40 protein-coding genes are annotated in these 52,469 nt (G+C 69.0%); 23 read left to right on the top strand and 17 right to left on the bottom strand.

Features of this window, described 5'->3' with window-relative positions:
- A partial coding sequence (locus LRA98_RS10265) for an ABC transporter substrate-binding protein (RefSeq protein ID WP_238640837.1) occupies positions 1-617 on the bottom strand: 617 nt, incomplete at its 3' end.
- Between the two features lie 277 nt (positions 618-894).
- On the opposite strand from LRA98_RS10265, the gene LRA98_RS10270 reads away from it, so the two are divergent.
- From LRA98_RS10270 to LRA98_RS10285, 4 genes are all read left to right on the top strand, one after another.
- Complete coding sequence (locus tag LRA98_RS10270; protein WP_238633439.1) at positions 895-1,899, top strand: YhdH/YhfP family quinone oxidoreductase; 1,005 nt, start codon at positions 895-897, stop codon at positions 1,897-1,899.
- Positions 1,900-1,945: 46 nt separating this feature from the next.
- Complete coding sequence (gene prpB, locus LRA98_RS10275; RefSeq protein WP_238633438.1) at positions 1,946-2,851, top strand: methylisocitrate lyase; 906 nt, start codon at positions 1,946-1,948, stop codon at positions 2,849-2,851.
- The gene (gene prpC / locus LRA98_RS10280; protein WP_238633437.1) at positions 2,848-3,969 is read left to right on the top strand and encodes a bifunctional 2-methylcitrate synthase/citrate synthase; all 1,122 of its coding nucleotides are present in this window, start codon (positions 2,848-2,850) and stop codon (positions 3,967-3,969) included. The genes prpB and prpC overlap by 4 nt, the downstream gene beginning before the upstream one ends.
- Before the next feature lie 110 nt (positions 3,970-4,079).
- Positions 4,080-5,525 carry a bifunctional 2-methylcitrate dehydratase/aconitate hydratase gene (locus LRA98_RS10285; RefSeq protein ID WP_238633436.1) on the top strand — a complete coding sequence of 482 codons (1,446 nt, stop codon included), beginning with the start codon at positions 4,080-4,082 and terminating at the stop codon, positions 5,523-5,525.
- Between the two features lie 49 nt (positions 5,526-5,574).
- Here the strand turns inward: LRA98_RS10285 and LRA98_RS10290 are convergent, their stop codons facing one another.
- Together LRA98_RS10290 and LRA98_RS10295 are read right to left on the bottom strand one after the other, a co-directional pair.
- Entirely contained in the window at positions 5,575-5,940 is a 366-nt protein-coding gene (locus LRA98_RS10290) for a hypothetical protein (protein ID WP_201169940.1), read from the bottom strand.
- A 194-nt stretch (positions 5,941-6,134) separates the two neighbouring features.
- Entirely contained in the window at positions 6,135-6,911 is a 777-nt protein-coding gene (locus LRA98_RS10295; RefSeq protein ID WP_201169938.1) for a class I SAM-dependent methyltransferase, read from the bottom strand.
- 118 nt (positions 6,912-7,029) lie between these two features.
- Here LRA98_RS10295 and LRA98_RS10300 point away from each other — a divergent pair, with 118 nt between their 5' ends.
- The 3 genes from LRA98_RS10300 to LRA98_RS10310 are packed head-to-tail and all read left to right on the top strand — an operon-like array spanning position 7,030 to position 10,865.
- A complete protein-coding gene (locus LRA98_RS10300) occupies positions 7,030-8,466 on the top strand; it encodes an aminotransferase-like domain-containing protein (protein ID WP_201242993.1) in 1,437 nt (478 codons plus the stop codon).
- Positions 8,467-8,515: 49 nt separating this feature from the next.
- Positions 8,516-10,183, top strand: a complete 1,668-nt coding sequence (locus tag LRA98_RS10305) for an ABC-ATPase domain-containing protein (RefSeq protein ID WP_238633435.1) — start codon at positions 8,516-8,518, stop codon at positions 10,181-10,183.
- A 37-nt stretch (positions 10,184-10,220) separates the two neighbouring features.
- On the top strand, positions 10,221-10,865 hold the full coding sequence (locus LRA98_RS10310; RefSeq protein WP_201169931.1) for an SDR family oxidoreductase: 645 nt from the start codon (positions 10,221-10,223) through the stop codon (positions 10,863-10,865).
- Between the two features lie 9 nt (positions 10,866-10,874).
- Here LRA98_RS10310 and LRA98_RS10315 read toward each other — a convergent pair whose 3' ends face one another.
- The 3 genes from LRA98_RS10315 to LRA98_RS10325 are packed head-to-tail and all read right to left on the bottom strand — an operon-like array spanning position 10,875 to position 16,051.
- The gene (locus tag LRA98_RS10315) at positions 10,875-11,066 is read right to left on the bottom strand and encodes a YgaP family membrane protein (protein ID WP_201169928.1); all 192 of its coding nucleotides are present in this window, start codon (positions 11,064-11,066) and stop codon (positions 10,875-10,877) included.
- A gap of 54 nt (positions 11,067-11,120) precedes the next feature.
- On the bottom strand, positions 11,121-14,615 hold the full coding sequence (locus tag LRA98_RS10320; RefSeq protein ID WP_238633434.1) for an FAD-dependent oxidoreductase: 3,495 nt from the start codon (positions 14,613-14,615) through the stop codon (positions 11,121-11,123).
- A complete protein-coding gene (locus tag LRA98_RS10325) occupies positions 14,612-16,051 on the bottom strand; it encodes a DUF4139 domain-containing protein (protein WP_238633433.1) in 1,440 nt (479 codons plus the stop codon). The genes LRA98_RS10320 and LRA98_RS10325 overlap by 4 nt, the downstream gene beginning before the upstream one ends.
- Positions 16,052-16,133: 82 nt before the next feature.
- On the opposite strand from LRA98_RS10325, the gene LRA98_RS10330 reads away from it, so the two are divergent.
- On the top strand, positions 16,134-18,218 hold the full coding sequence (locus LRA98_RS10330; RefSeq protein ID WP_238633432.1) for a TonB-dependent receptor family protein: 2,085 nt from the start codon (positions 16,134-16,136) through the stop codon (positions 18,216-18,218).
- Positions 18,219-18,313: 95 nt separating this feature from the next.
- Positions 18,314-19,219 (top strand): DMT family transporter, encoded by a 906-nt coding sequence (locus LRA98_RS10335; RefSeq protein WP_238633431.1) that lies wholly within the window; start codon positions 18,314-18,316, stop codon positions 19,217-19,219.
- Between the two features lie 9 nt (positions 19,220-19,228).
- On the opposite strand, the gene LRA98_RS10340 is transcribed toward LRA98_RS10335, so the two are convergent.
- From LRA98_RS10340 to gltB, 4 genes are read right to left on the bottom strand one after another with little or no spacing between them, the layout of a single operon-like run.
- Entirely contained in the window at positions 19,229-19,699 is a 471-nt protein-coding gene (locus tag LRA98_RS10340; protein ID WP_201169918.1) for an NUDIX domain-containing protein, read from the bottom strand.
- The gene (hemE, locus tag LRA98_RS10345; RefSeq protein WP_201169917.1) at positions 19,668-20,762 is read right to left on the bottom strand and encodes a uroporphyrinogen decarboxylase; all 1,095 of its coding nucleotides are present in this window, start codon (positions 20,760-20,762) and stop codon (positions 19,668-19,670) included. Before hemE ends, LRA98_RS10340 begins: the two co-directional genes overlap by 32 nt.
- A gap of 10 nt (positions 20,763-20,772) precedes the next feature.
- Positions 20,773-22,182 carry an FAD-dependent oxidoreductase gene (locus LRA98_RS10350; RefSeq protein WP_201169916.1) on the bottom strand — a complete coding sequence of 470 codons (1,410 nt, stop codon included), beginning with the start codon at positions 22,180-22,182 and terminating at the stop codon, positions 20,773-20,775.
- Between the two features lie 41 nt (positions 22,183-22,223).
- Complete coding sequence (gene gltB / locus LRA98_RS10355) at positions 22,224-26,684, bottom strand: glutamate synthase large subunit (protein WP_201242985.1); 4,461 nt, start codon at positions 26,682-26,684, stop codon at positions 22,224-22,226.
- Positions 26,685-26,945: 261 nt separating this feature from the next.
- On the opposite strand from gltB, the gene LRA98_RS10360 reads away from it, so the two are divergent.
- On the top strand, positions 26,946-27,380 hold the full coding sequence (locus LRA98_RS10360; protein ID WP_201169914.1) for a MaoC family dehydratase: 435 nt from the start codon (positions 26,946-26,948) through the stop codon (positions 27,378-27,380).
- Positions 27,381-27,405: 25 nt separating this feature from the next.
- On the opposite strand, the gene aroE is transcribed toward LRA98_RS10360, so the two are convergent.
- Genes aroE through hemB form a run of 4 tightly spaced genes read right to left on the bottom strand, consistent with a single transcriptional unit; the run spans position 27,406 to position 31,215 of the window.
- Entirely contained in the window at positions 27,406-28,218 is an 813-nt protein-coding gene (gene aroE, locus LRA98_RS10365; protein ID WP_238633430.1) for a shikimate dehydrogenase, read from the bottom strand.
- 14 nt (positions 28,219-28,232) lie between these two features.
- The gene (locus tag LRA98_RS10370) at positions 28,233-29,483 is read right to left on the bottom strand and encodes an inorganic phosphate transporter (RefSeq protein ID WP_201169910.1); all 1,251 of its coding nucleotides are present in this window, start codon (positions 29,481-29,483) and stop codon (positions 28,233-28,235) included.
- Between the two features lie 3 nt (positions 29,484-29,486).
- Positions 29,487-30,161, bottom strand: coding sequence for a TIGR00153 family protein (locus tag LRA98_RS10375; protein ID WP_201169907.1), 675 nt, complete (start codon positions 30,159-30,161; stop codon positions 29,487-29,489).
- A 4-nt stretch (positions 30,162-30,165) separates the two neighbouring features.
- Positions 30,166-31,215 carry a porphobilinogen synthase gene (hemB, locus tag LRA98_RS10380; RefSeq protein WP_238633429.1) on the bottom strand — a complete coding sequence of 350 codons (1,050 nt, stop codon included), beginning with the start codon at positions 31,213-31,215 and terminating at the stop codon, positions 30,166-30,168.
- Between the two features lie 164 nt (positions 31,216-31,379).
- Between hemB and LRA98_RS10385 the strand changes: the two genes are divergently transcribed.
- Positions 31,380-31,625 (top strand): hypothetical protein, encoded by a 246-nt coding sequence (locus tag LRA98_RS10385; RefSeq protein WP_238633428.1) that lies wholly within the window; start codon positions 31,380-31,382, stop codon positions 31,623-31,625.
- 115 nt (positions 31,626-31,740) lie between these two features.
- Here the strand turns inward: LRA98_RS10385 and LRA98_RS10390 are convergent, their stop codons facing one another.
- The 3 genes from LRA98_RS10390 to LRA98_RS10400 all read right to left on the bottom strand — a co-directional run bounded on the left by LRA98_RS10390 (position 31,741) and on the right by LRA98_RS10400 (position 34,411).
- A complete protein-coding gene (locus tag LRA98_RS10390) occupies positions 31,741-32,628 on the bottom strand; it encodes a phosphoribulokinase (protein ID WP_238633427.1) in 888 nt (295 codons plus the stop codon).
- 47 nt (positions 32,629-32,675) lie between these two features.
- Positions 32,676-33,356 (bottom strand): ribulose-phosphate 3-epimerase, encoded by a 681-nt coding sequence (gene rpe / locus LRA98_RS10395; RefSeq protein ID WP_201242984.1) that lies wholly within the window; start codon positions 33,354-33,356, stop codon positions 32,676-32,678.
- A 98-nt stretch (positions 33,357-33,454) separates the two neighbouring features.
- Complete coding sequence (locus tag LRA98_RS10400) at positions 33,455-34,411, bottom strand: LysR family transcriptional regulator (protein ID WP_011813846.1); 957 nt, start codon at positions 34,409-34,411, stop codon at positions 33,455-33,457.
- A gap of 198 nt (positions 34,412-34,609) precedes the next feature.
- Here LRA98_RS10400 and LRA98_RS10405 point away from each other — a divergent pair, with 198 nt between their 5' ends.
- The 12 genes from LRA98_RS10405 (at position 34,610) to lpdA (ending at position 52,455) form a co-directional block, all read left to right on the top strand.
- Positions 34,610-36,031, top strand: a complete 1,422-nt coding sequence (locus LRA98_RS10405) for a form I ribulose bisphosphate carboxylase large subunit (protein ID WP_201242983.1) — start codon at positions 34,610-34,612, stop codon at positions 36,029-36,031.
- A 19-nt stretch (positions 36,032-36,050) separates the two neighbouring features.
- The gene (locus LRA98_RS10410; protein ID WP_201169891.1) at positions 36,051-36,410 is read left to right on the top strand and encodes a ribulose bisphosphate carboxylase small subunit; all 360 of its coding nucleotides are present in this window, start codon (positions 36,051-36,053) and stop codon (positions 36,408-36,410) included.
- Positions 36,411-36,542: 132 nt separating this feature from the next.
- A complete protein-coding gene (locus tag LRA98_RS10415) occupies positions 36,543-37,349 on the top strand; it encodes a CbbQ/NirQ/NorQ/GpvN family protein (protein WP_201169889.1) in 807 nt (268 codons plus the stop codon).
- A 40-nt stretch (positions 37,350-37,389) separates the two neighbouring features.
- Positions 37,390-39,732: a nitric oxide reductase activation protein NorD gene (locus LRA98_RS10420; protein ID WP_238633426.1), complete on the top strand. Its 2,343-nt coding sequence runs from the start codon at positions 37,390-37,392 to the stop codon at positions 39,730-39,732.
- A 129-nt stretch (positions 39,733-39,861) separates the two neighbouring features.
- On the top strand, positions 39,862-41,868 hold the full coding sequence (tkt, locus tag LRA98_RS10425) for a transketolase (RefSeq protein WP_201169884.1): 2,007 nt from the start codon (positions 39,862-39,864) through the stop codon (positions 41,866-41,868).
- 50 nt (positions 41,869-41,918) lie between these two features.
- On the top strand, positions 41,919-43,103 hold the full coding sequence (locus LRA98_RS10430; protein WP_238633425.1) for a phosphoglycerate kinase: 1,185 nt from the start codon (positions 41,919-41,921) through the stop codon (positions 43,101-43,103).
- Between the two features lie 35 nt (positions 43,104-43,138).
- Positions 43,139-44,572, top strand: a complete 1,434-nt coding sequence (pyk, locus tag LRA98_RS10435) for a pyruvate kinase (RefSeq protein WP_201169880.1) — start codon at positions 43,139-43,141, stop codon at positions 44,570-44,572.
- 33 nt (positions 44,573-44,605) lie between these two features.
- A complete protein-coding gene (fba, locus tag LRA98_RS10440) occupies positions 44,606-45,670 on the top strand; it encodes a class II fructose-bisphosphate aldolase (protein WP_201169878.1) in 1,065 nt (354 codons plus the stop codon).
- A gap of 76 nt (positions 45,671-45,746) precedes the next feature.
- Positions 45,747-46,388 (top strand): DUF502 domain-containing protein, encoded by a 642-nt coding sequence (locus tag LRA98_RS10445; protein ID WP_201169876.1) that lies wholly within the window; start codon positions 45,747-45,749, stop codon positions 46,386-46,388.
- 137 nt (positions 46,389-46,525) lie between these two features.
- On the top strand, positions 46,526-49,201 hold the full coding sequence (aceE, locus tag LRA98_RS10450) for a pyruvate dehydrogenase (acetyl-transferring), homodimeric type (protein WP_201169874.1): 2,676 nt from the start codon (positions 46,526-46,528) through the stop codon (positions 49,199-49,201).
- A 2-nt stretch (positions 49,202-49,203) separates the two neighbouring features.
- Positions 49,204-50,586 (top strand): dihydrolipoyllysine-residue acetyltransferase, encoded by a 1,383-nt coding sequence (aceF, locus tag LRA98_RS10455; protein ID WP_238634184.1) that lies wholly within the window; start codon positions 49,204-49,206, stop codon positions 50,584-50,586.
- 96 nt (positions 50,587-50,682) lie between these two features.
- Positions 50,683-52,455: a dihydrolipoyl dehydrogenase gene (lpdA, locus tag LRA98_RS10460; protein WP_238634183.1), complete on the top strand. Its 1,773-nt coding sequence runs from the start codon at positions 50,683-50,685 to the stop codon at positions 52,453-52,455.
- Positions 52,456-52,469: the final 14 nt, after the last annotated feature.

Genomic DNA, 52,469 nt, shown 5'->3' on the forward strand with positions numbered 1-52,469 from the left:
CCCCCCCCCGGGCGCGCCCCCCCCCCCCCCTCCATGGTTTCCGCGATGGTCGCCTCGGCGCGCTCCGGGTCATGGCGGTACTTGAGTTCCAGCGAGCGTGCGGTCTCCGCCAGCCGGGCGTAGTCGGGGAAGGCCGTGTTGATCGGCAGATAGCGGGGCACCGCAAGACCGCCGAAGAGTTCCTCGGCCACGTGGCGCCGGTCGATCAGGCGATTCAGCGCCTCGCGGATGCGCGGCTCGCGGAATGGATTGAGTCGCTGCTCGTCCTCGAAGGCGGCCGGGTTGAGGGTCAGCTCGATGGCCGTGCCGTGGGAAAGGAAGTGGTCGACCTGCTCCGAGTCCTGCGCCTGGCGGAAGATGGTGGCGCTGTCGATACCCTGAGTGAATAGGTGGTGCGAGCCGTGCTCGATGAGCGCGGTGAGCCGGCCCGGGTCGGACTCCTCGGTGAAGATGATCTCATCGACTAGTGCACCGCGGCGTTCGGCCGGGTCGCCCGGTTCGCCCCGGTTGCTGGCGTCGGTGTCCGCGCCGCGCTGTTCGCCGATGATCAGCACGGTGGCGATTGCCCCGGCAATCAGGGCCAGCGCGGCCAGGGGGATATAGGAGCGCGGCGCCATGGGTCGAGCCTGTGAGTCCTCGCTGCGGGGTCGGTTTTTGACCGCAGCTCATGGTGCACCAAGCTTTGCGTGGGGTCCAACCTGCCCTTGGCCCGGGGCGCGCGCAATGCAGCGTGAGCCGGATCATTGTTGAACATAATGCTGCTCCCGTACGAAGCGCGCGGAGAACACGCAGAAAACGCCATGAGAGCTCCTAACATATTGGTTGTTATATGATTTGGGAGGCGGTGAAGCGCTGTTGTAAACTCGCTGAACTAGCCGTCAGAGGTGATAAAAAATGCAGGAATTCACGGCGTGGCGGGTCCCGGAATCCGGCAGGGAGGATCAGGGCGGGGTCGTGACCCTCGGTGCCGCCGATCTGCCCGCGGGCGATGTGCTGGTCCGGGTGGCGTACTCCTCCGTCAACTACAAGGATGCGCTGGCCCTGACCGGCCAGGGCAAGATCCTGCGCCGTTTCCCCATCACCCCGGGGATCGATGCCGCCGGCGTCGTGGTTGAGAGCGACAGCGACGATGTGAAAGTCGGGGCGCAGGTGCTGATCACCGGCTGCGGTCTGGGTGAGGTCCACGACGGCGGCTTCGCCGAGTACGTGCGGATCCCTGCCGACTGGGTCGTGCCGCTGCCCGGAGGGCTGACGCCCCGCCAGGCGATGGCACTCGGTACCGCCGGATTCACGGCGGCGCTGGCCCTGATTCGCATGGAGGCGGCCGGGCAGACCCCGGCGCTGGGCGATGTGCTCGTCACCGGGGCTTCGGGGGGCGTGGGCAGCATCGCCGTGGATCTGTTCAGCAACGCCGGTTACCGCGTGGTAGCGGTTTCCGGCAAGAAGGATGCGGCGTCATATCTCCACGCGCTGGGCGCCGCCGAGGTGGTGAGCCCGGAGGCGCTCGGGCTCAGCGAGCGGCCGCTGGATCGCGCCCGCTTCGCCGGCGTGGTCGACAACGTTGGCGGTCCCCTGCTCGCCGGGCTGCTGCCCCAGGTCGAGGAGTACGGCAACGTCGCCTCCATCGGTCTGGCCGGGGGCGTGAAGCTCGAGACCACCGTCATGCCGTGGATCCTGCGCGGCGTGAGCATGCTCGGCATCAGTTCCGCCAACTGCCCGCGCCCCCTGCGCCTGGAGAGCTGGCGGCGGCTCGGCGAAGACCTGCGTCCGCAGGACCCGGAAGGCTTCGTTACCCGCGAGGTGGAACTCGACGGGCTGCGCGATGCCGCCGAGGCGATGCTCGCCCGGCAGGTGACCGGCCGCACCCTGGTCCGCGTGGGCGGCGACGCCGTCGCCTGACCCGTCCGGCCCGCCCACCCGATCACGACACGGAGCGAACGAAAACATGACCGATCAGTCATCCGCGGGACGCCGCTTCCGCGACGCCGTTACGCAGGAACAACCGCTGCAGGTGGTCGGCGCCATCAACGCCTATTCGGCGCTGCTCGCCGAGCGGGCCGGGTTCCAGGCGCTGTACGTCTCCGGCGCCGGGGTGGCCAATGCCTCGTACGGCCTGCCGGATCTGGGGATCACCCAGCTGGCCGATGTGGTCGAGGACGTCCGGCGCATCACCGACGCCACCCGGACGCCGGTGCTGGTGGATATCGACACCGGCTTTGGCGGTGCCTTCAGCGTCGCGCGGACTATCCGCGAGCTGACGCGCGCCGGGGCGGCCGCGGTGCACATCGAGGACCAGGTCCAGGCCAAGCGCTGCGGTCACCGCCCGGGCAAGGAGCTGGTCTCCACCGCCGAGATGGTCGATCGGGTCCGAGCGGCGGTGGACGCGCGGCCCGATCCGGAGCTGGTGGTCATGGCGCGCACCGACGCCCGCGCCTCGGAGGGTCTGGAGGCCGCCCTGGAGCGCGCCGAGGCGTACGTGGAGGCCGGTGCCGACATGGTCTTCGCCGAGGCCATGCACAGCCTCGAGGACATCCGCACCTTCACCGACCGGCTCTCGGTGCCGGTGCTGGCCAACATCACCGAGTTCGGCAAGACGCCGTACTTCACGGTGGCGCAGCTGCGCGAGGCGGGGGCAGGGCTCGTCCTCTATCCGCTTTCGGCGTTCCGGGCCATGAGCCGGGCCGCCGAGGAGGTCTACGGCGCCATTCGTGCCGAGGGAACCCAGGAGGGCATGCTCGATCGCATGCAGACGCGCGAAGAGCTCTACGAGGTGCTCGGCTACCACGACTATGAGCGCAAGCTCGATGAGCTCTTCGGGCGCGACGTACGAACAGGAGGAGAAGAGCGATGACGGGAAAGAAGACCGGTGCCGGGCTGCGTGGCCAATCCGCCGGGGAGACGGCGCTGTGCACGGTCGGCCAGGAGGGGACGGGCCTGACCTACCGCGGCTACGACGTCCGTGACCTGGCGGCACAGTGCGAGTTCGAGGAGGTGGCCTACCTGCTGCTCTACGGCGAACTCCCCGACCGCGCCCAGCTCGAGGCGTACAAGCGCCGCCTCTCCGGCATGCGCGAGCTGCCGCCGGCGGTCAAGGCGGTCCTTGAGCAGATCCCGCGGGATGCCCACCCCATGGATGTGATGCGCACCGGCTGTTCCATGCTCGGCACCCTGGAGACCGAGACCGATTTCTCGCAGCAGGCCGAGGTGGCGGACCGTCTGCTGGCGGTCTTCCCGTCGATCATCACCTACTGGTACCGATACAGCCACGAAGGTGTGCGCATCGATACCGACAGCGACGAGGACTCCATCGGCGCCCACTTCCTCTACCTGCTCCGCGGTGAGCGGCCCAACGCGCTGCACAAGAACGTCATGCACGTCTCGCTGATCCTCTATGCGGAGCACGAGTTCAACGCCTCCACCTTCGCTGCCCGGGTCTGCGCCTCGACGCTGTCGGACATGCACTCGGCCATCACGGGGGCAATCGGGACCCTGCGCGGCCCGCTCCACGGTGGCGCCAACGAGGCTGCCATGGAGATGCTCGAGCAGTGGTCCAGCCCGGAGGAGGCGCGACGCGAGCTGGCCGGAATGCTCGAGCGCAAGGAGAAAGTCATGGGCTTCGGCCATGCGGTCTACACCGAGGTCGACCCGCGCAACGCCGTGATCAAGGAGTGGTCCCGCGAGCTCGCCGCGGAGATCGGTGACGAGACCCTGTTCCCGGTCTCCGAGGCCGTGGAGCAGTTGATGTGGGACGAGAAGGGGCTTTTCGCGAATGCCGACTTCTACCACGCCTCGGCCTACCGCTTCATGGGGATTCCCACCAAGCTGTTCACGCCGATCTTCGTGATGTCCCGGCATAGCGGGTGGGCGGCCCACGTGATGGAGCAGCGGGCGAAGAACCGCATCATTCGTCCGAGCGCCGATTACACCGGCCACAATCTGCGTGCGGTGCCGCCGATCGATCAGCGCTGACACGCCGTTCAGCCCGGGAACGCCGCCTCCGCCCCGTTGCCGCGGGGGGCCCGGAGTCGGCGGCGACCGTGGCACGATCAACTGCAACTGGTTTTTGAGGAAGCTTGCCCATGTCCGGAGACATCCGCAGCGCCCAGCGCCCCGACCCCGACGCCGAGCTGGTGGCCATCGCCGACTACGTCAGCGCCACCGACATCGACTCCGCCGAGGCGTATCAGACTGCCCGGCACTGCCTGATGGACAGCCTCGCCTGCGCCATGATGGCGCTCGACTACCCGGCCTGCACCAAGCTGCTCGGACCGATCGTCCCCGGCGCCGAGATGCGCGACGGGGTGGTGGTGCCGGGCACCGCCTATCGCCTCGACCCGGTGCAGGGCGCGTTCAACATCGGCGCCCTGATCCGTTGGCTGGACTTCAACGACACCTGGCTGGCTGCCGAGTGGGGCCACCCCTCGGACAACCTCGGCGGCATCCTCGCCGCCGCCGACTACGAGAGCCGCCGGCGGCTCGCCCGGAGCGAGACGCCGCTGACCATGCGCGAGGTGCTCACCGCCGCCATCAAGGCCCATGAGATCCAGGGCGTGCTGGCGCTGGAGAACAGCTTCAACCGCGTCGGCCTCGACCACGTCCTGCTGGTACGGCTGGCCACCACGGCCGTGACCACCCGGCTGCTCGGCGGCAGCCGCGAGGATGTCATCAACGCCGTCTCCAACGCCTGGATCGACGGCGGGGCGCTGCGCACCTATCGCCACGCGCCGAATACCGGCTCGCGCAAGAGCTGGGCCGCCGGTGACGCCTCGGCGCGCGGCGTGCGGCTGGCGCTGATGAGCCTCACCGGCGAGATGGGCTACCCCTCCGCCCTGTCCGCCCAGGGGTGGGGCTTCCAGGACGTGCTCTTCCGCGGCGAGCCGATCCGTCGCTCCCAGGCCTACGCCAGCTACGTTATGGAGCACGTGCTGTTCAAGATCTCGTTCCCGGCCGAGTTCCACGCCCAGACCGCTGTCGAGGCTGCCCTGCAGCTCCATGCCCAGGTGGCGCCGCGACTTGACGAGGTCGACCGGGTCATCATCGAGACCCAGGAGGCTGGGGTGCGGATCATCGACAAGACTGGGCCGCTGAACAACCCCGCCGACCGCGACCACTGCCTGCAGTACATGGTTGCCGTCCCGCTGATCTTCGGCCGCCTCACCGCCGCCGACTACGAGGACGCCGTGGCCGCCGATTCGCGGATCGACGCCCTGCGCGAGCGGATGGAGGTCACCGAAAACGAGGGCTTCTCGCGGGATTACATGGACCCCGACAAGCGATCCATCGGCAACGCCGTGCAGGTCGTCTTCAAGGACGGCTCGAAGACCGAGCGCATCGCCGTGGAATACCCCATCGGCCACCGCCGTCGTCGCGACGAGGGCATCCCGGTGCTTGAGGAGAAGTTCCGCAACGCCGTATCGTCCCGCTTCGCGCCGCGGCAAGCTGGCGCGATTGAGGCTGCGCTCGGCGAGCAGCAGCGGCTGGAGCAGATGCCGGTCCACGAGTTCATGGACCTCTGGCGGGTCTGAGCCCGCTGCCGGCGCCACCCCGGCGGGCAGCCGCCCGCCGGGGGGTGGGTCAGATGTCGAAGAACCCGCCGAAGCCGTCGAACAGGCCACCGTCGTCGCCACCGACATCGCCCACGTCGCCCTCCATCGCGGCGGGGCTGAGGCCGAGATCCCCCGGGCTAAAGCCCATGTCCTCGGCAACGGCTGCAAAGGCCCGCTGCATCTCGGCGTTAAGGGTCATCCCGGCGAGCAGGGTGCCCAGATAGGCACCGCCGCCGACGGCCGCCGCCGTTCCGAGCAGTCCCGGTCCACGTCCGCCACGTCCCGCCCGGGCCTGGCTCGCCTCCAGCAGGTGTAGCCGGTTGATCAGCTCCTGATCGCCCGACTCCAGGATCCTGCGCCGCGCTTCTTCCGCTCTCTTTTGCCGCCGGTTCATCATCGACCTCCTGCGCTGTCCACGCGTGGGTCAGCTTTCAACATCTGAAGCTAGATGCACCGGTGCGTGGCTTCAAGGCAGCCGCGGTACGGTTATCGGGTGGGAGCAGGTCCGGCGAGTGGGCACAAAAAAACGCGGCCCCTGTGGCGGGGCCGCGTCCGTGCATCCGGGCGCCCGAGGGCGCCGGAGGTGTCTCAGGACTCCAGCGGGCGGTAGGCCACCTGCTGGATGAAGTCCACATCGTTGCGGTAGTACGGCTTCTGCAGGTCGCCGTAGCGCTCCACGTTGATGAACCCGGCGTCCTCGAGCAGGTGGGTCATGTAGTCCTGCCGCAGCGGATACATCTTCAGCTGGAAGGTGGAGCCGTCGGCAAAGACGTACTGGAAACGCGCCATCGTCCGGTGCAGCTCGGCCGGGCCCACGTCCACACCCTCGCCGGTGTAGCAGTAGGCGTGCTTGGAGCTGTAGCCGTTGTCGAGCATGTCGTCGTAGTTGCGCTGATCGATGATCAGCATCCCGCCCGGACGCAGCACGCGGTACATCGCCAGCAGCGCGGTGCGGCGGTCCTCGTGATCGAACAGGTGGGTGAAGGAGTTGCCCAGGCACACCGCAGCGTCGTACTGCTCGGTGCCCATGACCTTGTCGAGCTCCAGCCAGTCGACGGCCCGGGTGTCGCTGAACTCCACGCCGTACTTGCTGGCGTTCTCGCGGGCCTTGATCAGCATGTTCTCGGAGCCGTCGACGGCGGTCACCTCGAAGCCGGCCTGAGCCAGCGAGACGGCGTTGACCCCCGTGCCGGTGGCCAGGTCGATGACCTTCTTGGCGCCGTGGGCGCCCACCAGGCGGTTGTAGAAGGCGCCTTCGCGGGCCAGACGCGTCTCCCACCCCACCAGGTCATCCCAGTAGTCGGCAAAACCGGGGGTATACTGCTCGTACTGCCAGCCTGCTTCGGCGTTTAGGGCCTGGGACATTATTGCATTCCTGCGTTGCTTCTCGGGATCGATGACTATGATCGTCGCGATCCATCGGGCGATACAGAATCAGTTTTGGACATTATGAACCGGTACAGTTGCGTTAGACTGGACCGTGATGACCACACCGCTCTACGAACGAGTGGCCGAGACCCTCGCCGGGCAGATCGAACAGGGCGTCTATGCCCCTGGCGACCGGCTGCCCGGACTGCGACGGCTGCGCCGGCACTTCGGGGTGAGCATGGCGACCATCGTCGCCGCCTGTGAACTGCTTGAGCAGCGCGAGATCCTCGAGGCGCGGCCACGCTCCGGGTTCTACGTCCGCGAACGCACCACCGCCGCCGCGGCGCCGAGCGAGCAGGTGGGCGAAGTGGACGCGCCCAGTCTGGTGCTCGGCCAAGAGCGTGTGCTCGATCTGGTCCGCGCCCACCACGAGCCGGACGTGGTCTCGCTGGGTGCTGCCGCGGCGCCCGCCGCTTTCCTGCCGGCGGCGGCCATGGACCGCAGCTTTGCCCGGGTGCGCCGCCGACAGCGCGAGCGCGTCAATGCCTACGACTTCCCGCCGGGCTGTGCCGAGCTGCGCACCCAGATCGCCCGGCGCATGGCCTACGCCGGCTGCAGCCTTTCGCCGGACGACATCGTGCTGACCGCCGGCTGCCAGGAGGCAATCACCCTCAGCCTGCGTGCCGTGGCCGAGCCCGGCGACGTGGTGGCCATCGAGTCACCCACCTTCTACGGCATCCTCCAGGCCATCGAGTCCCAGGGGATGCAGGCCCTGGAGGTCGCCACCGACCCCCACTCGGGGATGATCCCCGAGGCCCTTGAGCGGGCCCTGTCGCGTTGGTCGATCCGTGCCTGCGTGCTCATGCCCACTTTCGGCAATCCGCTGGGCCACGTGACCCCGGAGGCGCGCAAGCAGGAACTGGTGACACTGCTTAACGCCCACAACGTGCCCCTGATCGAGGACGACGTCTACGGTGAGCTGGCCTTCGACGGCACCCGCCCGTGGGCGGCGAAGGCCTTCGATGGCCAGGGCGAAGTGCTCTACTGCAGTTCGTTCTCGAAGATCCTCGGTGCCGGGCTGCGCGTCGGCTGGGTGGCGCCGGGGCGCTACCGGGATCGTCTCGTCTATCTCAAGTACGCGACCAGTCAAGCCACCTGCACCCTGAGTACGCTGGCCGTGGCCGACTACCTGGAGCAGGGCGGCTACGACCGCTTCCTGCGCCGGGCCCGGCGCAACTACGAGCGGCACGTGCGTTGGGTCGCCGGTCTGGTACGCCGCCACTTCCCCGAGGGGACCCGGGTGACCCGGCCACGGGGCGGTTTCGTGGTCTGGGTCGAACTGCCGGCCGGCTGCGACAGCCTGGAGCTGCAGCGCCGGGCGCTGGCCGAGGGGGTCAGCGTGGCCCCGGGGCCGGTGTTCTCGCCCACCGGGCGGTACGGACGCTGCCTGCGGCTGAACTGCGCCCAGGCCGATGTGGCGGCCACGGAGTGGGCGCTGCAGCGGCTCGGTGCCCTCGCCGCCGGCGAGGACCGTGGCGACGTTCGCGGTTGAGCCGGCCCCTCTTGGCCGGCGCGGCCCGGCTCGGCTACCGTGAGGCGGCATGGAACAGCTGCAGAATACCCTCCAGCGCATCGACGGCCGGGGCTACAAGGCGTACAAGGACATCCAGGGCCGCCACGCTTTCCCCGGCTTCACCCTCTGTGTGGACAAGGTCCAGGCCGACCCGTTTGCCGCGCCTTCGCGGCTGCGGGCTGTGGTGCCGTGGGAGCGGGCGGGGCTGCCCGAAGCGGCCTTGACCGGCGAGCCCCGGCGCCGCGCGGCGCGTGACTACATCGCCCGGGCCTTCGAGCGAGCCGCCGCCAGCGAGCAGGCGGTCCGCATCGATTCAGGCGCGCAGACGGTGCTTGATCGCAGTGCCGTGCTGTTCACCGACGCCGGTGTCGAGCTGCGTTTCACCGTCGCCCTGCCGGCGCGCGGGCGGACCATCCTCGGTCGCCAGGCGGCCGAGATCCTTTGCCGGAAACTGCCGCGGATCGTCGCCGCTGCTGCCGAGGCGCAGCAACTCGACGGCGCTTCGCTGGAGCGCCACTGCGCCACGGTTGAGGACCAGCAGGCGCTGCGTGCGCAGCTCGACGAGCGCGGCCTGGTGGCCTTCGTCGCTGAAGGGGCAGTCCTGCCGCGGCGCTCCGGCGTGGACGACCGGCCCCTGAGCGATGCCATCCCCTTCCACAGCCCCGATTCGCTGCGCCTGACGCTGCACGCCCCCAATGCCGGTCCGATCGCCGGTATGGGCGTCCCGGCGGGGATCACGCTTATCGTCGGCGGCGGCTTTCACGGCAAGTCGACCCTGCTCAATGCCTTGGAGCTCGGGGTCTATGACCACGTCCCCGGGGATGGTCGCGACGGCGTCGTCAGCGTCGAGGACGCGGCGAAGATCCGCGCCGAGGACGGGCGTGCCGTCCACGCCGTGAACCTGTCGCCATACATCGGCGAGTTGCCCTTTGGCAAGTCCACCACCGCCTTCTCCACGGACCTGGCCTCCGGCTCCACCAGCCAGGCGGCCGCCCTGCAGGAGGCCCTCGAGGCGGGGTCGCGCACCCTGCTGGTGGACGAGGACACCTCGGCGACCAACTTTATGATCCGCGATCGGCGCATGCAGGCCCTGGTGGCCCGGGATGCCGAACCGATCACGCCGCTGGTCGATCGCATCGCCGAGCTGCGCGATCGCCATGCGGTGTCCACGTTATTGGTGATGGGCGGCTCTGGCGACTATCTGGACAGCGCCGATACGGTCATCCAGATGCAGGAGTACCGTCCGGCCGATGTCACCGCCGAGGCGCGGCGGGTAGCCGCCGAGTACGCCACCGGGCGCCACGCCGAGGTGCGCTCGCCGCTGGCCTGGCCGACGACCCGCGCCGTGGAGGGGGGTACAGTGCGTACCGAGACCAAGCCCGGTAAGCGCAAGGTGCAGGGCCGCGGGCGTGATACCCTGCTGCTCGGCCGGGAGGCCGTCGACCTGCGCGCCGTGGAGCAGATCGCCGATCCCGCCCAGGTGCGGGCCATCGGCCTGCTGCTCGAGCGACTCTCGGACAGCGGCCGGGTCGAGGACCCGCCGGCGTGGCTGGCCGATCTGCTGAACCGCCACTGGGATCAGCTGCTGCCCCGCCCGGACGGGGACCTGGCCCGCCCGCGGACGATCGAGGTCATGGCTGCGCTGAACCGCCTGCGCGGTGCCCGTTTCGGCGGCGTCGCCGACGGCGTAGGCTAGGCCCAGGCAGGCCAGCGACGCGAGCGGAGGGCAGAGGATGCGGGTGTTGATCATCGGGGCCCACGGGCAGGTGGGGCGGCGACTGGTGGAGCGGCTGGCGCCGAGCCGGCACGAGGTGCGGGCCATGGTCCGGGATCCGGACCAGCAGCCGGCCCTGGCGGCCGCGGGGGCCACCGAGACCGTGGTGGCTGACCTCGAGCGTGACTGTAGCCAGGCAGTCCGCGGCGCGGACGCTGTGGTCTTCACGGCCGGTTCTGGCCCGCATACCGGTGCCGACAAGACCGAGGCGGTGGACCGTCAAGGCGCGTTGCGGATCATCGAGCTGGCCGAGGCGGCCGGGGTGCGGCGTTTCGTGATGGTTTCGGCGATGCGCACGGAGTGCCCCGAGCAGGCCCCGGAGCGGCTGCGGCCGTACCTGGCGGCCAAGCGTGAGGCCGATGACCGCCTGCGCGCGACGGCCATGGACTGGACCATCCTGCGTCCCGGGCGTCTGCTCAATGAACGCGCCCGCGGGCGGGTGACCCTCGGCGAGGGGCTGCCCTACGGCGAGATTCCGCGGGATGATGTGGCCGCGCTGCTGGCGGCCCTGCTCGACGCCGGGGTGACGTCGCGGCGCACGCTGGATGCCGTCTCCGGCGAAACCGCCGTACGTGAGGCGGTTCGCCGGCTCGGCGTTAGCTAGGCCTCGGTGCTACTTGGCGCAGGTCTTCAGGCCCAGCGGGATGTAGGCCGGGCAGACCCCGACGATGGCGGTCGCCAGCGGGACCAGGCCGATCCATCCCCAGGCGGTCTGTGGCCCGATGAACGCCAGAGCGATCAGGCAGATGCCCACCACGGCACGGATGGCGCGATCCACGGTGCCCATGTTCCTGCTTACGTCCATTGCGATTCCTCCTTGGGTATCGACTCTCGGGTCTGATATCCGAAGTATTGCATATCAGTCCGGTGCGCGTCGCTGCAGCAGCCGCTCCACCCAGGCGGCGGTGAGTCGGTCGAGGAGTCGGTTCTGCTGTTGCCGTGCAGCCAGGTTACCCAGGTCGATCCAGCCCAGTGGCTGATCCTGTTCGGCGCAGGAGAAGACGGCCCGGGTGCGCTCGCCGGTCTCCGGGTCCACCTGCCACTGCAGGCACTGGGCGCAGACGCCCTTGAGCATGCACTGCATGGGACTGCCCACCGTGCCCACTGCCTCGAGGTGGTCCGGGAAGTATGCCGACAGGCCGTCCGCCAGTGCCTGCTGGAAGCCGAACAGGAGCCCGGTGCCGCCGACGACCAGGATCCGGTCGACCTCGGCCAGCGGTAGCCCCGGGGCATCGGGGGCGATCTCGCCGTCGCCGTAGCGGCGGACCAGGTCGACCATGTCGGCGCTGATCACTGCGCTGTCCTGAGGGCGGCGCGGCTCGAAGGCGGGCTCGCGTGCGGTGGCCCAGACGATCTGGTCGGCGCCGGCCTCCAGCTCATCGGGGTGGTCGATCTCGTCGGCGCTGCCGAAGGCGGCGATGTAGAGCACCCGGTTGCCCGCCGCGCGCAGCGCCGAGCCGATATCGTGCATCACCGCCGCGCCCCAGCGGCCGGCCACCACCATCACCGTGCGGTCTTCGGGGATCTCCGTGGGGGCGCCGGTGGGGCCCATCAGCACCAACGGGTCGCCGGGCTGCAGGCGGGCGGCGATGCGCGGGGCGGCCCCCCACTGCAACAGCATCAGGCGGATGCAGTCGCCGTCGATACCGGTGCCCGAGACGGTCATCAGTGGCACCTGCAGGCGGGTGCCGTCGACCACCGGACTGTGCGTCTCCAGCGTCTGCAGGCGGAAGAACTGCCCGGGCCGAAAACGGGCTGCGGCCAGCGGTGCCCGGACCCAGATCTCGGCCACGGCCGGGCTCGGCTGCTCCACGGAGACCACCCGCGGGGTCAGCCGCGCGGCCAGGTTGTCGAGAAAGGCGCGAGCCTTGCGACCGGGCTGCATGGGAAGCCCGCCGAGGGCGGCGAGCACTTGCGGGTAGCTGCGTCGCGCCGAGGCGATGGCCTGCACCACGCTGCCGGCGAATACCGGGTGGGTGTCGCCGATGAACGAGACCGTGCGCCCGGCCGACTGGTAAGACGTGAACGGGCCGATCTCCGGTGCCTTGCAGTGCTCGCCGGCGGCGATGGGCTGCAGGCCCCTGCGCCGGTAGCCGTAGGGCCGGTAGTGGATGCCCTGCAGCTGAAGGCTGCCCGGGTGCTCGTGGGCGTAGATGGTATTGGGCACGGTCCCGGCGGCGACGAAGATCGAGCGGGCCGCAAGCTCCGTCTCGCGCCCGGTGGCGTACCAGCGGCCGCCGTCGTGGCGCATGCGCCGGAAGACCACCGAGTGGACGTGGTCGTGCTCGTCCAGGCGCACGTGCAGGGGCTCGAGCCCCTCGGCGTAGAGGATGCCCTCCTCCAGGGCCTTGGTGAGCTCCTCATGGTTGCGCACGTAGGCCGGCGAGGCGGTGAGGCCCTTGCGGTAGGCGATGGTGACGCCGCCCCAGGCCTGGAGCAGCGGCGCGAATCGCGGCGCCTCGCCGGCCGCATGGGCGCGCTCGCGCTCAGCACGCACGGCGCGCCCATGGGCCAGGAACTCCTCGAGGATGGCCTGGTCCTCGACGCCGAGCCCGGCCCCGAACCCGGCGCCTTCAGCCTCCAGGGCCTCGTAGTGGGCGAGGACCTTCTCCACCTGAGCAATGTAGTGGGCCTGTACCTCGGTGGCAGTATCGACGGCGGTCAGCCCGCCGCCAATGACCACCGCCGGCATGCGCACCTGTAGGTTGGCAATGCTCTCACTCTTGCCGGCCCCAGTCAGCTGCAGGGCCATGAGGAAGTCGTTGGCCTGGCGCATGCCCCGGGCCAGGCTGTTGCCGACCTCCAGCACCCGGGGGTAGCCGGCCCCGGTGGCGATGCAGACGTGGTCGAAGCCGAGCGCCCAGGCATCCTCTAGGGTGAGGGTGCCGCCCAGCCGGACGCCGCCGTGGACGGCATAGCGCTCGCGCCGGGCCAGGGTGAGGTAGATGAGCTTAAGGAAGTTCTTGTCCCAGCGGTTGGTGATGCCGTACTCGGCGACGCCTCCAAAGCCGTAGAGGGTGCGCGTCTGCAGCGGTTCCCAGACGTCGCCCCAGTCGCGGATCGGTCCGTCCAGCCACGCCTGGGGCAGCGGTTCGATTTTCAGGCCGTCGACGGCCACCACGGTGCACCCGGCCATGGTCAGGTGGTGGGCCATGGTGAAGCCCGCGGGCCCTTGCCCGGCGATCAGCACCCGGCGGCCGTTCTCCTCGGCGGGCAGGTACTGACGGGCGCGCAGCGGGTTCCAGCGCGCGAGGAGGTGGTAAAGTTCGACGCCCCAGGGCAGCCCGAGCACGTCGGTGAGGGTGCGGGTCTCGATCTGCGGGACGTCCACCGGGTCCTGCTTCTGGTAGATACAGGCCTTCATGCAGTCGTTGCAGATCCGGTGGCCGGTGGCCGGAATCATGGGGTTATCCACCATCGCCACGGCGAGCGCGGCCAGCGGGTGGCCGTCGCGGTAGAGGCGGTTCATCTCCGAGATGCGCTCCTCCAGCGGGCAGCCGGTGAGCTGTACCCCGAGCGGATCCGCCTTGTACCCAAGCTCCGGGTCGCCCTTCCTCTCGGGGAAGCCCCGTGAGCAGAAGTCGCCCTCGTGGTCGTGGCAGTAGATGCAGTAGTGGGCCTCGGCGCTGACTTGGCGCTGCGGGGCGCGGCCGTCAGTAAGCTCGAAGCCGTCCCGGCTGCGCCAGCGCGCGCGGGGGGCGTGGAAGCGGACGGGCTGGCCCTGCGCCTCGGTGGCCTCGGCCTCCAGCGCCACCAGGTTGGTGTGGTCCACCCGCTGCGGCAGCCGGAACGCCGCCCAGTCGGCGACGGCGGCCTGGCCCGGCGGGGTGTGCAGGGCCGCGGCACACCAGTCCAGCAGACGCTCACGTTCGGCTTCTGCGTCGCTTTCGGCGGTGTACTGTGCGGCCAGCCGGGCTACGGCCAGTTCGCGGTCCCGGCGGTCAATGCCCCGGGCGTCCAAGGCCTGATCCAGCCACCTGTCGAGTTCGGCGAATGACACCTGGGGGGGGGGCTTGCGTCGGCGGGCCCGCTTCTGGACCCAGTCCCGCCGGAAGGCGAGCACCTCGCCGTCCCGGGTCAGGGCGTCACGGACGGTCTGCAGGGAGGCCTTGATGCCGAAGGCCTCGGCCAGGAACGCCTCGAGGCAGGGTGCCGTGGCGATGAGCCATTCCCCCAGGTCGCGGTCACTGAGGTTCGGGCGGTCCGGGTCGCGGTGCGCCTCGAGCTGCGCCGCCCGTTCCGGAGCCACGGCGCGGAGGTGCGCCAGGAAGCGCCGATCGAGTTCCAGCAGGCCGGTCCGGCTATGCAGATCCCTGTAGTTCAGGCCCTCGAGGCAGATGGGGTCTTCGCTCATTCCTCTCGCTCCACGCGCACCCGGTATTCGAGGGTTGTCTCGTCATCGGCCTCCAGCGCCAGGTCCCACAGCGCCCAACGGCCTTCAGCGCGCTCCGGCTCTTGGCTGGTCTCGAGCAGCTCCCAGTCGCCGGGGAAACGTTCCACGAGCTCGATCCGAGTGGCGGCCTCGCCGCGGTTGCGCAGGCGGATGCGCCAGGCGGCCTCGAAGCCTTCGGTCGTCTCCAGTGCCCGGCGCTCGCGCAGGGTGCGCTCGCCGGTGACGGTGAAGGCGGGGCCCAGCTCCACCTCGATTTCGTCCCCGGCGGCGGTCCCCGGGATGCGCCCCTCGCCCACCGGCTCGGCGGCCCCGGGCGGGCCGGTGAGCAGCGTTACGCGGCCAGGGAGCAGATCGGTGCCGGCCTGCCAGCTGGCTACGCGCCGGGCCGGCGAGTGCTGCGGGCGGTCTGGCTCAGCACCGGCGTTGCTGCGCAGCCGGTGATAGCGGTCGAAGGCGTCGGGCGTCTGGCTGAAGAGCTGGATGCGGTGGCTGCGCCCGGCGAGCAGATCGTGGGGTTCGGCGGTCTGGAACCGGGGCAGGCCGTCGAGTCGATCGGCCGTGACCGACTCGGCCCGGGCCAGGGTGCGGACAGGGGCGTCACCGAGGCTGGCGCCGATCAGGCTCAAGCGGGCCTGTTGCAGGTCGATACCGGTTTCGTTCTCCACGCGGGCGTAGCCGTCCAGGCGCGGCTCGGCGTCTTCGATGACGCGCAGCTGGTAGTCGGGATGCCAGGTCAGGCCCTCGCTGCGGTAGGCCAGGTTAGCGGGGTGGGTGCCGCCGCGCTCGCTGTCGATGGCCAGCTCGAGGGTGGGTCGCCCGTGCAGCCGGGGCGGTCGCTCCGGGAAGGCGAAGCGGGTCTCGCTGCCGCGTGGCAGCGGGTAGACCGCCTCGTCGGTGGCGACAATCACCTCGTCGGCGTCGAAGGCGAGCAGATAGCCACGTTCCCAGGTGCGGTCGGCGCCCGCGCGGTAGCGGATCTCGCTGCCCAAGTGGTGGCGCAGCAGCCCCTCCTCATCGAGGTCGCCCGGCGTGAAGGCAACCGCACCGACCCGGGGGAGGTGCTCGGAATCAAGGCTGACCGTGCCGGCATCGATGTGTTCCGGGACGTCGGTGAGGACGAGCCGCGCCGGCTCGTCGGGGAGCCCGATCTCGCGGGTCTCGCGGAACACCGCCGGCCCCCGCAGGTAGACGGTGACCGCTAGCGCCGTGCGATCCTGTCCGTCGCTGATTACCTCACGCACACCCTCGGGCAGCGTGCGGGTGCCGAGCGGGACCGGTTCCAGCTCCGCCGGCGCGGTCTCGGCGGCGTGGCCGGGGTTGGCGAGAGCGAAGAGCAGCAACGGGGTGACAAGCATGGGCAGCGGGACGGGCGTGGTCATGGTCAGCCGGCGAATCATCGGTGGTCCTGGTGCGCGGCGCGGGTCAGGGTCGAATGTAGCATGCAGGCCAGGCGCCTTTCTCGGGGCACTCGGGGTAGGGTTGTCGCTAGCTGCCGGTGTGCCCGGCCCGGCGGCGGGTGAGGAGGCCGCGCTGCCGCCGGTGGTCGCCACCGTGCCCGGGCTCGATGTGGATCCCGACGCCTATCCGGCGGCGGTCTCCGTAGTCGGCCGGGAGGCCTACGCCGATCGCCGCCGCCTCTCCCTGGACCAGGGGCTCGACCGCGTACCCGGGGTGCACACCCAGAACCGCTACAACGCCGCCCAGGATCTGCGCCTGTCGGTGCGGGGTTTCGGCGCCCGCTCGCCCTTCGGGCTGCGCGGCGTCCGCGCCTTCGTGGACGATGTGCCGTACACGGTGGCCGACGGCCAGAGCCAGCTCGATGCGCTGGACCCGGCCTTCGTGGAGCGCCTGGAGGTCATCCGCGGGCCGGCCTCCGCCCTCTACGGCAACGCCGCCGGGGGCGTCTTTCGCTTCACCACGCTGGAGCCCCCGGACAGCGGTGACTTCCTGGGCGGCGAGGTGCTCTTCGGCAGCCACGGCGAGCGGGCCCAGCGGGTCTGGGGCGGGCGCGCGGAGGAGACGTGGCGGACGGCGGTGACCGCCTCCAATCAGGAGATGGATGGCTACCGGGAGCACGCCAGCTCGGCGCAACGGCGGCTGAACATCAAGCTCGACCGCGATCTGGCCGGGGGGGAGCGGCTGCGTTTCATCGCCAATCTTCTCGACGTCCCGGAGGCGGAGGACCCGGGGGGGCTCAGTCGCCGCGATGTACGGGAGGATCGGCAGCAGGCCGCGGAGAACGCCCTCGATTTCGACGCCGGCGAGGAGGTGGAGCAGCAGAGCGGGGCGGTGATCCTCACCGCCGAGCCGTCGGCCACCGAACGCTGGGAGGGCCGGGCCTTCCTGCAGCGCCGGGACTTCTACCGGCGGAATCCGTTCGGAGGTGGTGGTGATGACCCGGGCGGGATTGTCACCTTCGAGCGCTACTTCGGCGGCGTCGGTGGCCGCCACGTGCGCCGCACCGAGGCCGCCGGGCGGCCGGTGCAGGTCTCCGTGGGTACCGATGCCGAGTGGCAGTACGACGATCGGCAGCGTTATGTCAACGACGAGGGCCGCGAAGGAAAGCCCACCAACGATCAGACTGAGCAGGCCCAGGTGGTGGCCGGCTATCTGCAGGCGGATTGGCAGGTGGCGCCGCGCTGGCGGCTGGTCGGCGGCGGCCGTCTGGACTGGACCCGGATGAGCATCGACGATCGCGAGGCGACGGATGGGGGGACCGAAAGCCAGACCTACACCGAGCCGAGCTACCTGGCCGGGGTGCGCTACGCCGTGGCCGAGGATCACAGCCTCTACGCCAACGCCAGCTCCGCCTTCGAGACGCCGACCCTCTGGGAGCTCTGGGACCGCGATGAAGGGGGCATCAACGACGCCATCGAGCCGCAGCAGGCGCGCTCCCTGGAGGTCGGGGTCAAGGGGCGGGCCCTGGATCGGCGGCTGCGCTACGAGGTGAGCCTCTTCCAGGTGGTGACCGAGGACGAACTGGTCCCGCAGGGGGAGACCGACGGTCCGGAGCGCTATGAGAACGCCGGCGAGACCCGCCGGCGGGGCGTGGAGCTGGGCGTGGAGGCGTTCCCGACGGATCGTTTGGAGCTGACCGCCGCTCTGGCCTACGGGCAGTTCACCTTCCGGGATTACGAGACGCCGGCTATCGGGGACGATGATGCCCCGGGTGAGATCGATGAAGAGGCGAAGTCGGTGGCGGGCAACCGCATCCCGGGCGTGCCCCGCGCCCACGGCTACCTGGAGGCCGCCTGGCAGGCCCCCAACGGCTGGCGTGTGGCCGGTGACCTGCGGGCCAGCGAGGGCATCTGGGCCGACGACCGCAACACCCAGCGCAGTTCCGGCTACGCCGAGGTCGGCCTGCACGCCAGCCGCACCTTCGTCACCGACGCCTACGAGGCGCAGCCCTTCTTCGGGGTCAACAACCTCTTCGACGAGACCTACGACGCCAACGTGCGCATCAACCAGGCCAACGAGTTCGATAATCGGCTCGAGGATGGGGGCTACTTCGAACCCGCCCCGGAGCGCACCATCTACGCCGGGATTCGCTTCGAGACCTACTGAAACGAGGGCCGGGAGGGGTTATCCTCCCGGCCTTCGTCGCGACGCCAAGCCTCCCGCCGGGCCGGCGGGGTCATCCAACAGGGAGTTCAGTCAGTATGCCGCGGAGCGCTGCGCCCTTCGGCGCCCAGGACCGTGCCAAGGGCCTGATGATCGCCGCCGCCGGAGTGACGGCGCTGAGCTTCGATGCGGTGCTGGTGCGCCTGGCCGGGGCCGGGGGCTGGGATGTGGTCTTCTGGCGGGGGCTGCTGATGGCGGTGGCGGTCAGCGCGCTGCTCTTCGCCACCCAGGGCCGCTACACCCTGCGCATCTGGCGCCGGGGAGGCTGGGCCGCGGCGGCCTCCGGGCTGTTCTTCGGGCTGAACTCGATCCTCTTTGTCTTCGCGGTGCTCAACACCCACGCCGCCAACGTGCTGGTGCTCTTCGCGACCGCACCGCTCTTCTCGGCGGTGTTCACCTGGCTCTTCCTGCGCGAGCCGATCCAGACCCGGACCTGGTGGACCATCGCCGCGGTGATCGTCGGCATGGCCGTGATCTTCAGCGCTCCGGCGGAGCCCGGCGGGCGGCTGGGCGATCTGGCGGCGCTGCTGGCCGCCGCCAACATGGGCGCCAACCTCACGCTGCTGCGTGCCCGTCCGGAGATCAACCGCCTGCCGGTGGTGGCCACCGGCGGCGTCGTCGCCGCCCTGTGTGCCGCCCCCTGGGCGGCGCCGTTGGCCCTGGGCTGGGAGAGCTACGCGGTGCTCGGCGTCATGGGTCTGGTGCAGATGCCCCTGGCCCTGGTGCTCATCGCCCAGTCCACCCGCTACCTGCCCTCGCCGGAGGTCAGTCTGGTGCTGCTGCTCGAGGCGGCCCTGGGGCCGGTCTGGGTGTGGCTGGTCTTCGCCGAGGTGCCGCCGGTGCCGTCGATGCTCGGCGGCGCGGTGATCGTGCTGGCGCTGCTGGGGTATTTCGCCCGGGACGCCTGGGAGGGCGCGGTGGGGTGGCGCTTCGGGCGGAGCTGAGGGTGGCACTCAGGCGCCGTCGTGCACGGCGCCGGCGATCTGCGTCTCGGCCCAGTCGAGGACCTCGCGGACACGGGGCGACGCAAGTCGGTACGCCTCGCCCGGCGTGACCCATCGGTACTCGTGGTGCTCCGGGCGGCCGAGTTCCGGGTTGATGCCGAGGACCACGCGCCGCGTGGTGGTCTCGGCGACGTAGTAGCGGGCCACCTTGCCCTGGGCGTAGGGGCCGGTCTCGAAGAACGCGTAGCCCCAGCGGAAGGTCAGCTCGGTGATTCCGGCCTCTTCCTGGACCTCGCGCCGGGCTGCCTCGAGTGGCTCCTCGCCGGGCTCGACCTTGCCCTTGGGGAAGTCCCAGTACTGGAAGGCGCGCAGGAGCAGATAGAGACGCCCCCGCTCGGCGAAGCGCACCGGAATGACGCCCGCCGAGAGGGTACGCCGTCTCCGCCGCCTACGACGTGGCCGAGGTGGCCGCTGCGTCATGGTAGGCCGGGGAGAGTTCGTGAAGGGCACGGATCATGGCGTCGACGTTCTCCGGCGGCGTCTCCGGCTGGATCCCGTGGCCGAGGTTGAAGACGTGGCCCGGCCCGTGGCCGAACTCCTCGAGGCAGCGGGCCACCTCGCGGCGGATTACCTCGGGGTTGGCGTGCAGCATGCACGGATCCAGGTTGCCCTGCAGCGCCACCCGGTCGCCGATGCGGCGGCGGGCTTCGGTCAGTGAGGTGGTCCAGTCAAGACCGACGCCGTCACAGCCGGTGTCGGCGATGTCTTCCAGCCACTGCCCGCCGCCCTTGGTGAACAGGGTCACCGGGATGCGCCGCCCCTCGCGCTCGCGGGGCAGCTGCTCGACGATGCGCTGCATGTAGGCCAGCGAGAACTCCCGGTAGCGCACCGGGTCCAGCGCGCCGCCCCAGGTATCGAAGATCATCAGCGCCTGGGCACCGGCCTCGATCTGCCCGTTGAGGTAGTCGGCCACCGTGTCGGCCAGCTTGGTCATCAGCCGGTGGGCGGCCTCCGGCTCGTTGAAGAGCAGGCTCTTGCTGGCCGCGAAGGTCTTGCTGGAGCCGCCCTCGATCATGTAAGTGGCCAGCGTCCAGGGGCTGCCGGTGAAGCCGATCAGCGGCACCTGACCGGCCAGCTCCTTGCGGCAGGCCGCGACCGCGTCCATGACGTAGCTCAGCTCCTTGTCGGCGGAGGGCTGCGGCAGGCGGTCGATGTCGGCGGCCGTCTTGACCCGGTGCTCGAAGACCGGTCCCTCACCGGAGACGAAGTTCAGCCCCAGCCCCATGGCCTCCGGGATGGTGAGGATGTCCGAAAAGAGGATGGCGGCATCGAGCTCATAGCGCTCCAGCGGCTGCAGCGTGACCCGGGCCGCCAGCTCGGGGCTGCGGCACAGGCCCATGAAGCTGCCGGCCTGGGCCCGCACCTCTCGGTATTCGGCCAGATAGCGGCCGGCCTGGCGCATCATCCAGACCGGGGTCCGGTCCACGGGCTGGCGCTGGAACGCGCGCAGGATTCGATCGTTCTTGAGCTCAGAGCTGCTCACCGCGTCACTCCTATACCTGTAGGTGATCAAGGATGCCCTTGGCTGCCTCACGGCCCTCCCAGACAGCCGTCACGACCAGATCGGAGCCGCGGACCATGTCGCCGCCGGCGAAGATCTTCGGGTTGGTGGTCTGCCCGAAGGTTCCGTCCTGCCGGCTGACCCGCACCTGGCCCCAATCGTCGAGCTCGACGCCGTGCTGCTCCAGCCAATGCGGCGGGCTGGGCCGAAAGCCGAAGGCGATGATGAGGCTGTCGGCCGGCAGCACCTCTTCGGAGCCGGGCACCGGCTCCGGCCGGCGTCGCCCGTGTTCGTCCGGGGCACCGAGCTCGGTCCGGACTACCTTAACCCCTTCGATGTGGTTTTCTCCAATGACTTCGATCGGCTGGCGATTCCAGAGGAACTCGACGCCCTCCTCCTTGGCGTTCTCGACCTCGCGCCGGGAGCCGGGCATGTTCTGCTCGTCGCGGCGGTAGGCGCAGGTGACGCTGGCCGCCCCCTGCCGGATGGCGGTGCGGTTGCAGTCCATGGCCGTGTCGCCGCCGCCGAGGACCACGACGCGCTTGCCGCGCATGTCGATGAACTCGTCCTCGGTGCCCTGCCAGCCCTCCTCGCGGTTGATGTTCGAGACCAGGTAGGGCAGCGCTTCGTAGACCCCGGGCAGATCCTCGCCGGGGAAGCCGCCGCGCATGTAGGTGTAGGTGCCGGTACCAAGGAAGACGGCGTCGTACTCGGCGAGGAGTTCGTCGAAGCTGACGGCCTGCCCGACCTCGGTGTTGAGGCGGAACTCGACGCCGATGCCCTCGAGGATTTCGCGGCGCCGGCGGACGATGTCCTTGTCGAGCTTGAACGGCGGGATGCCGAAGGTCAGCAGGCCGCCGATCTCCGGGTAGCGGTCGAAGACCACCGGCCGGACCCCGTTGCGGGCGAGCACGTCGGCCGCACCAAGCCCGGCGGGACCGGCGCCGATGATCGCCACCCGTTTGCCCGTGTCGACCACGTCGCTGACATCGGGCCGCCAGCCCTGGCGCAGGGCCTCGTCGCTGATGTACTTCTCCACCGACCCGATGGTCACTGCACCGAAGCCGTCGTTGAGGGTGCAAGCCCCCTCGCAGAGCCGGTCCTGTGGGCAGACGCGACCGCAAACGTCGGGCAGGGTGTTGGTCTTGTGGGAGAGTTCCGCGGCCTCGAACAGGTTGCCCTCGGCCACCAGCCGCAGCCAGTGCGGGATGTAGTTATGGACCGGGCACTTCCACTCACAGTAGGGGTTGCCGCAGTCGAGGCAGCGCCCCGCCTGGGCGGCGGCGGTCTGCTCGTCGTAGCGGCCGTAGATCTCGGCGAAGCGGCGGATGCGCTCGTCGACCTGGAGCTTGTCCGGGTCGCGGCGCGGGATCTCGAGGAACTGGAAGACACTGCTGGACATGGCTGACTAATCCGTCCGTGCTCGGGCGCCGCCGGCGGCCGTCAGGCCGCCTGGCGGAGCGTATCGAGGATGGTGTGAAGATCGGCGGCCTTCGGCTTGACCAGCCAGAAGCGGGGCAGGTAGCCGCGGAAGTCGTCGAGGACCGCCCGTCCCCACACGCTGCCGGTCTCGGCCACGAACTCGCGGATCAGCTCGCGCAGGTAGTTGCGGTGAGCCTCCATGTTTTCCGACTGCAGTCGGTGGATGTCGATGAGCTCGTGGTTGTAGCGGTCGGCGAAGGTGCCGGCCTCGTCGAGGACGAAGGCGAGACCGCCGGTCATGCCGGCACCGAAGTTGACCCCGGTGGGCCCGAGCACGCAGACCACGCCGCCGGTCATGTACTCGCAGCCGTGGTCGCCGACGCCCTCGACCACCGCGGTGGCGCCGGAGTTGCGCACACCGAAGCGCTCGCCGACGGTGCCGGCGGCGTAGAGCCGCCCGCCGGTGGCGCCGTAGAGGCAGGTGTTGCCCATGATGGTGGTCTTGCGCGCCTCGAACCGGCTGCCTTCGGGTGGGTAGAGGACGAGCTTACCGCCGGCCATGCCCTTGCCCACGTAGTCGTTGGCGTCCCCCTCGAGCACCATGTGCAGCCCGCCGGCGTTCCAGACGCCGAAGCTCTGCCCCGCGGTACCGGTCAGGCGTAGGGTGACCGGGCTGTTCGCCATGCCCTGGTTGCCGTGGCGGCGGGCGATTTCGCCGCTGAGCCGGGCGCCGATGGAGCGGTTGTTGTTGCGCAGGGTGTAGTGGAACTCACCGCCGGTGCCGGCCTCGATGGTCGGCAGGCAGTCGGCCACCATCCGCTCGGCCAGCTCGCCCTTGTCGAAGGGCACGTTGGACGGCTCCAGGCAGCGCTTGGGCTTGTCTTCGGGGACACCGCCGTCGGAGAGGATCGGCGACAGGTCCAGACGCCCCTGGCGCTCGGTCTCGCCGGGCAGGATCTCCAGCAGGTCGGTTCGCCCGATGAGGTCCTCGAGCCGGCGTACACCGAGCAACGCCAACCACTCGCGGGTCTCCTCGGCGACGAAGCGGAAGTAGTTCGCCACCTTCTCAGCGGTCCCGACGAAGTGCTTCAGGCGCAGGACGTTGTCCTGGGTGGCCACGCCGGTGGCGCAGTTGTTCAGGTGGCAGATGCGCAGGTACTTGCAGCCGAGGGCCACCATGGGCGCGGTGCCAAAGCCGAAGCTCTCGGCGCCGAGGATCGCCCCCTTGATCACGTCCAGGCCGGTCTTCATGCCGCCGTCGGCCTGCAGCCGCACCTTGTCGCGCAGGTCGTTGGCGCGCAGGGTCTGGTGGGTCTCGGTCAGGCCCAGCTCCCACGGGCCGCCGGCGTACTTCACGGAGGTCAGCGGGCTGGCGCCGGTGCCGCCGTCGTAGCCGGCGATGGTGATCAGGTCGGCATACGCCTTGGCCACGCCGGCGGCCACGGTGCCGACGCCGGCCTCGGCCACCAGCTTCACCGAGACCTGCGCCTGCGGGTTGACCTGCTTGAGGTCGAAGATCAGCTGCGCCAGGTCCTCGATGGAGTAGATGTCGTGGTGCGGCGGCGGCGAGATCAGGGCCACCCCGGGCTTGGAGTAGCGCAGCCGGGCGATCATCTCATTGACCTTGTGCCCCGGCAGCTGTCCGCCCTCGCCGGGCTTGGCGCCCTGGGCCACCTTGATCTGCAGCACCTCGGCGTTGACGAGGTAGTGCGGGGTGACGCCAAAGCGCCCCGAGGCGATCTGCTTGATCTTCGAGACCCGGTCAGTGCCGTAGCGGGCCGGGTCTTCGCCGCCTTCGCCGGAGTTCGACCGGCCGCCGAGGCGGTTCATGGCCATGGCCAGAGCCTCGTGGGCCTCTGGCGACAGCGCCCCGAGGCTCATCCCGGCGGAGTCGAACCGGGTGAGGATGTCGTCGATGGGCTGGACCTCGTCCACCGCAATGCCCTGCTCCGGGGCCTTGAGCCCGAGCAGATCACGCAGGGTGGCGGTGGGGCGCTGGTTCACCTCGTCCGCGAACCGCTTGTAGGTGGCGTAGTCGCCGTTCTCCACCGCCTGCTGCAGGTAGGAGACCACCTCGGGGTTGTAGCAGTGGTACTCGCCGCCGTGGACGTACTTGAAGACCCCGCCCTGGTCGAGGAGTTCGGTGGGGCGGTGGGCGCGCCGGGCCAGTTCGCGCGCGTCGGCCTCGAGGTCGGTGAAGTCCATGCCCTGGATGCGGTTGGTGGTGCCGGTGAAGCACAGGTCCACCACCTCGTCGGACAGGCCCACGGACTCGAACAGCTGTGCCCCGCGGTAGCTGGCGATGGTGGAGATCCCCATCTTGGAGAGGATCTTGTACAGCCCCTTGTTCAGCCCCTTGCGGTAGTTGAGGCAGAGCTCCTCGACGTCCCCCTCGATCCGCCCGGAGCGGGCCATCTCGGCCACGACTTCGTAGGCGAGGTAGGGGTAGACGCAGGTTGCCCCGTAACCGATCAGGCAGCCGATGTGGTGGGGGTCGCGGGCGGTGCCGGTCTCGACGATGAGATTGGCGTTGCAGCGCAGGCCCCGGGCCACCAAGCGGTGGTGGACGGCGCCGGTGGCCAGCAGGGCGTGGATGGTCAGCCGGCCGCGCTCGACCCGGCGGTCGGAGAGCACCACCAGCGTCGACCCGGCGCGGACCGCTGCCTCGGCCTCGGCGGCGACGGCCTCGATGGCGCTGCGCAGACTCAGTTGAGCGGGGTCGTAGGTCAGGTCGATGACGGTGTGGGCGTACTCCGGGTCGTCCAGGGCCTTGAGCGCCGCGAACTTTGCGCCGGATAGCACCGGCGAGTCCACGGTAATGCGCTTGGCGTGATCCTCGGACTCGTCGAAGAGGTTCTTTTCCCGGCCCAGACAGGTCTCCAGCGACATCACGATCCGCTCGCGCAGCGGGTCGATCGCCGGGTTGGTGACCTGGGCGAACTGCTGTCGGAAGGTGTCGTAGAGGGCTCGGACCTTGCGCGAGAGCACCGGCAGTGGGGTGTCGTCGCCCATCGAGCCGACGGCCTCCTGGCCGTCCTCGGCCATCACCTTCATCACCTGGTCGCGCTCCTCGAAAGAGACGCCGAAGAGCTTCTGGTGGACTTCAAGGGCCTTGGCATCGAGCTGCGGCGTGCGGCCGTCGTGGCCGGCGAGGGGCTCGAGGCGGCGCAGGTGGTCGCTGAGCCAGACCTTATAAGGCTTGCGGCGCATCAGCCGCTCGTCGATCTGCTCGGGAGTGAGCAGCTGTCCGGTTTCGGTATCGGCGGCGAGCATTTCGCCGGGCTTGAGTCGCCCCTTGGCCACCACCTCGGCCGGGTCGTAGTCCCAGACGCCGATCTCCGAGGCCAGGGTGATGTGGCGATCGCGGGTCATCACCCAGCGTGCCGGCCGCAGGCCGTTGCGATCCAGGGTGCAGGCGGCGTGGCGGCCGTCGGTGAGGACGATGCCGGCCGGACCGTCCCAGGGCTCGCAGTGCATGGAGTGGTACTCGTAGAACGCGCGCAGATCCGCGTCCATAGAGTCGACGTTCTGCCAAGCCGGGGGCATGAGGAGGCGCATGGCGCGGAAGATGTCCATCCCCCCCTGGAGGAGCACGTCGAGCATGTTGTCGAGGCTCGAGGAATCGGAACCCTCGCTGTTGACCAGCGGGTGCACCGCTTCCATGTCAGGGATCAGCGGGGTGTTCAGCGTGAAAGCCCGGGCATTGGCCCAGTTGCGGTTGCCCTGGATGGTGTTGATCTCGCCATTATGGGCCAGGTAGCGGAACGGCTGGGCGAGGCGCCATTGGGGCAGGGTGTTGGTGGAGAAACGCTGGTGGAAGACGCAAAGGGAAGAGGCGAGGCGCGGGTCCTGAAGATCCTGGTAGAAGGAGGGGAGGTAATCCGGCATCACCAGCCCCTTGTAGGAGAGGACCCGGCCCGAAAGGCTGGCGACGTAGAAGACCTCGTCTTCGCTGCTGATTGCCTTCTCGGTAAGTCGGCGGGCGATGAACAACCGCCGTTCCAGGTCCTGGGCCTCCATCCCCGGATCGGCGTTGACGAAGACTTGTTCGATCCGGGGACGGGTTTGGAGGGCCTGGGCCCCCAGCGCCGAGGGGTCCACCGGGACCTCGCGGAATCCGGCCGGCTCCAGCCCCTGGCTGCGCAGCGCCTCACGTAGGGCCTCGCGGGCGGCTTCCGCGCGCTGGTCGTCGGGGTGGAGGAACAGGCTGCCCACGGCGTACTGCTCGCCGAGTTCCAGGCCAGCCTCCTCTGCCACGGCGCGCAGGAAGGCGTCGGGCTTGGTCAGCAGCAGGCCGCAGCCGTCGCCGGTCTTGCCGTCGGCCGCCACCGCGCCACGGTGAGTGAGTCGCCCGAGGGCGGCTACAGCGGTTTCGATGAGCCAATGGCTGGGGTTACCATCCATATGGGCAATCAGCCCGAAACCGCAGTTGTCTCGTTCGAAGCTGGGCCGGTACAGGCCGGGTGCGTTTTCGTCCGTCACGGTCGCCTCTGGGATGCTGCGGGGTCGTTTTTTTCAGGGGGCGGCCGGCCCTCTGGGCGCGGTGCGCCGCCGGTGTCGATCACCCGCCGACAAAAGCGGGACGGTAGTATATGCACGAGCCCCCGTGGGCGCAAACGCCGATTGCCGGCGGTCCGGCACGGCGTCCCACTGGCCTTTTTGCACCCGCGCGTGTCAGAGTGACAACCCAGTCACCATCCGTATTTACCGCGTTCAACGACGGCGAGCGGGAGCAAGAAGCGCATGGTTCATGAGCTGCAGGGGTACTGCGTCGAGGATCTGGAGCCGGGGATGGCGGGATCCTACACGCGGACCGTCACCGAGGCCGACCTGGTCCTCTTCGCCGGCCTCTCCGGGGACAATAACCCCGTGCACATCAACGAGGAGTTTGCCTCGACGACCTTCGCCAAGGGGCGCATCGCCCACGGGCTGTTCCTCGGTGGGCTGATCTCCTGCGTCCTCGGCACCCGCATGCCGGGGCCGGGGGCCATTTACCTCGGTCAGCAGCTGCGCTTCCAGGCGCCGGTGCGCATCGGTGACACCGTGCGCGCCGAGGCCACAGTCATCGAGGTGGAGCGCGAGCGCCACCGCGTGCGCCTGGATACCCGCTGCTACGTGCGCAAGCGCACCGTGCTCACCGGTGAGGCCGAGGTCATGGTCAACAGCCGCGAGGCCTGAGCGGCCCCGCGCGTAGACAGGCGGTTCAGGCCCCGCCGCGCAGCGCCTCGATGACCGGAGCAGTCTGCGGGTAGGTGCCGCGCCAGAGATAGAACGATTCCGCTGCCTGCTCAACGAGCATGCCCAGACCGTCGCAGACCACGGCGGCGCCGCGCGCCCGTGCCCAGGCCATGAACGGCGTGTCGCCGTCGGCATAGACCAGGTCGTAGGCGGCGGCGCCGGGGGCGAGCAAGTCGTCGGGCAGGGGTGGCATCTCGCCCTGCAGCCCGGCGGCGGTGGTGTTCAGTACCACGTCAAAGGTATGCCCGTGCAGCGCTTCGAAGCCGCAACCGCGGATGCGCGTGTCGGCGGAGGCGAGGGCCTCGGCGCGACTCACCGTGCGGTTGGCGATGACCAGCGTCTGTGGCCCCTCGGCGAGCAGCTCGCTCAGGACCCCTCGGGCGGCGCCGCCGGCGCCGAGCAGGAGCAGGCGCCGGCCGGCCAGCTGGACCCCGTGATTGTCGCGCAGGTCGCGCAGCAGGCCGATACCGTCGGTGTTGTCGCCGAAGCGGCGACCGTCGGCCTCGGCGCGCAGGGTGTTCACGGCGCCGGCGGTTCGGGCCCGCTCGCTGAGGGTGTCGGCGAAGGCACAGGCTGCCTCCTTGAACGGCACGGTGACGTTGAGCCCGTGGCCGCCGCCGGCGAAGAACGCTTGCGCCACGGCGTCGAAGTGTTCCTCCGGGGCCCACAAGCGCTGGTAGAACAGGTCGGCCCCTACCTCCGCGGCGAAGCGGGCGTGGATTTGGGGTGATTTGCTGTGGGCAATGGGGTTGCCGATGACGGCGTAGTGATCGCTCATGAGTGCGTCCCGGATCAGCCGAAGCTCCAGTAGAGCAGGTAGAAGAAGACCACGGCGAGGATGCCGCCGGCGGGCAGGGTGACGAGCCACGACATGAACACCCCGGTCACCACCCGCAGGTCGATGGCGGCCAGTCCACGGGCCAGCCCGACGCCGAGCACGGCCCCGACCAGGGTGTGGGTGGTGGAGATGGGCAGGCCGATGCCCGAGGCGGTGACCACGGTCCCGGCGGTGGCCAGATTGCAGGCGAACCCCCGGCTCGGGGTCAGCTGGGTGATGTTCTTGCCGACGGTGGCGATGACGTGACGGCCGAGCATCAAAAGGCCGGCGACAATGCCCACGGCGCCGAGGACCAGTACCCACACCGGGACCGGGGCCTCGGGCTGGATCTCGCCGCTGGTCACGGTGGCGACCACCGCGGCCACCGGCCCGACGGCGTTGGCTACGTCGTTGGAGCCGTGGGCGAAGGCCATGGCGCAGGCGGTGATGATCATCAGTACGGCGAAGACCCGTTCGACGTTGCGGAACTGGTAGCGCCGGTGAGGGCGCTCGTCGAAGCGGGTGCGATGGATCGCCAGCTTGCCGGCCCAGGCCATGACCAGGCCGATGGCGAGCGACAGCAGGAGGTTGGTGGCGAAGCCCAGCTCCAGCCCGATGTGCTGCAGCCCACGGAAGAGGGTGATGACCGAGACGAAGAACCCGGTGAGGAAGATATAGAAGGGCACCCACTTCTTGGCCGCCTCCAGCGGATGGCGGCGGTCGAGGACCAGCATCTGCACTGAGCGGAACAGGGCGAAGCTGACCACCGCAGCGATCAGCGGCGAGGTGACCCAGCTGGCGGCCACCTGCCCGACGGCCGGCCAGTGGATGGCCCCCCAGCCCAGTCCGGCGATACCGAAGCCGACCAGGGCGCCGATGATCGAGTGCGTGGTGGAGACCGGCCAACCTCGCCAGGAGGCCACCAGCAGCCAGCAGCCAGCGGCGGCGAGGGCGGCGAGCATGCCGAAGACGAGGATCTCCTCCTCGCCGACCAGTGATGAGGTGTCGACGATGCCGCCGCGGACCGTGGCTGCCACCGCGCCGCCGGCGAGCACCGCGCCGGCGAACTCGAAGATGGCGGCGATCACCACCGCCTGGCGAATGGTCAGTGCCCGCGAGCCCACCGACGTGGCCATGGCGTTGGCCACGTCGTTGGCCCCGATGCCCCAGGCCATGAACAGTCCGAACGCAGCGGCGAGGGCCAGGTAGACGACGGCGTATTCCATGCCTCAGCGCGCGAGCAGGATCTGAAAGCGGGCGCCCGTCTGCTGGGCACGGTCGGCGAGGGTGCCGAGGGCCTCGATGATCTGGTAGAGGAACATGACATCCACCGGGTAGAGCTCGCGCTCGATCTCGAACAGCTGCGAGCGCAGCTGGACCTGCATGCGGTCGGTTTCGGCCTCTACGTCGTCGAGTTTGTCCAGCAGGCTCTCGACGATCTCCAGCTCCGCGCCGCGGAAGCCGGCCTCGACCAGCTCATCGAGCTCGCGTACCGAGGCCTTGGCCTGGCGGGCCGCCTCGATGCCCTGATCGAGCAGACCCAGGGTGGCCTCTTCCAGTGCCGCCGGCCACTGCATCTGGCGGCCGATCATCAGCCCGGCGATGTCCTTGCTCTTGTTGGCGATCCGATCCTGGGCGCGCAGCAGCTCGAGGAAGTCACGCCGGTCCCACGGCATGAACAGATCCGGCGGCAGGTGTGCGCGGATCTCCTTCTTCAGGCGGTCCGCCTCGTGCTCGTGCTGGACGATCTGGCGGTGGGCGTCGCGCATGCGCTGCACGTCGCCCGCCGCCGAGGCCCGGAAGAGTTCCGGCAGCACCTCCACGCAGTCGACCACCTCGGCCATGTGTTGCTGCAAAGGTGCGACCGGCGAGGAGCCGAAGATCCGGGCGAAGTAGCTCTTCAAGATCTCAGTCCTCTTCGCGCATCCACTGAGCCGCAGCCCGTGCGTGGTAGGTCAGGATGCCATCGGCGCCCGCCCGGCGCAGCGAGAGCAGCGCCTCGAGCACGCACTCGCGCTCGTCGAGCCAGCCGTTCTGGGCGGCTGCCTTGAGCATGGAGTACTCGCCGCTGACCTGGTAGGCGAAGGTCGGCACCCCGAATTCGTCCTTGATCCGCCGGATGACGTCCAGGTAGGGGAGGCCGGGTTTGACCATGAACATGTCGGCCCCCTCCTGCAGATCGAGGGCCACCTCGTGTAGGGCCTCGTCGCTGTTGCCCGGGTCCATCTGATAGCTGTCCTTGCCCGGTCCGGCCACGCCGCTGCCGAGGTTGTCCGAGGAGCCCACGGCATCGCGGAACGGACCGTAGTAGCAGGAGGCGTACTTGGCCGCGTAGGAGAGGATGCGCACATTGCGGTGGTCGTGGGACTCCAAGGCGCTGCGGATCGCCCCCACGCGGCCATCCATCATGTCGGAGGGGCCGACCACGTCGGCTCCGGCCTCGGCGTGGGAGAGCGCCTGGCGGACCAGGACCTCGACGGTCTCCTCGTTCATGACGTAGCCGGTTTCGTCGATCAGCCCGTCCTGGCCGTGACTGGTGAACGGGTCGAGGGCGACGTCGGTCATGACGCCCATCCCGGGGACCGCATCCTTGACCGCACGCACGGCGCGCTGGGCGATGCCGGTCGGGTTGTAGGCTTCGCGCGCGTCCTCGCTTTTCACTTCGGCGGGGGTCACCGGGAAGATGGCGATCAGCGGGATGCCGAGGGCGTGCAGCTCCCGCGCCTCCTGGACCAGTCGGTCGATGGTCATGCGCTCGACGCCGGGCATGGAGGGCACCGGCTCGGTGCGATCCTCGCCGTCGAGGACGAAGACCGGTTGGATCAGATCCTCCGGGCCGAGCCGAGTCTCCCGCATGAGTCGGCGGGAGAAGGCGTCGCGGCGCATCCGGCGCGGGCGCCGTAGGGGGTAGCCGCCATTGAACTGCGGTTGGGAGCTCCGTGTCACGACCGCCTCCATTGTTTCACGCTGCCGTTGAAGGCCTTGATTATGCCCGCTCCCCTGGCCTCGCCCAAGGGTGCGTCGGCGGGGAACTTGACGCAGCATGCCGGTGTCGGTGTGATTGAGGCGTGAACACGAGATTCACGTGGACGGATTTCAACACGCTTGGAGAGGAGAAGATCATGCGCAAGCTGGCAACCATCCTGGGGGTCCTGACCATCGCCGGCGGGCTGACGCTGGCGGGCTGCGGCGGCGGCGACGACTTCGAGGAGCTCGATGAGTTCGAGGAGATGCCGGAGGGCGATGAGCCGGCTCCGATGGACGAGGACGAGGCCTTTGACGACTTCGAGGACGACGACTTCGAAGACGACTTTGAGGACGACTTCGAGGATGACTTCGGCGACGAGGATCTCGAAGAGGAGTTCTGATCGGTGACAGCCCGCCCCGGGCGGGCCACACCAGAAACGAGAAAGGGGGCGTCACCCAGGGTGGCGCCCCCCTTTTTTTTCTTGTGGTGCGTGTTTGCCGTTGGTGCGCCGCCGTCTAGCGGGCTCCCTTGAGCTTGCGGCTGCGCTCGACGAACTCGTGGATGATCGGCGTCATGATCAGCTCCATGGCGAAGCCGGTCTTGCCGCCGGGGACCACCATGGTGTTCCGCCGCGACATGAAGGAGTCGGGGATCATGTTCAGCAGGTACGGGAAATCGATCCCGAAGCGCTCCGGCTGACGGAAGCGGATCACCGTAAAGGACTCATCCGGCGTCGGCACGTCCCGGGCGATAAACGGGTTCGAGGTATCCACCGTGGGTACGCGCTGGAAGTTGATGTCGGTCCGCGAGAACTGCGGCGTGACGTAGTTCACGTAGTCCGGCATGCGCCGCAGGATGGTGTCCACGGTCTTCTCGGCTGTGTAGCCGCGCTCGGCGCCGTCGCGATGGATCTTCTGGATCCACTCCAGGTTGACGATGGGCACCACGCCGACGAGCAGGTCCACGTGCTGCGCCACGTTGTGCTCCTCGGTCACGACGCCGCCGTGCAGCCCCTCGTAGAAGAGCAGATCGCTGTCCTGGCCGGCGTCCTCCCAGTCGGTGAACTCGCCGGGGCGCAGTCCGTAGGGTTCCGCCTCCTCATCGCTGTGAAGGTACCTGCGGCGTCGACAGATGCCCTCTTGGCCGTACCGGCGGAAGGAGTGCTCGAGCTCGTCGAAGACGTTGGCCTCCGGCCCGAAGTGGCTCAGGTTGCGCCCCTCCTCGGCGGCTCGGGCCAGCTGGTCGCGCATCTCCTGCCGGTTGAAGCGGTGGAAAGCGTCGCCCTCGATCACCACCGGGGTGACCTGTTCCCGGCGGAAGATGTGCTCGAAGGCGTTCTTGACGGTGCTGGTCCCTGCCCCGGAGGAGCCTGTGACCGCAATGATGGGATGCTTCTCGGACATGGCTTGATCCTCTTGCTCGCTGACTAGAAATTCCCTTGAACGCGAGCTCAACCGGCGCGGTGCGCAGCCTCGAGCTCCTTGCGCATATCGGCGATGGCCTGGCCGTAGTCTTCGGCCCCGAAGACCGCCGAGCCGGCCACGAAGGTGTCCGCGCCGGCCTCGGCCACCTGACGGATGTTCTCGGCCTTGATCCCGCCGTCGACCTGCAGGCGGGCGTCCGGGTTCAGCTCATCGATCAGTTGCCGCGCCTCGCGGATCTTGTCGATGGTCCCGGGGATGAACTTCTGCCCCCCGAAGCCGGGGTTGACCGACATCAGCAGCACCATGTCGACCTTATCGGCGACGTAGCGCAGGCAGTCGAGCGGCGTGGCCGGGTTGAAGACCAGGCCGGCCCGGCAGCCGTGCTCGCGGATCAGGCTCAGGGAGCGGTCGACGTGCTCGCTGGCCTCGGGGTGGAAGGTGATCCAGTCGGCCCCGGCCGCGGCGAAATCGGGGATGATCCGGTCCACCGGCTTGATCATCAGATGCACGTCAATGGGCGCAGTGATGCCGTGATCGCGCAGCGCCTGGCAGACCAGCGGGCCGATGGTCAGATTGGGGACATAGTGGTTGTCCATGACATCGAAGTGGATGGCATCGGCGCCGGCCCGGAGAACGGCGTTGACCTCATCGCCCAGGCGGGCGAAATCGGCGGACAGGATGGACGGTGCGATCCACGGCTTGTTCATGGGTACTCCTCCCGGCTTGAACCCAGGGCGCCCCGGCAAGCTAAGCCCGGGGCGCCCCGCGGGGAACTAAGGATTGATGATTATTGGAATAAACGGGCTCACGGAACGGCCTGCAGCGGCGGTTCCTGCGGGGGCGCAACCCCTGGCGTCTCCGGGACCTGCCAGTGCCGGTGGGCCTCGTCGAGGATGAACTGACGGAACGCCTCCGCCGCCGGCGAGAGGCGCTTGCCCGAGCGGTGGACCAGGTACCACTGCCGCTCCAGAGGGAAGCCCTCGACGTTGAGCACCCGCAGCCGGCCCAACTCGAGCTCCAGGGCTACGGTGTGGATGGAGACGACGCCGAGCCCGAGTCCGGCCTGTACCGACTGCTTGATGGCCTCGTTGGAACTCATTTCGAGCCCGCCGCGCAGGTTCATGCCGCGTTCCTCGAGCACGCGCTGGACCGCGTTGCGGGTGCCCGAGCCCTGCTCGCGCAGCACGAAGAGCTCGTCCTGCAGGCGTTCGAGTGGGATCGGCGAGCCGTCTGCCAGTGGGTGGTCCGGCGCGGCGATGATCACCAGCGGATTCGGCATGAAGGCCTCGGCGGCGACATCCAGCCCCTCCGGCGGGCGACCCATGACCGCCAGGTCCATCTCGTTGTCCTGAATGCGGCGGATCACCCCCTCCCGGTTGGTGACCTCTAGCTGGAACGTCACCCCGGGCTGTCGCCGGGTGAAGGCGGCGAGCAGGTCGGTGGCGAAGTAGTTGGCGGTCGAGGCCACCGTCAGTCGCAGTCGGCCGCTGTTCAGCCCGCGCAGGGCTTCGAGGCCGTCGGCGAGCTCGCGCAGTTCGGCGGAGATGCGCTGGGCATAGCGCCGCACCTCCTCGCCGGCCTCGGTGAGGTAGATTCGTTTACCGATCTGCTCGAACAGGGGCAGTCCGACCTGCTGCTCGAGCTGCTTGATCTGCATGGAGACCGCCGGCTGCGTGAGATACAGCTCCTCGGCGGCACGGGTGAAGCTGAGATGTCGGGCTACAGACTCGAACACCTGTAGCTGCCGTAGTGTGATGTTCATCCTCCTGGGCCTCCCCCAATGCTTGTTAATAATGGAAAACTTATCCAAGCACCAAAAACAATTTCTTTTTCTTCTTGAACTGCAAGGCTATGCTGTCTGGAGACATGCCGCAAGGGGCAGCCACAAGAACCGGTGCTGCTCATCAAAGCCCCGGGGCGTGTTTGGACTTACGAGCAGAAACGCTTGAGGAGAGGATCGATGGCTAGCAAGACGTACACCGCGGGCGTCAAGGAGTATCGGGAGACCTACTGGGAGCCCGATTACAAGATCAAGGATAGCGACCTTCTGGCCGTGTTCAAGGTGACGCCGCAGCCCGGCGTGGACCGCGAGGAGGCGGCCGCCGCCGTCGCCGCCGAGTCCTCCACCGGGACCTGGACCACGGTCTGGACCGACCTGCTCACCGACCTGGAACACTACAAGGGTCGCGCCTACAAGGTCGAGGACGTGCCGGGCGACGACGAGGCCTTCTACGCCTTCATCGCCTACCCCATCGACCTCTTCGAAGAGGGCTCGATCGTCAACGTCTTCACCTCGCTGGTGGGCAACGTCTTCGGCTTCAAGGCCGTGCGCGCCCTGCGCCTGGAGGACGTGCGCTTCCCGCTGCACTTCGTGATGACCTGCCCCGGGCCGCCGAACGGCATCCAGGTCGAGCGGGACAAGATGAACAAGTACGGCCGGCCGCTGCTCGGCTGCACCATCAAGCCCAAGCTCGGCCTCTCGGCCAAGAACTACGGCCGCGCGGTCTACGAGTGCCTGCGCGGCGGTCTCGACTTCACCAAGGACGACGAGAACGTCAACTCCCAGCCCTTCATGCGCTGGCGCGACCGCTTCGAGTTCGTCATGGAGGCGATCCAGAAGGCCGAGGAGGAAACCGGCGAGCGCAAGGGCCACTACCTCAACGTCACCGCCCCGACGCCGGAGGAGATGTACAAGCGTGCCGAGTTTGCCAAGGAGATCGGCGCGCCGATCATCATGCACGACTACATCACCGCCGGCTTCTGTGCCCACCAGGGCCTGGCCAACTGGTGCCGCGACAACGGCATGCTGCTGCACATCCACCGCGCCATGCACGCGGTGCTCGACCGCAACCCGAACCACGGCATCCACTTCCGGGTGCTGACCAAGATCCTGCGCCTGATGGGCGGCGACCAGCTGCACACCGGAACGGTGGTCGGCAAGCTCGAGGGTGACCGCCAGTCGACGCTGGGCTGGATCGACCTGCTGCGCAAGCCTTACATCGAGGAGGACCGCTCCCGCGGCCTGTTCTTCGATCAGGAGTGGGGCGCGATGCCGGGCGCCTTCGCCGTCGCTTCCGGCGGGATCCACGTCTGGCACATGCCGGCTCTGTTGTCGATCTTCGGTGACGATGCGGTCTTCCAGTTCGGCGGCGGTACGCTGGGCCATCCCTGGGGCAATGCCGCCGGCGCCGCGGCCAACCGCGTGGCCCTGGAGGCCTGCGTCAAGGCCCGCAACGAGGGCCGCGAGCTCGAGAAGGAGGGCAAGGAGATCCTCACCGAGGCCGCCAAGAGCAGCCCCGAGCTGAAGGCCGCCATGGAGACGTGGAAGGAGATCAAGTTCGAGTTCGACACCGTGGACAAGCTGGACACGGCGCACCGGTAAAGGGGAAGGAGACTGAGCAATGAGTGAGATCCAGGATTACAAGTCCAAGCTGTCCGATCCGAACAGCCGTCGCTTCGAGACCTTCTCCTACCTGCCGGAGATGAGCGACGCGGACGTCCGCAAGCAGGTCCAGTACATCGTCGACCAGGGTTGGAACCCGGCCATCGAGCACACCGAGCCGGAGAACGCCTTCGACCACTACTGGTACATGTGGAAGCTGCCGATGTTCGGCGAGACCGACGTGGACGCTATCCTCAAAGAGGCCGAGGCGTGCCACAAGGAGCACCCGGAGCACCACGTGCGCCTCATTGGCTACGACAACTACCGGCAGACGCAGGGCACCGCGATGGTGATCTATCGGGGTCCCATCGACGCCTAGTGGCCGGGGTGTGCCCGGCGATCGCCGCCCGCGCCGGGCGGTGGTCGCCGGGACCGCACCGCTGCTTTTCGAATGGTGGCCGGGATCGCCCCCGTCGCCATTCGAAAAGCCAGTACCCGAGCGGAGGGGCCGATGACCGAGCACGATGTGGACCAGTATCGCGTCACTGAAGCGCCGTACTACCGGCCGGTCAGTGACGAGGTCGATCTCTACCAGGCCGCCTACCAGGCCCGCATGCCGGTGATGCTCAAGGGGCCGACCGGCTGCGGCAAGTCTCGTTTCGTCGAGTACATGGCCTGGCAGCTGCAGCGTCCCCTGGTTACGGTGGCCTGCAACGAGGATATGACCGCCGCCGACCTGGTGGGCCGCTACCTGCTCGACGCCAATGGCACCCGCTGGCAGGACGGGCCGCTGACCACCGCGGCGCGGATCGGCGCCATCTGCTACCTCGACGAGGTGGTCGAGGCGCGTCAGGACACCACCGTGGTGATCCACCCCCTGACCGACCACCGGCGCACCCTGCCGCTCGAGAAGAAGGGCGAGCTGGTGCACGCCCACCCGGACTTCCACCTGGTGATCTCCTACAACCCCGGCTATCAGTCGCTGATGAAGGACCTCAAGCAGTCCACCAAGCAGCGTTTCGGCGCCCTCGACTTCGACTACCCGGAGGCCGCGGCCGAGGCGGAGATCGTCGCCCACGAGACCGGCGTCGACAGCGATATCGCCGACAAGCTGGTGCAGATCGCCCACCGCGCCCGCAACCTCAAGGGCCACGGGCTGGATGAAGGGATCTCCACGCGTCTGCTGGTCTACGCCGGCAACCTGATCGCCAAGGGCATCGAGCCGCGCTCAGCCTGCACCATGTCGCTGGTGCGCCCCCTGACCGACGATCCGGACATGCGCGAGACGCTGGATCAGGCGGTGGCGACCTACTTCTGAACGACCGGGTGATCACCCGGGGGCAGTGCGGGGGATTGCGATGACGGTGCGCCTCGAGGACTACCGTGAGACCCTGGTGGCGGCGGATCCGCGGATCGCCGAGACGCTGGAGGCGAGCTTCGCCGAGGCGTCGCGGGTGATGTCGCCACGGGGGCTGCACAACTACCTGGAAGGGGCCCGGGCCCTGGCCGAGCTGGGCCGCGGCGCCGACCTGGTCATCTGCTACCTGGAGGCGATGCCTGCGGTGGCCAAGGAAGTGGGCGAGGACGTGCTCACCGAGGTGGTCACTGCCGCCATGAAGCTCTCCTCGATGGTCAGCGGCCAGGTGATTGCCCTGCTGCTGGCCGGCTTACCCACTGCCGCGCGACGGCTCGGCGATCCGGAGCTGCTGCGCCAGTTCCTGAACCTCGTCCACCAGCTTTCGGCCAAGGCTCCGCGCGGCCTGCGGCCGATGCTCGAGAACCTCGACGAGCTCTTCTCCAAGCTCACCCTGGGCGGGTTCCGGCGCTGGGCGCTGTGGGGCGCCCAGGCCCACGCCCGCGATTTCGAGCAGCAGCGCGCCTACTTCGGCCTGCAGAGTGCCGACAGTCAGGCGATGCTCCAGCAGGAGCGCCGCGGCACGCTGCTGGTGGATAACCAGCGCAAGCTCAACTTCTACCTGCGTGCGCTCTGGGCCCGGGACTTCTTCATGCGGCCGACCTCCGGGGACTTCGAGACCCGCGAGGGGTACAAGCCGTTCATCGAGCAGCGGGTGATCCATCTGCCCGACGCTTACGACGACTACCACGGGCTGCCGGGCAAGGACCTCTATCGGGCCGCGGCCGCCCACGCGGCCGCGCACCTGGTCCATACCATCGAGCCGCTCTCGCCCGAGATGCTTAATCCGGCGCAGATGGCCGTCATCGGCCTGATCGAGGACGCCCGGGTCGAGGCGCTGGCCATCGACGAGTTTCCGGGGCTGCAGCGGCTGTGGCTGCCTTTCCACCGGGCCCGGGCCGCCGAGCGCGAGGCGGAGCTGGATCCGGTGGTCGAGCGCCTGGAGCGGGCTGCCCACGCCCTGCTTGACCCGGAGTACGCCGACGACGACCCCTGGGTCCAGCAGGTGCGCGAGATCTTCCACTACCACTTCGCCGATCGCCCCCGGGACGTGGGGCTGTCGTGGGAGCTGGGCATGGAGCTGCACAATAGCCTGGCGCAGCGCTACCCCATGCCCTCGGCCCGCGTCCTGCAGCGGATGGCCGTCCCTTACCGCGACGACAACCGCTACCTCTTCGCCAGCGATGAGGAGGAGTGGCTCGATGCGGAGTACATCCCGGCCAGCCACCGGCAGGTGCGCCGCCAGGTCAACCTGATGGAGTTCGTCAACGAGGTTGACTGCGAACTCGCCGGCGACGACGCGCAGGAGGTCTGGGTCCTCGGGACGGAGCTCTTCCCCTACGAGGACTTCGGGGTCAGCTACAACGAGATGGAAGGGGTGGAGCCGGCCAGCCCGCCGTTCCATTACCCGGAGTGGGATTACCAGGTCCAGCTCAATCGCCCCGACTGGGTCACGGTGGTCGAGCGCCGTCCGAAACGCGGCGACCCCGAGGTCATGGACCAGGTCCTCAAAGACTACCGGCCGGTGGCCAGCCGCCTGCGCTACCTCGTCGACGCCTTGCAGCCCCAGGGGGTGATCCGCGAGCGCCGACAGGAGGACGGCGACGAGCTGGATATCGACGCCGCCGTGCGCTCCATGGTCGACCTGCGCCTGGGCATGAGCCCCGATCCGCGCATCAACACCCGCTACATCCGTAAGACCCGGGATCTGTCGGTGCTGCTTCTGCTCGATCTCTCCGAGTCCACCAACGACGCTATGGGCGGCAGCGAGAAGACCGTCATCGAGCTGACCCGCGAGGCCACCTCGCTGCTCGGCTGGGCCATCAACGGCATCGGTGACCCCTTCGCCGTCCACGGCTTCTCCTCGGACGGTCGGCACGACGTCCAGTACTACCGGTTCAAGGACTTCCATCAGCCGTGGAGCGAGGAAGCGAAGTCCCGCCTGGCTGGGATGCGCGGGCAGTACTCGACCCGCATGGGCGCGGCAATGCGCCACGCCGGGGCCCACTTGGTGCGTCAACCGCAGCGGCGCAAGCTGTTATTGATCGTCACCGACGGAGAGCCGCACGACGTCGACGTGCGGGATCCGCAGTACCTGCGCCACGACGCCCGCAAGGCTGCCGAGGAGCTGTCCGCCCGAGGGGTGACCAGCTACTGCCTGACCCTGGATCGGGACGCGGACGCCTACGTGTCACGGATCTTCGGGGCCAACGGCTACTCGGTGGTCGAGCACGTGGAGCGCCTGCCGGAGCGCCTGCCGGCGGTGTTCGCCCAGCTGACCCGGTAGCCGCTTATTCGGACGATCAGGAGGGTTTGCTTTTGCTGATCGTTCGCGATCCGTAAAGTTTCGGGGCAGTATGGCGGCATGCTCGACCCGAGCCGCAGCAGAACAATATTCCATTGAGGGAGGTAGAACATGGCGTCGACCGAACTGAGCCGACGAGAGCTCGCCAACGGCATTCGCGCCCTGGCCATGGACGCTGTCCAAAAGGCCAACTCCGGTCACCCGGGGGCACCGATGGGTATGGCGGACATCGCCGAGGTGCTGTGGCGGGACTACATGCGCCATGCGCCCCAGCGGCCGGGCTGGTTCGACCGCGATCGTTTCGTCCTCTCCAATGGTCACGGGTCGATGCTGCAGTATGCGCTGCTCCATCTGACCGGCTACGACCTCACCACCGACGACCTCAAGAACTTCCGCCAGCTGCACTCCCGGACCCCGGGGCACCCGGAGTACGGCTACACGCCGGGCGTGGAGACCACCACCGGGCCGCTGGGCCAGGGGCTGGCGAACAGCGTTGGCCTGGCGCTGGCCGAGCGGATGCTGGCGGCGCGCTTCAACCGCCCGGGCCACGAGATCATCGATCACTACACCTACGTCTTCATGGGCGACGGCTGCCTGATGGAGGGGGTCTCCCATGAGGCGTGCTCGCTGGCCGGCACCCTGGGGCTGGGCAAGCTGATTGCCTTCTACGACGACAACAGCATCTCCATCGACGGCAACGTCGAGGGCTGGTACACGGAGGATGTCCGCAAGCGTTTCGAGGCCTACGGCTGGCAGGTGATCGGCCCGGTGGATGGTCACGACGGCGAGGCCGTGCGGCAGGCCATCGAGCAGGCGCGCGCTGATACCAGCCGCCCGACGCTGATCGACTGCAAGACGGTGATCGGCTTCGGTGCGCCCAATCAGTGCGGCACCGCTGGCGTGCACGGTGCCCCCTTGGGCGAAGAGGAGATCGCCGCCTGCCGCAAGCAGCTGGGCTGGGAGCACGGCCCGTTCGAGATCCCCGAAGCCCATTACAAGGCGTGGGATGCGCGTGCTGGTGGCGAGCAGCTGCTCCAGGAGTGGGGCGAGCGCCTCGAGGCGTACCGCAAGGAACACCCCGAGCTGGCCGACGAGCTGGAGCGGCGGATGCGCGGTGAGTTGCCGGGCAACTGGCAGGAGCTGGTTGCCGAGGGCCTGGAGAAGTTCGCCGGCGGCAAGAAGGACGCCACCCGCAAGTCTTCCCAGGCGGTGCTCGGTCACTTCGGGCCGCAACTGCCCGAGCTGCTCGGCGGTTCCGCCGACCTGACAGGCTCGAACAACACCTGGTGGGACGGTTGCTCGACGGTCAGCCAGGAGCAGCCCGACGGCAACTACGTCTTTTACGGCGTGCGCGAGTTCGGGATGACCGCCATCATGAACGGCATCGCCCTGCACGGCGGGTTCATCCCCTACGGCGGTACCTTCCTGATCTTCTCCGACTACGCCCGCAACGCCGTGCGTATGGCGGCGCTGATGAAGCAGCGGGTGGTGATGGTCTACACCCACGACTCCATCGGCCTCGGCGAGGACGGACCCACGCACCAGCCTGTCGAGCAGCTGGCCAGTCTGCGCCTGATCCCCAACCTGCACGTTTGGCGTCCGTGTGACGCCCAGGAGACTGCAGCGGCCTGGGCGGCGGCCATCGCCCGCGAGGACGGACCGAGCGTGCTGGCACTGTCGCGCCAGGGCATGGAGCCGCAGCAGCGCAGCGGCGACCAAGCCCGGTCCATCGCCCGCGGTGGCTATGTCCTCAAGGAGGCCGGCTCCGGCAAGCCCGAGCTGGTCATCCTGGCCACCGGCTCCGAGGTGGATCTGGCCATGGCGGCCCGGGACCGTCTCGAGGGCGAGGGGCGCAGCGTTCGCGTGGTCTCCATGCCCTGTGTCGAGGCGTTCTGCGCGCAGGACGAGGCCTACCGTCAGCAGGTGCTGCCCGGTGATGTACCGCGGGTGGCCGTCGAGGCCGGTGCCACCGGCCTGTGGCAGGGCTGGGTCGGTCAGTGCGGCCTCGTAGTCGGCCTCGACACCTTCGGCGAATCGGCGCCGGGGCCGGAACTCTACGAGCACTTCGGCCTGACCGCGGACAGCGTGGCTGATGCGGGCCGGCGGGTCCTCGGCTGAGGGCCCCCGCCCGCGGGCGCAGAACCAGAATCGACTAGAGGAGAGTGGCCGTGAAAGCGAAGCGCATGACCGATCTCGACCTGGCGGGCAAGCGGGTGCTCATCCGCGAGGACCTGAACGTCCCGATCAAGGAGGGCCAGGTCGCCGACGATACCCGCGTGCGCGCTGCCGCCGAGAGCATCCGCCAGGCCATGCAGGCCGGTGGCCGGGTGCTGGTGATGTCCCACCTCGGGCGGCCCAAGGAGGGTGAATACGACGCCGAGGCCTCGATGGCCCCGGTGGCCCGCCGTCTGGGCGAGATCCTCGGCTGCGAGGTGCCGGTGGTGCGTGAATGGCTCGATGGCGTCGACGTTGCCGAGGGCGGCGTCGCGCTGGCGGAGAACGTGCGCTTTCAGCCCGGCGAGACCAAGGACGACGAGGATCTGGCCCGACGCATGGCGGCACTGTGCGATGTCTTCGTCATGGATGCCTTCGGCACCGCGCACCGTGCCCAGGCCTCCACCCACGGCGTGGCCCGTTTCGCGCCCGAGGCGTGTGCCGGTCCGCTGCTCGCCGCCGAGCTGGAGGCCCTGGGCAAGGCGCTGGACAACCCGGCCCGGCCGATGATCGCCATCGTCGGCGGCTCCAAGGTCTCCGGTAAGGTGCAGGTGCTGGAGGCGCTCACTCACAAGGTGGATCAGCTCATTGTCGGCGGCGGGATCGCCAACACCTTCATTGCCGCGGCGGGATACTCCGTCGGCAAGTCCCTCTATGAGGCTGACTTCGTCGAAACCGCCAAGCGCCTGATGCAAGAGGCCCGCGCCAAGGGTGGCGAGATCCCGATCCCCGAGGATGTGATCACCGCCAGGGAGTTCTCCGCGGACGCCGAGGCCAGCGTCCACCCGGTGGAGGCCGTGCCCGACGACGAGATGATCCTCGATGTCGGGCCGAAGACCCGTGCCCGCTACGACGGCATGCTGCGCAATGCCGGTACGGTGGTCTGGAACGGCCCGGTGGGCGTGTTCGAGATGGCGCGCTTCGCCGGCGGTACCGAGGCACTGGCCGAGGCCATTGCCGCCAGTGACGGCTTCTCGATCGCCGGCGGCGGTGACACCCTGGCCGCCGTGGAGCAGTTCGGCATCACCGAGCGGGTCTCCTACATCTCCACCGGCGGTGGCGCCTTCCTCGAGTTCCTCGAGGGTCGCGAGCTGCCCGGTGTTGCGGCCCTCGAGCAGCACGCGGCGGCGCATTCGTGATCGACGCGGTACTCAGTCAGGGAGCCGGTGGCGTGATGCCCCGCAGAACCAAGATCTTGGCGACCCTCGGGCCGGCGACGGACCGGCCCGAGGGCCTGGAGGCCGTCCTCGCCGCCGGGGTGGATGTGGTGCGCATCAACCTCTCCCACGGCGAGGCCAGCGACCACCGCCAGCGGGTCGAGGCCGTGCGCGCCTGGGGCGAGGCCCATGGTCGCCGTGTCGGGGTGCTGGTGGATCTGCAGGGGCCGAAGATCCGCATCGAGCGCTTTCGCAATGGCCCGATCCAGCTGCGCCGCGGCGACCCCTTTATCCTCGATCCCGCCGTGGATCCGGATGCCGGGGACCACACCCGCGTCGGGGTCGCCTACCGGGCCCTGCCGGATGACCTGCATCCCGGCGACGAACTGCTGCTCGACGACGGCCGCCTGGTGGTCCGGGTCGAGCGCATCGAGGGGACCGCCGTCCACACCACCGTGCAGGTTGGCGGTGAACTCAGCGATCGCAAGGGCATCAACCGCCGCGGTGGCGGGCTCTCCGCACCGGCGCTCACCGACAAGGACCGGGTCGATATCGTTACGGCCGCCGAGTTGGCCGCCGATTACGTGGCGGTCTCGTTCCCGCGGTGCGCCGACGACATCCACGAGGCCCGGCGGCTGCTCACCGAGGCCGGTGGGCGCTCCGGGATCGTGGCCAAGATCGAGCGCGCCGAGGCGCTGGACGCCGCCGAGGAGATCATGGATGCCGCCGATGCCATCATGGTCGCCCGCGGCGATCTCGGCGTGGAGATCGGCGATGCTGCGTTGCCCGAGGTCCAGAAGCAGCTCATCCAGACCGCCCGGGCTCGCAACCGGGTGGCCATCACGGCGACGCAGATGATGGAGTCGATGATCGACAACCCCATCCCGACGCGGGCCGAGGTCTTCGACGTGGCCAACGCCGTGCGGGACGGCACCGACGCCGTGATGCTATCGGCCGAAACCGCCACCGGCTCGTTCCCGGCCGAGACGGTGGCCGCCATGGACCGGGTCTGTCGGGCGGCCGAGCGCAGTCGCACGGTGACGGTTTCCCACCACCGGCTGGACGAGCACTTCACACAGGTCGACGAGACGGTGGCCATGGCGGCGATGTACGCCGCCAACCACTTTTCCATCAAGGCGCTGATCGCCATCACCGAATCCGGGGGAACGGCCTCGTGGATGTCGCGGATCAGCTCGGGGCTGCCGATCTACGTCCTGACCCGCCACCCGGAGACCCGGGGGCGGGTGACCCTCTACCGCGGCGTCTATCCGCTGGAGTTCGATGCCGAGCAGGAGGACCTCAACGCCCTCAAGAGCCGGCTACTGGCGCGCCTCTCCCGTCAGGGACTGGTCAACCAGGGCGACTACGTCCTGGTCACCCACGGCGAGGAGCTCGGTGCCGCGGGCGGTACGAACACGTTGCGCATCGTCTGCGTGGACGATTATCTCTAGAGTGAATGCACAGATAGCGGAGGAGTCGAGACTATGGCGATGATCACCCTGCGACAGCTGCTGGATCATGCAGCCGAGCACGGCTACGGCATGCCGGCGTTCAACGCCAACAATATGGAGCAGCTCCACGCCATCATGGAGGCGGCCAAGGAGTGCGATAGCCCGGCTATCGTCCAGGCGTCCGCCGGGGCCCGCAAGTACGCCGGCGTCCCCTTCTATCGGCACCTGATGGAGGCCGCCGTGGAGTCCTATCCGGACGTCCCGCTGGTGGTCCACCTGGACCACGGTGCCAACCCCGGTGCCTGCATGCGCGCCATCCAGTCCGGGTTCACCTCGGTGATGATGGACGGCTCGCTGAAGGAAGATGGCAAGACCCCCGCCGACTATGACTACAACGCCGGAGTGACCCGCCGCGCTGCCGAGATGGCGCATGCCGGCGGTGTCTCGGTCGAGGGCGAGATCGGCGTGCTCGGCTCCCTCGAAACCGGTGAGGCCGGCAAGGAGGACGGCGTCGGGGCCGAGGGCAAGATGGACAAGGACAAACTGCTCACCGACCCGGAGGAGGCGGCGCAGTTCGTCCGCGATACCCATGTCGACGCCCTCGCCATCGCCTGCGGCACCAGCCACGGCGCCTACAAGTTCACCCGTCCGCCCACGGGCGACATCCTGGCCATCAGCCGGATCAAGGAGATCCACCAGCGCCTGCCGGACACCCACCTGGTCATGCACGGCAGCTCCCAGGTGCCGCAGGAGTGGCTGGAGCTGATCAACCAGTTCGGCGGTGAGATCCCCGAGACCTACGGCGTACCGGTCGAGGAGGTCCAAGAGGGCATCCGCAACGGGGTGCGCAAGGTCAACATCGATACCGACCTGCGCCTGGCCTCCACCGGCGCGGTGCGCAAGCACCTGGCCGAGAACCCGTCCAACTTCGACCCGCGCAAGTTCCTGAAGGCCTCCACCGAGGCTATGAAGGAGATTTGCAAGGCCCGCTACGAGGCCTTCGGCTCGGCGGGGATGGCGTCCAAGATCAAGCCGGTCCCCCTCGAGACCATGGTCGAGCGTTACGAGTCCGGCGAGCTCGCCCCCAAGGTGAGCTGAACCGGGAGCTGTCCCCAGAGCCTTGGGGGGGGGGGGCCCCCCCCCCCCCCCGCCAAAGCCAGCGGGGAGCAATACCATGCGCAGGATTAGCGGTATTTTCCTCAAGGGGCTGCTGGCGGTTCTGCCGGCGGTCGTCACCCTCTATCTTCTCTACTGGCTGATCATGACCGCCGAGCGGGCGCTCGGGAGCGTCGTGCAGCTGATCATCCCCGAGACCTGGTATCACCCCGGCCTGGGCGTGGCCCTGGCACTGGCCGGCATCTTCGCCATCGGCGTCCTCCTCAACTTCTACCTTCTGCGCCGCCTGTGGGAGTGGTTCGAGCAGATCCTCCTGCAGCTGCCGGTGGTCAAGACCATCTACGGGGCGGTGCAGGACCTGACCGGGTTTGTCTCCCGGGCCGAGGAGCTGGGCGACCAGGTGGTCACGGTGCCGCTGCCCGGTAGCGATTACCGGGTGCTCGGCGTGGTGACGCGCAGGCAGTGGGCGGGGGTGGCCGAAGGGCTCGGTGACGAGCACACCATCGCCGTCTACACCCCCATGAGTTACCAGGTGGGTGGCTACACGCTGCTGGTTCCGGCCTCGGTGGTTGAGCCCGTCGATATGAGTGTCGAGGACGCCATGCGCTTTGCGGTCACCGCGGGGATGTCGACGCGCAAGAGCGCCTCGCTCGACGAGCTGCTCGAGGAACCGCCCGAGGGAGCGGAGAGGCAGCCGTGACCTAGCGACGACAAGAACAACAAAGCTCGCCCGTCTGCGGGGATCCCCCGGGGGCCCACAAGGCCGCCGGGTGCGGGACGGCCACCCGCCGTGTCGCGCCCCGTGGGTCCCGGCGACTCTTAACCAGGAGGTGGACCATGAAATCGATACCCGAGTTGCGCGACGATCCGGATCCGGAGGAGATCCAGGAGTGGCTCGACGCCCTGGATGCGGTGATCGAGCACGAGGGGCCCGAGCGGGCGCAGCAGATCCTCGAGCACCTGGTCAGCAAGGGCCGGCGCCGGCTCGGCCATCTGCCCTTCAAGGCCACCACCGGCTACATCAACACCATCCCCCGGCACCTCGAGGTGCGCCCGCCGGAGTACACCGATCACCACCTGGAGTGGCGTATCCGGGCGCTGGTGCGCTGGAACGCCATCGCCATGGTGGTTGCCGCCAACCGTGAGCACGACGGCATCGGCGGGCACATCGCCAGCTACGCCTCGGCCTGCACCCTCTACGAGGTCGGCTTCAACCACTTCTGGCGGGCGCCCAACGAGGAGCAGGACGGCGATCTGGTCTTCCTCCAGGGGCACTCCGCGCCGGGGATCTACGCCCGCGCCTTCCTCGAGGGGCGGCTCAGCGCCGAGCAGCTGGCCGGTTTTCGTCAGGACGTCGACGGCGACGGCATCAGCTCCTATCCCCACCCTTGGCTGATGCCCAACTTCTGGCAGTTCCCCACCGTCTCCATGGGCCTCGGCCCGATCCAGGCGGTGCAGCAGGCGCGCATGATGAAGTACCTGCACCACCGCGGGATCGAGGACACCGCAGACCGCAAGGTCTGGTGCTTCATGGGCGACGGCGAGATGGACGAGCCGGAGTCGATGGGCTCGATCGGCCTGGCCGCCCGCGAGCAGCTCGACAACCTGATCTTCGTGGTCAACTGCAACCTGCAGCGCCTCGACGGTCCGGTGCGCGGCAACGGCAAGATCATCCAGGAGCTCGAGGGCGAGTTCCGCGGTGCCGGCTGGAACGTGATCAAGGTGATCTGGGGCTCGCGCTGGGATCCGCTGCTCGAACTCGATCACGAGGGGCTCCTGCAGCAGCGCATGGAGGAGGCCGTCGACGGCGAGTACCAGGCGTTCAAGGCGCGCGGCGGTGATTACACGCGCAAGCACTTCTTCGCCAAGTACCCGGAGTTGGAGAAGATGGTCGCCGGCATGTCCGACTACGACATCTACCGGCTCAACCGCGGTGGTCACGACCCGCACAAGGTCTACGCGGCCTACCACGCCGCGGTGAACCATACCGGGCAGCCGACCGTGATCCTGGCCAAGACCGTCAAGGGCTACGGCATGGGCGAGGCCGGCGAGGGGCAGAACATCACCCACCAGCAGAAGAAGATGGGTGAGAACGCCCTGCGCCGGTTCCGCGACCACTACGAGATCCCCATCCCCGACGAGCAGCTCAAGGAGACGCCCTTCTACAAGCCCGATGACGACGCCCCGGAGATGCGCTACCTCCACGAGCGTAGGCAGGCCCTGGGCGGCTACATGCCGGTGCGCTACGAGCGGGCGCCGGCGCTCGAGGTCCCGCAGCTCTCCGCCTTCGACGCGCTGCTCAAGGACAGCGGCGAGCGGGAGCTGTCCACCACCATGGCCTTCGTGCGCGCGCTGACGGTGTTAACCCGCGACAAGCAGATCGGCCAGCGGGTGGTGCCCATCATCCCCGACGAGGCGCGCACCTTTGGGATGGAGGGGCTGTTCCGTCAGCTCGGCATCTACTCCAACGTGGGGCAGCTCTACGAGCCCGAGGACGCCGATCAGCTGATGTCCTACCGCGAGGCGCAGACCGGGCAGATCCTCGAGGAGGGGCTGGATGAGGCCGGTGCCATGTCCTCGTGGATGGCGGCGGCCACGGCCTACGCCAACCACGGCGTCAACATGATCCCCTTCTACATCTTCTACTCCATGTTCGGCTTCCAGCGGGTGGGGGACCTGTGCTGGGCCGCCGGGGATATCCAGGCCCGGGGTTTCCTGATTGGTGGCACCGCCGGCCGGACCACCCTCAACGGCGAGGGGCTGCAGCACCAGGACGGCCACAGCCACGTCCTCGCCTCGACCATCCCCAACTGCGTCTCCTACGACCCGGCCTTCGACTACGAGCTGGCGGTGATCGTCCAGGACGGGCTGCGCCGGATGTACGCCGAGCAGGAGAACTGCTTCTACTACCTGACCGTCTACAACGAAAACCACACCCATCCGGCGATGCCCGAGGGGGCCGAGGAGGGCATCCGCCGCGGCATGTACCTCTTCCGCGCCGGCCCCAAGAAGAAGGGGCCGCGGGTGCAGCTGATGGGCTCGGGGAGCATCTTCCGCGAGGTGATCGCCGCCGCGGAGCTGCTCGCTGGCGATTTCGGCGTCCATGCCGATATCTGGAGCTGCCCCTCGTTCACCGAGCTGGCCCGCGACGGCATGGCCTGCGCCCGGGGCAACCGCCTCCACCCGGAGTCCGAGCGTCGGCAGTCGTACCTGCAGGCGTGCCTGGAGGGCTACAGTGGCCCGGCCATTGCCGCCACCGACTACATGCGCGCCTACCCGGATCAGATCCGTCCCTACATCGGACGCAAGTTCTGGTCCCTGGGGACCGATGGCTTCGGCCGCTCGGATACCCGCGAGAAGCTGCGGCGCTTCTTCGAGGTGGATCGCTACCACATCGCCGCGGCAGCCCTCTACGCCCTGGCCGATGAGGGCGAGATCGAGGCCGGGAAGGTCAGCGAGGCCATCGGCAAGTACCAGCTGGCGGCGGATGCCCCGAACCCGTGGGAGGTGTGACCGTGGCGGAACAGGAGCTCAAGGTACCGGATATCGGCGGCTTCGAGGCCGTGGAGGTGATCGAGGTCCTGGTCGCGCCCGGGGACCGGATCGAGCCGGAGCAGTCGCTGATCACCCTCGAGTCCGACAAGGCAAGCATGGAGGTGCCGGCGGAGGTCGGGGGCGAGATCCGGGCGGTGCACATCGCCGTCGGTGATATGGTCTCCGAGGGGAGTGTGATCGCCACCGTCGACACGGCCGCCGCCGATGCCGCATCCGGGCCGGCTGAGCCGGCGGCACCGGCCGAGGCCCCGGCCGCTGAGGGCGCCCCGGCCGAGGAAACGGCCGAATCGTCCGGAAGCGAGAAGCCGGCTGGCGGATCAGCGCCGGTGGCCCCCGCGCCCGCCCCGGCGGGCAGCGGCACAGGCCCCGCCGCGTCCAGCGGCGGGCAGCCGCCGATCGATCGCGACGGCCACCGCGCCGCCCACGCCAGCCCTTCGGTTCGTCGCTACGCCCGCGAGCTCGGCGTCGACCTCGGGCGCGTCAGCGGCAGCGGACGCAAGGGGCGTATTCGGCGCGAGGACGTGGAGGCCTACGTCAAGCGCGTGATGCAGGGCCAGGAGGTCCCGCCAACGGGTGCCGCCGCCGGCGCCCCGGCCGGCGAAGGGGCCGGGATCCCGCCGATCCCCGAGCAGGACTTCAGTCGTTTCGGCGAGGTGGAGCGGGTGGCGTTGACCCGCATTCAGCGGCTCTCGGGGCCGCACCTGCACCGCAGCTGGCTGAATGTCCCCCACGTCACACAGTTCGATGAAGCCGACATCACCGAGATGGAGGCCTTCCGCCAGTCGTTGAAGAAGGAGGCCGAGGCCCGGGGCGTGAAGCTCACCCCGCTGGCCTTCCTGGTCAAGGCGGCCACCGCGGCCCTCGCCGAGTACCCGCGTTTCAACGCCAGCCTCTCGGCGGACGGGCAGGAGCTGATCATCAAGCACTACTGCCATATCGGCGTGGCCGTCGACACCCCCGAGGGGCTGGTGGTCCCGGTCCTGCGCGACGCCGATCAGAAAGGTGTGCTGCAGATCGCCGAGGACCTCGGCGCCCTCTCGGCCAAGGCCCGCGACGGCAAGCTCTCTCCGGCGGACATGCAGGGAGGCTGTTTCTCCATCTCGAGCCTCGGTGGCATCGGTGGTACGGCGTTCACGCCCATCGTCAACGCCCCGGAGGTGGCGATCCTCGGCGTCTCCAAGTCGGAGACCCGGCCGGTGTGGGATGGGCAGGCCTTCCAACCGCGGCTGATGCTCCCGTTGTCGCTCTCCTACGACCACCGCGTCATTGACGGCGCCATGGCCGCCCGGTTCACCACCTACCTGAGCCAGGTCCTCGGCGACCTGCGCCGGCTGGTGCTGTAAGGGGCGCCCAGCGGGCGGGGGCGGCCGCCGGCCGCCCCCGCGCAAACCAGCGCCGGCGTGCTGCGCCGGCGGACTCGGCAAGGATTGGAGCACGGCATGGCTGAGCAACAGGTCAAGGTACCGGATATCGGCGGCTTCGAGGCCGTGGAGGTCATCGAGGTGCTGGTCGGACCGGGGGATCGGGTCGCGTCCGAGCAATCACTGATCACCCTGGAATCCGACAAGGCGAGCATGGAGGTCCCCGCATCCGCGGCCGGGGTGGTGCGTGAGGTGCACGTGGCGGTGGGCGATACGGTCTCCGAGGGGTCTCCGATCCTGACCCTCCAGGCGGAAGAGGCCGCCGGCGGTGATCCGGCTGCCGGCGAGGGCGCGGCCGGTGGGGTCGCCACCGGGGCACCCGCCGAGCAGACCCCGGCGGACGAAGGGGTGGCCGCGGCCGCCACCGATGCCCCGCAGGAGGCGGACTGCGACCTGGTCGTCCTCGGCGCGGGGCCGGGGGGGTACAGTGCCGCCTTCCGGGCCGCCGACCTGGGGCTGAAGGTGATGCTGGTGGATCGGTACCCGGTCCTCGGCGGCGTCTGCCTGAACGTCGGCTGCATCCCCTCCAAGGCGCTGCTCCACGCCGCCAAGGTGGTGGACGAGGCGGATCAGTTCGCCGCCCACGGAATCGCCTTCGGTAAGCCGAAGATCGATCTGGAGCGGCTCAACGACTGGAAGCGCGGCATCATCAAGCAGCTGACCCAGGGGCTGGCCGGCATCGCCAAACAGCGCAAGGTTGAGGTGGTCACCGGCGAGGCGACCTTCGCCGATGCCCACCACCTGCGGGTGGCCGGTGAGGAGGGAACGCGGACCATCAGTTTCCGGCACTGCATCATCGCCGCCGGGTCGCGGCCGGCGATCCCGCCGTCGCTGGCCGTGGACGACCCGCGGGTGATGGACTCCACCGGTGCCCTCAAGCTCGAGGAGATCCCCGAGCGATTGCTGGTGGTTGGCGGCGGGATCATCGGCCTGGAGATGGCCTCGGTCTACTCCGGGCTGGGCAGCAAGGTGACGGTGGTCGAACTCTCCGACCGGCTCATGCCCGGGGCCGACCCGGATCTGGTCAAGGTCCTGCGCAAGCGCCTGGCCAAGCGCTGCGAGGCGATCCACCTCAACACGGAGGTGACCGGGGTCAAGGCGAACAAGAAGTCGCTGACGGTCACCCTGAGCGGTGCGGATGCCCCGGAGAGTGACCGCTTCGATCGCGTCTTGGTGGCGGTGGGCCGCCGTCCGAACAGCGACAGCATCGGCCTTGAGGCCGCCGGACTGACGCCGCGCGATGACGGCTGCCTGAGCGTGGACGAGCACATGCGCACCGCAGTGCCGCACATCCACGCCATCGGCGATATCGTCGGCCAGCCCATGCTGGCCCACAAGGCGGTGCACGAGGGCAAGATCGCCGCCGAGGTGATCGCTGGGGAGAAGAGCGCCTGGGACGCCCGGGCCATCCCCTCGGTGGCCTACACCGATCCGGAGGTCGCCTGGGTGGGGGTGACCGAGGAGCAGGCGAAGGCCAAGGGGATCGCCTACGAGAAGGGGGCCTTCCCGTGGGCGGCCAACGGTCGCGCGCTGTCGCTCGATGCCAGCGATGGCGTCTCCAAGATCCTCTTCGATGCGGACACTGGGCGGGTGATCGGCGGCGGCATCGTGGGCCCCGGTGCCGGCGATCTGATCGGCGAGATCGGCCTGGCCCTGGAGATGGGGGCGGATGCCCACGACATCGGTCTGACCGTCCATCCCCACCCGACCCTCTCCGAGACGGTGGCCATGGCGGCGGAGATGGCCAGCGGCAGCATCACCGATCTGCTGCCGCCGAAAAAGCGCAAGTAGCCGCCGCTCGTCGC

Source organism: Halorhodospira sp. M38 (assembly GCF_022227985.1).
In the GTDB taxonomy this organism is placed as follows: domain Bacteria; phylum Pseudomonadota; class Gammaproteobacteria; order Nitrococcales; family Halorhodospiraceae; genus Halorhodospira; species Halorhodospira halophila_A.

What these genes read in the sequence shown, in the direction of transcription:
- LRA98_RS10270 (WP_238633439.1), top strand. Translation starts at nt 895, where the DNA reads ATGCAGGAATTCACGGCGTGGCGGGTCCCGGAATCCGGCAGGGAGGAT.
- prpB (WP_238633438.1), top strand. Translation starts at nt 1,946, where the DNA reads ATGACCGATCAGTCATCCGCGGGACGCCGCTTCCGCGACGCCGTTACG.
- prpC (WP_238633437.1), top strand. Translation starts at nt 2,848, where the DNA reads ATGACGGGAAAGAAGACCGGTGCCGGGCTGCGTGGCCAATCCGCCGGG.
- LRA98_RS10285 (WP_238633436.1), top strand. Translation starts at nt 4,080, where the DNA reads ATGTCCGGAGACATCCGCAGCGCCCAGCGCCCCGACCCCGACGCCGAG.
- LRA98_RS10290 (WP_201169940.1), bottom strand. Translation starts at nt 5,940, where the DNA reads ATGAACCGGCGGCAAAAGAGAGCGGAAGAAGCGCGGCGCAGGATCCTG.
- LRA98_RS10295 (WP_201169938.1), bottom strand. Translation starts at nt 6,911, where the DNA reads ATGTCCCAGGCCCTAAACGCCGAAGCAGGCTGGCAGTACGAGCAGTAT.
- LRA98_RS10300 (WP_201242993.1), top strand. Translation starts at nt 7,030, where the DNA reads ATGACCACACCGCTCTACGAACGAGTGGCCGAGACCCTCGCCGGGCAG.
- LRA98_RS10305 (WP_238633435.1), top strand. Translation starts at nt 8,516, where the DNA reads ATGGAACAGCTGCAGAATACCCTCCAGCGCATCGACGGCCGGGGCTAC.
- LRA98_RS10310 (WP_201169931.1), top strand. Translation starts at nt 10,221, where the DNA reads ATGCGGGTGTTGATCATCGGGGCCCACGGGCAGGTGGGGCGGCGACTG.
- LRA98_RS10315 (WP_201169928.1), bottom strand. Translation starts at nt 11,066, where the DNA reads ATGGACGTAAGCAGGAACATGGGCACCGTGGATCGCGCCATCCGTGCC.
- LRA98_RS10320 (WP_238633434.1), bottom strand. Translation starts at nt 14,615, where the DNA reads ATGAGCGAAGACCCCATCTGCCTCGAGGGCCTGAACTACAGGGATCTG.
- LRA98_RS10325 (WP_238633433.1), bottom strand. Translation starts at nt 16,051, where the DNA reads ATGATTCGCCGGCTGACCATGACCACGCCCGTCCCGCTGCCCATGCTT.
- LRA98_RS10335 (WP_238633431.1), top strand. Translation starts at nt 18,314, where the DNA reads ATGCCGCGGAGCGCTGCGCCCTTCGGCGCCCAGGACCGTGCCAAGGGC.
- LRA98_RS10340 (WP_201169918.1), bottom strand. Translation starts at nt 19,699, where the DNA reads ATGACGCAGCGGCCACCTCGGCCACGTCGTAGGCGGCGGAGACGGCGT.
- LRA98_RS10350 (WP_201169916.1), bottom strand. Translation starts at nt 22,182, where the DNA reads ATGTCCAGCAGTGTCTTCCAGTTCCTCGAGATCCCGCGCCGCGACCCG.
- LRA98_RS10360 (WP_201169914.1), top strand. Translation starts at nt 26,946, where the DNA reads ATGGTTCATGAGCTGCAGGGGTACTGCGTCGAGGATCTGGAGCCGGGG.
- aroE (WP_238633430.1), bottom strand. Translation starts at nt 28,218, where the DNA reads ATGAGCGATCACTACGCCGTCATCGGCAACCCCATTGCCCACAGCAAA.
- LRA98_RS10370 (WP_201169910.1), bottom strand. Translation starts at nt 29,483, where the DNA reads ATGGAATACGCCGTCGTCTACCTGGCCCTCGCCGCTGCGTTCGGACTG.
- hemB (WP_238633429.1), bottom strand. Translation starts at nt 31,215, where the DNA reads ATGGAGGCGGTCGTGACACGGAGCTCCCAACCGCAGTTCAATGGCGGC.
- LRA98_RS10385 (WP_238633428.1), top strand. Translation starts at nt 31,380, where the DNA reads ATGCGCAAGCTGGCAACCATCCTGGGGGTCCTGACCATCGCCGGCGGG.
- LRA98_RS10390 (WP_238633427.1), bottom strand. Translation starts at nt 32,628, where the DNA reads ATGTCCGAGAAGCATCCCATCATTGCGGTCACAGGCTCCTCCGGGGCA.
- rpe (WP_201242984.1), bottom strand. Translation starts at nt 33,356, where the DNA reads ATGAACAAGCCGTGGATCGCACCGTCCATCCTGTCCGCCGATTTCGCC.
- LRA98_RS10400 (WP_011813846.1), bottom strand. Translation starts at nt 34,411, where the DNA reads ATGAACATCACACTACGGCAGCTACAGGTGTTCGAGTCTGTAGCCCGA.
- LRA98_RS10405 (WP_201242983.1), top strand. Translation starts at nt 34,610, where the DNA reads ATGGCTAGCAAGACGTACACCGCGGGCGTCAAGGAGTATCGGGAGACC.
- LRA98_RS10410 (WP_201169891.1), top strand. Translation starts at nt 36,051, where the DNA reads ATGAGTGAGATCCAGGATTACAAGTCCAAGCTGTCCGATCCGAACAGC.
- LRA98_RS10415 (WP_201169889.1), top strand. Translation starts at nt 36,543, where the DNA reads ATGACCGAGCACGATGTGGACCAGTATCGCGTCACTGAAGCGCCGTAC.
- LRA98_RS10420 (WP_238633426.1), top strand. Translation starts at nt 37,390, where the DNA reads ATGACGGTGCGCCTCGAGGACTACCGTGAGACCCTGGTGGCGGCGGAT.
- tkt (WP_201169884.1), top strand. Translation starts at nt 39,862, where the DNA reads ATGGCGTCGACCGAACTGAGCCGACGAGAGCTCGCCAACGGCATTCGC.
- pyk (WP_201169880.1), top strand. Translation starts at nt 43,139, where the DNA reads ATGCCCCGCAGAACCAAGATCTTGGCGACCCTCGGGCCGGCGACGGAC.
- fba (WP_201169878.1), top strand. Translation starts at nt 44,606, where the DNA reads ATGGCGATGATCACCCTGCGACAGCTGCTGGATCATGCAGCCGAGCAC.
- LRA98_RS10445 (WP_201169876.1), top strand. Translation starts at nt 45,747, where the DNA reads ATGCGCAGGATTAGCGGTATTTTCCTCAAGGGGCTGCTGGCGGTTCTG.
- aceE (WP_201169874.1), top strand. Translation starts at nt 46,526, where the DNA reads ATGAAATCGATACCCGAGTTGCGCGACGATCCGGATCCGGAGGAGATC.
- lpdA (WP_238634183.1), top strand. Translation starts at nt 50,683, where the DNA reads ATGGCTGAGCAACAGGTCAAGGTACCGGATATCGGCGGCTTCGAGGCC.